Source organism: Pseudomonas sp. PI1, from assembly GCF_000812405.1.
GTDB classification, from domain to species: domain Bacteria; phylum Pseudomonadota; class Gammaproteobacteria; order Pseudomonadales; family Pseudomonadaceae; genus Pseudomonas; species Pseudomonas citronellolis.
The window spans coordinates 1-56,986 of record NZ_JWMC01000103.1; the positions used below are offsets into that span (position 1 = coordinate 1).

At 67.7% G+C, this 56,986-nt stretch carries 50 protein-coding genes and 1 pseudogene (1 of these 51 cut by a window edge); 9 read left to right on the forward strand and 42 right to left on the reverse strand.

Features of this window, described 5'->3' with window-relative positions; genetic code table 11:
• The 10 genes from RN02_RS31045 to edd all read right to left on the reverse strand — a co-directional run.
• Nucleotides 1–992 (reverse strand): carbohydrate porin (locus RN02_RS31045; protein WP_043319319.1); only part of this gene is annotated, 992 nt, incomplete at its 3' end.
• Nucleotides 993–1,028: 36 nt separating this feature from the next.
• The gene (locus tag RN02_RS31050) at nt 1,029–2,183 is read right to left on the reverse strand and encodes an ABC transporter ATP-binding protein (RefSeq protein ID WP_043319321.1); all 1,155 of its coding nucleotides are present in this window, start codon (nt 2,181–2,183) and stop codon (nt 1,029–1,031) included.
• Between the two features lie 6 nt (nt 2,184–2,189).
• Nucleotides 2,190–3,029: a carbohydrate ABC transporter permease gene (locus RN02_RS31055; RefSeq protein WP_043319323.1), complete on the reverse strand. Its 840-nt coding sequence runs from the start codon at nt 3,027–3,029 to the stop codon at nt 2,190–2,192.
• A complete protein-coding gene (locus tag RN02_RS31060; protein WP_051878441.1) occupies nt 3,022–3,948 on the reverse strand; it encodes a carbohydrate ABC transporter permease in 927 nt (308 codons plus the stop codon). The genes RN02_RS31055 and RN02_RS31060 overlap by 8 nt, the downstream gene beginning before the upstream one ends.
• A 100-nt stretch (nt 3,949–4,048) precedes the next feature.
• Nucleotides 4,049–5,308 carry an ABC transporter substrate-binding protein gene (locus RN02_RS31065; protein WP_043319325.1) on the reverse strand — a complete coding sequence of 420 codons (1,260 nt, stop codon included), beginning with the start codon at nt 5,306–5,308 and terminating at the stop codon, nt 4,049–4,051.
• A 362-nt stretch (nt 5,309–5,670) separates the two neighbouring features.
• Nucleotides 5,671–6,090, reverse strand: a complete 420-nt coding sequence (locus RN02_RS31070; protein WP_043319327.1) for an endonuclease domain-containing protein — start codon at nt 6,088–6,090, stop codon at nt 5,671–5,673.
• A gap of 157 nt (nt 6,091–6,247) precedes the next feature.
• Complete coding sequence (locus RN02_RS31075) at nt 6,248–7,696, reverse strand: ATP-binding protein (RefSeq protein ID WP_043319330.1); 1,449 nt, start codon at nt 7,694–7,696, stop codon at nt 6,248–6,250.
• Nucleotides 7,696–8,424 carry a response regulator gene (locus tag RN02_RS31080; RefSeq protein ID WP_043267606.1) on the reverse strand — a complete coding sequence of 243 codons (729 nt, stop codon included), beginning with the start codon at nt 8,422–8,424 and terminating at the stop codon, nt 7,696–7,698. The genes RN02_RS31075 and RN02_RS31080 overlap by 1 nt, the downstream gene beginning before the upstream one ends.
• 42 nt (nt 8,425–8,466) lie before the next feature.
• Entirely contained in the window at nt 8,467–9,465 is a 999-nt protein-coding gene (locus tag RN02_RS31085) for a glucokinase (protein WP_052267971.1), read from the reverse strand.
• 67 nt (nt 9,466–9,532) lie between these two features.
• Nucleotides 9,533–11,359 (reverse strand): phosphogluconate dehydratase, encoded by a 1,827-nt coding sequence (gene edd, locus RN02_RS31090; protein WP_043319332.1) that lies wholly within the window; start codon nt 11,357–11,359, stop codon nt 9,533–9,535.
• A 128-nt stretch (nt 11,360–11,487) separates the two neighbouring features.
• Here edd and gap point away from each other — a divergent pair, with 128 nt between their 5' ends.
• Entirely contained in the window at nt 11,488–12,492 is a 1,005-nt protein-coding gene (gap, locus tag RN02_RS31095; protein ID WP_043319334.1) for a type I glyceraldehyde-3-phosphate dehydrogenase, read from the forward strand.
• Between the two features lie 285 nt (nt 12,493–12,777).
• Here gap and RN02_RS31100 read toward each other — a convergent pair whose 3' ends face one another.
• The 7 genes from RN02_RS31100 to RN02_RS31130 form a co-directional block, all read right to left on the reverse strand.
• Nucleotides 12,778–12,960: a DUF1289 domain-containing protein gene (locus RN02_RS31100; RefSeq protein WP_009620910.1), complete on the reverse strand. Its 183-nt coding sequence runs from the start codon at nt 12,958–12,960 to the stop codon at nt 12,778–12,780.
• Between the two features lie 148 nt (nt 12,961–13,108).
• Entirely contained in the window at nt 13,109–15,397 is a 2,289-nt protein-coding gene (gene bglX / locus RN02_RS31105) for a beta-glucosidase BglX (protein ID WP_043319404.1), read from the reverse strand.
• A gap of 214 nt (nt 15,398–15,611) precedes the next feature.
• Nucleotides 15,612–16,601, reverse strand: a complete 990-nt coding sequence (gene scpB, locus RN02_RS31110) for an SMC-Scp complex subunit ScpB (protein WP_043319336.1) — start codon at nt 16,599–16,601, stop codon at nt 15,612–15,614.
• A gap of 83 nt (nt 16,602–16,684) precedes the next feature.
• A complete protein-coding gene (locus RN02_RS31115; RefSeq protein WP_232244792.1) occupies nt 16,685–17,533 on the reverse strand; it encodes a segregation and condensation protein A in 849 nt (282 codons plus the stop codon).
• A 457-nt stretch (nt 17,534–17,990) separates the two neighbouring features.
• Nucleotides 17,991–19,205: a tryptophan--tRNA ligase gene (locus RN02_RS31120; protein WP_043319338.1), complete on the reverse strand. Its 1,215-nt coding sequence runs from the start codon at nt 19,203–19,205 to the stop codon at nt 17,991–17,993.
• A gap of 40 nt (nt 19,206–19,245) precedes the next feature.
• Nucleotides 19,246–19,875, reverse strand: coding sequence for an L-threonylcarbamoyladenylate synthase (locus tag RN02_RS31125; RefSeq protein ID WP_043319341.1), 630 nt, complete (start codon nt 19,873–19,875; stop codon nt 19,246–19,248).
• Entirely contained in the window at nt 19,872–20,741 is an 870-nt protein-coding gene (locus tag RN02_RS31130) for a PHP domain-containing protein (RefSeq protein WP_043319406.1), read from the reverse strand. Before RN02_RS31130 ends, RN02_RS31125 begins: the two co-directional genes overlap by 4 nt.
• Nucleotides 20,742–20,888: 147 nt before the next feature.
• Between RN02_RS31130 and RN02_RS31135 the strand changes: the two genes are divergently transcribed.
• The 7 genes from RN02_RS31135 to RN02_RS31165 all read left to right on the forward strand — a co-directional run bounded on the left by RN02_RS31135 (nt 20,889) and on the right by RN02_RS31165 (nt 25,539).
• Nucleotides 20,889–21,485 (forward strand): septation protein A, encoded by a 597-nt coding sequence (locus RN02_RS31135; protein WP_009620899.1) that lies wholly within the window; start codon nt 20,889–20,891, stop codon nt 21,483–21,485.
• Nucleotide 21,486: 1 nt separating this feature from the next.
• Nucleotides 21,487–21,786, forward strand: coding sequence for a YciI family protein (locus RN02_RS31140; protein ID WP_043319343.1), 300 nt, complete (start codon nt 21,487–21,489; stop codon nt 21,784–21,786).
• 118 nt (nt 21,787–21,904) lie between these two features.
• Nucleotides 21,905–22,315, forward strand: coding sequence for a hypothetical protein (locus tag RN02_RS31145; protein WP_043319345.1), 411 nt, complete (start codon nt 21,905–21,907; stop codon nt 22,313–22,315).
• A 14-nt stretch (nt 22,316–22,329) separates the two neighbouring features.
• The gene (locus tag RN02_RS31150; RefSeq protein WP_043319348.1) at nt 22,330–23,007 is read left to right on the forward strand and encodes a response regulator transcription factor; all 678 of its coding nucleotides are present in this window, start codon (nt 22,330–22,332) and stop codon (nt 23,005–23,007) included.
• A 140-nt stretch (nt 23,008–23,147) separates the two neighbouring features.
• Nucleotides 23,148–23,609, forward strand: a complete 462-nt coding sequence (locus tag RN02_RS31155; RefSeq protein WP_009620895.1) for a Spy/CpxP family protein refolding chaperone — start codon at nt 23,148–23,150, stop codon at nt 23,607–23,609.
• Nucleotides 23,610–23,703: 94 nt separating this feature from the next.
• The gene (locus RN02_RS31160) at nt 23,704–25,044 is read left to right on the forward strand and encodes a sensor histidine kinase (RefSeq protein WP_009620894.1); all 1,341 of its coding nucleotides are present in this window, start codon (nt 23,704–23,706) and stop codon (nt 25,042–25,044) included.
• 15 nt (nt 25,045–25,059) lie between these two features.
• A complete protein-coding gene (locus RN02_RS31165; protein WP_082033937.1) occupies nt 25,060–25,539 on the forward strand; it encodes a hypothetical protein in 480 nt (159 codons plus the stop codon).
• Here the strand turns inward: RN02_RS31165 and RN02_RS31170 are convergent.
• Nucleotides 25,520–26,080 carry a nitroreductase family protein gene (locus RN02_RS31170; protein WP_043267628.1) on the reverse strand — a complete coding sequence of 187 codons (561 nt, stop codon included), beginning with the start codon at nt 26,078–26,080 and terminating at the stop codon, nt 25,520–25,522. The two genes, RN02_RS31165 and RN02_RS31170, sit on opposite strands and share 20 nt — an antisense overlap.
• A 405-nt stretch (nt 26,081–26,485) precedes the next feature.
• Nucleotides 26,486–26,863 (reverse strand): YkgJ family cysteine cluster protein, encoded by a 378-nt coding sequence (locus tag RN02_RS31175; RefSeq protein WP_043319350.1) that lies wholly within the window; start codon nt 26,861–26,863, stop codon nt 26,486–26,488.
• A gap of 152 nt (nt 26,864–27,015) precedes the next feature.
• Here RN02_RS31175 and RN02_RS31180 point away from each other — a divergent pair, with 152 nt between their 5' ends.
• Nucleotides 27,016–28,470: a TrkH family potassium uptake protein gene (locus RN02_RS31180; protein ID WP_009620890.1), complete on the forward strand. Its 1,455-nt coding sequence runs from the start codon at nt 27,016–27,018 to the stop codon at nt 28,468–28,470.
• Between the two features lie 6 nt (nt 28,471–28,476).
• On the opposite strand, the gene RN02_RS31185 is transcribed toward RN02_RS31180, so the two are convergent.
• From RN02_RS31185 to flgJ, 23 genes and pseudogenes are all read right to left on the reverse strand, one after another.
• A complete protein-coding gene (locus RN02_RS31185) occupies nt 28,477–29,127 on the reverse strand; it encodes a DUF1345 domain-containing protein (RefSeq protein ID WP_043319352.1) in 651 nt (216 codons plus the stop codon).
• 39 nt (nt 29,128–29,166) lie between these two features.
• Entirely contained in the window at nt 29,167–29,610 is a 444-nt protein-coding gene (gene fliJ / locus RN02_RS31190) for a flagellar export protein FliJ (protein WP_043267636.1), read from the reverse strand.
• Nucleotides 29,611–29,642: 32 nt separating this feature from the next.
• The gene (fliI, locus tag RN02_RS31195; protein WP_043319354.1) at nt 29,643–30,998 is read right to left on the reverse strand and encodes a flagellar protein export ATPase FliI; all 1,356 of its coding nucleotides are present in this window, start codon (nt 30,996–30,998) and stop codon (nt 29,643–29,645) included.
• Nucleotides 30,988–31,773 (reverse strand): flagellar assembly protein FliH, encoded by a 786-nt coding sequence (gene fliH / locus RN02_RS31200; protein ID WP_052267972.1) that lies wholly within the window; start codon nt 31,771–31,773, stop codon nt 30,988–30,990. The genes fliI and fliH overlap by 11 nt, the downstream gene beginning before the upstream one ends.
• Complete coding sequence (gene fliG / locus RN02_RS31205; RefSeq protein WP_009620873.1) at nt 31,774–32,790, reverse strand: flagellar motor switch protein FliG; 1,017 nt, start codon at nt 32,788–32,790, stop codon at nt 31,774–31,776.
• Between the two features lie 6 nt (nt 32,791–32,796).
• Nucleotides 32,797–34,587, reverse strand: coding sequence for a flagellar basal-body MS-ring/collar protein FliF (fliF, locus tag RN02_RS31210; RefSeq protein ID WP_043319356.1), 1,791 nt, complete (start codon nt 34,585–34,587; stop codon nt 32,797–32,799).
• A 23-nt stretch (nt 34,588–34,610) separates the two neighbouring features.
• Nucleotides 34,611–34,946 (reverse strand): flagellar hook-basal body complex protein FliE, encoded by a 336-nt coding sequence (gene fliE / locus RN02_RS31215; RefSeq protein WP_009620871.1) that lies wholly within the window; start codon nt 34,944–34,946, stop codon nt 34,611–34,613.
• A 427-nt stretch (nt 34,947–35,373) separates the two neighbouring features.
• Nucleotides 35,374–36,789 carry a sigma-54-dependent response regulator transcription factor FleR gene (gene fleR / locus RN02_RS31220; protein WP_009620869.1) on the reverse strand — a complete coding sequence of 472 codons (1,416 nt, stop codon included), beginning with the start codon at nt 36,787–36,789 and terminating at the stop codon, nt 35,374–35,376.
• 4 nt (nt 36,790–36,793) lie between these two features.
• Complete coding sequence (locus RN02_RS31225; RefSeq protein ID WP_152623853.1) at nt 36,794–37,999, reverse strand: sensor histidine kinase; 1,206 nt, start codon at nt 37,997–37,999, stop codon at nt 36,794–36,796.
• 122 nt (nt 38,000–38,121) lie between these two features.
• Entirely contained in the window at nt 38,122–39,597 is a 1,476-nt protein-coding gene (locus tag RN02_RS31230) for a sigma-54 dependent transcriptional regulator (protein ID WP_043319360.1), read from the reverse strand.
• Nucleotides 39,598–39,819: 222 nt separating this feature from the next.
• Nucleotides 39,820–40,116: a hypothetical protein gene (locus RN02_RS31235; RefSeq protein WP_043267646.1), complete on the reverse strand. Its 297-nt coding sequence runs from the start codon at nt 40,114–40,116 to the stop codon at nt 39,820–39,822.
• A 26-nt stretch (nt 40,117–40,142) separates the two neighbouring features.
• The gene (fliS, locus tag RN02_RS31240) at nt 40,143–40,523 is read right to left on the reverse strand and encodes a flagellar export chaperone FliS (protein ID WP_009620865.1); all 381 of its coding nucleotides are present in this window, start codon (nt 40,521–40,523) and stop codon (nt 40,143–40,145) included.
• 124 nt (nt 40,524–40,647) lie between these two features.
• Complete coding sequence (fliD, locus tag RN02_RS31245; protein ID WP_043319362.1) at nt 40,648–42,042, reverse strand: flagellar filament capping protein FliD; 1,395 nt, start codon at nt 42,040–42,042, stop codon at nt 40,648–40,650.
• 76 nt (nt 42,043–42,118) lie between these two features.
• Entirely contained in the window at nt 42,119–42,490 is a 372-nt protein-coding gene (locus tag RN02_RS31250) for a flagellar protein FlaG (protein ID WP_052267974.1), read from the reverse strand.
• Nucleotides 42,491–42,566: 76 nt separating this feature from the next.
• Entirely contained in the window at nt 42,567–43,691 is a 1,125-nt protein-coding gene (locus tag RN02_RS31255) for a flagellin (protein WP_043319364.1), read from the reverse strand.
• Between the two features lie 227 nt (nt 43,692–43,918).
• A pseudogene (locus tag RN02_RS31260) lies at nt 43,919–47,394 on the reverse strand (glycosyltransferase).
• Between the two features lie 41 nt (nt 47,395–47,435).
• On the reverse strand, nt 47,436–48,728 hold the full coding sequence (locus RN02_RS31265) for a CDP-glycerol glycerophosphotransferase family protein (RefSeq protein ID WP_043319366.1): 1,293 nt from the start codon (nt 48,726–48,728) through the stop codon (nt 47,436–47,438).
• Nucleotides 48,725–49,996 carry an ATP-grasp domain-containing protein gene (locus RN02_RS31270; RefSeq protein ID WP_043319369.1) on the reverse strand — a complete coding sequence of 424 codons (1,272 nt, stop codon included), beginning with the start codon at nt 49,994–49,996 and terminating at the stop codon, nt 48,725–48,727. The genes RN02_RS31265 and RN02_RS31270 overlap by 4 nt, the downstream gene beginning before the upstream one ends.
• Before the next feature lie 63 nt (nt 49,997–50,059).
• Nucleotides 50,060–50,758: a WbqC family protein gene (locus tag RN02_RS31275; RefSeq protein ID WP_152623850.1), complete on the reverse strand. Its 699-nt coding sequence runs from the start codon at nt 50,756–50,758 to the stop codon at nt 50,060–50,062.
• Nucleotides 50,755–51,873: a DegT/DnrJ/EryC1/StrS family aminotransferase gene (locus tag RN02_RS31280; RefSeq protein WP_043319373.1), complete on the reverse strand. Its 1,119-nt coding sequence runs from the start codon at nt 51,871–51,873 to the stop codon at nt 50,755–50,757. Before RN02_RS31280 ends, RN02_RS31275 begins: the two co-directional genes overlap by 4 nt.
• Before the next feature lie 470 nt (nt 51,874–52,343).
• Complete coding sequence (locus tag RN02_RS31285) at nt 52,344–53,933, reverse strand: flagellar hook-associated protein 3 (RefSeq protein WP_043319375.1); 1,590 nt, start codon at nt 53,931–53,933, stop codon at nt 52,344–52,346.
• Nucleotides 53,934–53,943: 10 nt separating this feature from the next.
• Nucleotides 53,944–55,950, reverse strand: a complete 2,007-nt coding sequence (gene flgK, locus RN02_RS31290) for a flagellar hook-associated protein FlgK (protein ID WP_043319377.1) — start codon at nt 55,948–55,950, stop codon at nt 53,944–53,946.
• A 26-nt stretch (nt 55,951–55,976) separates the two neighbouring features.
• Nucleotides 55,977–56,986 carry the 3' portion of a flagellar assembly peptidoglycan hydrolase FlgJ gene (flgJ, locus tag RN02_RS31295; RefSeq protein WP_043319379.1) on the reverse strand. Its footprint extends 214 nt past the window's final position, so 1,010 of the gene's 1,224 nt are visible here — the last part of the coding sequence; the start codon falls outside the window, past its right edge — the gene reads right to left on this strand; its stop codon occupies nt 55,977–55,979.

The following is a 56,986-nucleotide window of genomic DNA, read 5'->3' on the forward strand; positions in this document are numbered from 1 at the left end:
ACGGTGAAGTTGGCGAACAGGCTCAGGCCGCGCGAAGCGTCGCCGTCGTGCGCGGTGACCTGCTGCTGCGCCACCACCCACCAGCCGTGCTTGCTGCCATGGGACTTGAAGGCGTTGCCGGTCAGCGCCTGGGGCTGGCCGTTCACATCCTCGTAGACGTCGTCGGCCTTGGCGGTGCTGTAGTAGTAGCCCAGGCGGTATTCGCCCGGCAGCCCGCCGACCTTCGGCGACCACACCAGCTCCACCGGCAGGATCGCGCCCTTGGTGCCGCTGCCGCTGAGCTTGAAGCCGTTGCCGGTCTCCAGGTTCGAAGGGTTCTGCTCGTAGGCGCCGACCTGCACGAAGAACTCCGGGCTCAAGTTGTACTTCACCCGCAGCGCCCACTGCGCCACCGGCCAGTTGTACCAGATGCCGCCGACCCAGTTGCCCACCTGCGAGCCGCAGAAGGCCAGGTTCTGGAAGTCGCAGGGGAAGCTGTTGAAGTCCTCGCCCTCGCCGAACTGGCCGACCTTGATGTCCAGGGCGTCGTCGAGGAAGGTCTGCTTGTACCACATCTGCGTCAGCCGCCAGGTCTGGCCGCGGCCCCAGACTTCCTGCACCGAGCTGAGCTGGCCGGCGCGCGGGTCGCTGAGGCGGTCGTTGGACAGGTTGTTGCCACTGCGCTCGGTCACCGTCAGCTGGAACTCGGCGCCGTGCCAGCCGAGGATCTTCTGCAGGTCCAGGTGGGTGCCCAGCGCCCACTGGTCGGTGTAGCGCGCGGTCTTGTCGTCGTTGTAGCCGCCGTGCAGGTTGCCCGCGGCCTCGCCGACGTAGTCCAGCTTGAAGTCGTAGCCCTTCTCCAGCAGCTCGCTGCGGGTGCCGCCCCAGTCCCCCAGGCCCCATTTCGAATCGGCGGAGAAGGCCTCGTCGGCGCAGGCCAGGCCATTCAGGCCGACGGCGCCCAGGGCGAGCAGGCAGCCCAGGGCGGGCCGGATCTTGTTGTTCTTATGCATTGCTGACGTCCTCGTTGGTGAAATGCCTTGCGGCGTTCAGTGCTTGTGCCGGGCCAGCGGGGTGACCTTGGCCTCCCCCGCCCCGCCCGGGGCCTTGCGCAGGCGCTCGCCGCTGCCCGCGTCGAACAGCAGTACCCGCGCCGGGTCCAGGTGCAGTTGGAGGGTCGAGCCCAGGGCCGGCGCGGCGTCCGGGGCCAGGCGGCAGCAGACCTTGGCGCCGTTGAGGGTGACGAAGGCCAGGGTGTCCGGGCCGGTGGGCTCCAGCACCTCGACCTCGGCGCGCACGTCCACCAGGCCGTTGCCGTTCTCGGCCACGCCGATCTGTTCCGGACGCACGCCGAGGATCAGCTCGCGGCCCTCGGCCACTTCGGCGTCCAGCTCCAGCGGCAGCTCGCAGCGGTCCTGGCCGCTGTCCAGCAGGCCGACCAGACGGCTGCCCTGGCGCTGCACGCGCAGCGGGATGAAGTTCATCGGCGGCGAGCCGATGAAGCTGGCGACGAACAGGTTGGCCGGGTCGTTGTAGATCTGCTGCGGTGTGCCGAACTGCTGGACGATGCCGTCCTTCATCACTGCCACCTTGTCGCCGAGGGTCATGGCCTCGATCTGGTCGTGGGTGACGTAGACCGTGGTGGTCTTCAGGCGCTGGTGCATCAGCTTGATCTCGGTGCGCATCTCCACCCGCAGCTTGGCGTCGAGGTTCGACAGCGGCTCGTCGAACAGGTAGATCTTCGGCCGCCGCGCCAGCGCCCGGCCCATGGCCACGCGCTGCTGCTGGCCGCCGGAAAGCTGCGAGGGCTTGCGCTGCAGCAGGTGCTCGATCTGCAGCAGCTTGGCCACCCGCGCCACCTCTTCGTCGATGGCGGCCTGGGGCAGCTTGCGGATCTTCAGGCCGAAGGCGATGTTCTCGCGCACCGTCATGGTCGGGTACAGCGCGTAGGACTGGAACACCATGGCGATGTCGCGGTCCTTCGGGCTCATGCCGCTGATGTCGCGGCCATCCACCAGGATGGCGCCGCCGCTGATGTCCTCCAGGCCAGCGATGCAGTTCATCAGCGTGGACTTGCCGCAGCCGGATGGGCCGACCAGGATCAGGAACTCGCCGGACTCGATCGCCAGGTCGATGGACTTGAGGGTGTCCGCCAGGCCGCTGCCGTAGGACTTGTGCAGGTTGCGCAGTTCGAGTGTTGCCATGTCCGATTACCCCTTGACCGCGCCGGCGGTCAGGCCGCGCACGAAATACTTTCCAGCCAGTACGTAGACGATCAGCGTCGGCAGCGCGGCGATCATCGCCGCGGCCATGTCGACGTTGTATTCCTTGACCCCGGTGCTGATGTTCACCAGGTTGTTCAGCGCCACCGTGATCGGCTGGGCGTCGCCGCTGGCGAACACCACGCCGAAGAGGAAGTCGTTCCAGATCTGGGTGAACTGCCAGATCAGGCAGACCATGACGATGGGCGTGGACATCGGCAGGAGGATGCGCGTGAAGATGGTGAAGAAGCCGGCGCCGTCGAGCCGCGCGGCCTTCACCAGGGCATCCGGGATGGCCACGAAGTAGTTGCGGAAGAACAGCGTGGTAAAGGCCAGGCCGTAGATGCAATGGACCATCACCAGGCCCGTGGTGGTGTTGGCCAGGCCCAGCTTGCCGAGGGTGAAGGACATCGGCAGGAGGATCACCTGGAACGGCAGGAAGCAGCCGAACAGCAGCGCGCCGAAGAACAGCTGCGAGCCGCGGAAGCGCCACATGGACAGCACGTAGCCGTTCAGCGCGCCGATGAAGGTGGAGATGAGCACGCCGGGGACGGTGATCTTCACCGAGTTCCAGAAGAAGTCGCCCACCGCGCCCCAGGCCTTCACCCAGCCGATCAGGGTGAACACTTCCGGCAGCGCCAGCAGGTTGCTGTTGCGGATGTCCTCGGGGCTCTTGAAGCTGGTCAGCAGCATCACCAGCAGCGGGATCAGGTACAGCGCCACGGCGCCCCAGAGGGTGGCGTGGACCGCCAGGCGGCCGAGGCTGGGCTTGAAGGTCGCGTCACGCATGGCGCTTGCCTCGCAGTTCGGAATACAGGTAGGGCACGACGATGGCCAGCACCGCGCCGAGCATCAGCATCGCGCTCGCCGCGCCCAGGCCCATCTGGCCGCGGGTGAAGGTGTGGGCGTACATGAACATCGCCGGCAGGTCGGAGGAGTAGCCGGGGCCGCCGGCGGTCATGGCGGCGACCAGGTCGAAGCTCTTGATGGCGATGTGCGCGAGGATCATCAGCGCGCTGAAGAACACCGGGCGCAGGCTCGGCAGGACGATGCGCAGGTAGATGGTCGGCAGGCTCGCGCCGTCCACCTGGGCGGCGCGCACGATGGCCGGGTCGACGCCGCGCAGGCCGGCGAGGAACAGCGCCATGACGAAGCCCGAGGCCTGCCACACGGCGGCGATCACCAGGCAGTAGACGACGCGCTGCGGGTCCACCAGCCAGTCGAAGCGAAAGCCCGTCCAGCCCCAGTCGCGCAGCAGCTTGTCCAGGCCCAGGCCGGGGTTGAGCAGCCACTTCCAGGCGGTGCCGGTGACGATCATCGACAGCGCCATGGGGTACAGGTAGACCGTGCGGATGAAGCCCTCGCGGCGGATGCGCTGGTCCAGCAGCACGGCGAGGAACACCCCGAGCAGCAGGCAGATGACGATGAACAGGCCGCCGAACAGCAGCAGGTTGCGGCTGGCCACCCACCAGCGGTCGTTGTCCCACAGGCGCAGGTACTGGCCGAGCCCGGCCCAGCTGTAGCTGGGCATGAAGCGCGAGTTGGTGAAGGACAGCAGCAGCGTCCAGCCGATGTAGCCGTACACGCAGACCAGCACCACGAGCATGCTCGGGGCCAGCACCAGTTTCGGCAGCCAGCGCTGCAGGCCGTCGAGCAGCGAGGCGCGCGGGGCCGCCGCGGGGGTGAAGGTGGGGTTTTCTGTCGCCATGGGTCTTCCCGGGTGCGAGTGAAGCCGTCCGGGCCATGGCGATGGCCCGGAGTGGGTCGGCTGGGAGTGGGGCGGCGCCTGGCGGAAGGCGCCGCGCGGCTTACTGCGCCGCCGCCTCGATGGCCGCGTAGAGCTGCTGGGCAGCCTTCTGCGGGTCCGCGGCGGGGTCGTTGAAGAAGTTGGTCACCACGTCGAAGATGGCGCCCTGCACGTAGCTGGAGGCGGCCATGCTGTGGGCCATGCTCGGCACCAGGGTGCCGGCCGCGGAGGCCGCCTTGAAGTCCTTCATCGACTGCTGGGCGCAGGCGTCGAAGGGCGCCATGTCGGCGTCCAGGCGCACCGGGATGGAGCCCTTGGCCAGGTTGAAGTCCTTCTGGAACGCCGGGTCGAGCACCGCGCGCGCCAGGTCTTCCTGGGCCTTGCGGTTCTCGGCGTTGCTCAACTTGAACATCACCAGGGAGTCGATGTTGTAGTCGAAGTCCTTCTGCGTGCCGGGGAACGGCAGGCACTGGTAGTCCTTGCCGGCGACCTTGTTGGCCGCGGTGAATTCGCTCTTGGCCCAGTCGCCCATGATCTGCATGCCGGCCTTGCCGTTGATGACCATGCTGGTGGCGACGTTCCACTCGCGCCCGGCGGCGTCGGCGTCGATGTAGCCGCGCAGTTTCTTCAACGCGCTGAACACCTCGACCATCTGCGGCCCGGTGAGGGTGGCCTTGTCCTGCTCGACGAAGGCCTTGCGGTAGCCGTCCGGGCCCATCTTGCTGAGCACCAGGTTCTCGAACAGGGTGCCGTCCTGCCAGGGCTGGCTGCCGTGGGCCAGGGCCACGAAGCCGGCGGCCTTGAGCTTGTCGGCGGCGGCGAAGAACTCGTCGAGGGTGGTCGGCGGCGTGGCGCCGGCCTTCTTGAAGACCTCGGGGTTGATGTACAGCCAGTTCACCCGGTGCACGTTGACCGGCACGGCGACGTAGTCGCCCTGGTACTTCATGACCTGCGCCACCTGCGGCGGCAGGAGTTGGTCCCACTTGCCCTCGGCGGCGACCTGGTTGAGGTCGGCGAGCAGGCCGAGCTGGCCCCACTCCTGGATGTCCGGCCCCTTGATCTGCGCGGCGGCCGGCGGGTTGCCGGACACGGCGCGGGTCTTCAGTACGGTCATGGCGGCCTCGCCACCACCGCCGGCGACGGCGAAGTCCTTCCAGGTGTGGCCCTTGGCCTGGACGAGTTTCTTCAGGGTTTCGGCGGCGCGTGCCTCGCCGGGGGAAGTCCACCAGTGCAGGACTTCGACTTCGCCGGCGTGGGCCGGGGCGGCGAGATAGAGCGAGGAAAGACAGACAGCGGCGGAAAGGCGGCGGAGCGCATTCATGGGGGAGGACCTGTTCTTGTTATTCGGGGCAAGTCTGCGCTTGCGGTAGTCCGAGTCTATCCAAGGCATTTCCTGCTCCGGGTAACGAAGGGATGGAGGATTGTCACGGGGTGGTGACATTTGGGGTGGCTGGGTTGGGGTTGATTTGAAGAGCCAAGAGCCCCTCTCCCTAACCCTCTCCCTGAAGGGAGAGGGGACTGGTCCTGAGCGGCTATATGTCCTGAGTCATCCTGATAGTCGAATGTTGCCGGCGAGCGCCATCGCCTCGCTTCACTCCGAGCTGCCCCCTCTCCCGTCAAGGAGAGGGGCTGGTCCTGAGGGGCTATATGTTCGGCGTCATCCTGATAGCAAGGTGTTGCCGGCTAACTCCATGATTGCAGCCCGCGCCGAACGGCCCCCTCTCCCTTCAGGGCGGGGCGCGCAGCCGAGGGATGGGGAGAGGGTTGCGAACTTGAATCGAGCGCCAAGCGTATCGCCTCCAGCACCGAATCCATCCTCAACAACACGTCATGATTCCAGAACCGTAGCACCTGGAAACCTCGGGCGCAGAGCCAGGCGTCTCGCTCCAGATCGGAAGCAGAGCCCAGGTGCTGGCCGCCGTCCAATTCGATCACCAGCATTCTTTCCAGGCAGATGAAGTCGACTATGTAGTGGCCTATGACTTTCTGGCGCCTGAATTTCAGGCCCATGAAGCGGTAGGCGCGGAGTTGTTGCCACAGGGCTCGTTCAGCGTCGGTCTGGTCTTTGCGGAGTTGGCGGGAGAAGTCGCGGTATGACGGCATCCTTGATCTCCTTTTTTGTGAGATCAGGGAAGTTACTCGGCCTTGGTTGAAGAGCCCCTCTCCCCAACCCTCTCCCTGAAGGGAGAGGGGGCTGTCCTCTTCAAGGCGCAATCATGGAGCACGCCGGAACCTTCTGAGCTGAGTAAAGGAAGCGTCTTTACTCGACCACCAACCTCGGCAACCGCAAGGTCACCCGCAGCCCCCCTTCCCGCCTGTTCTGCAAACTCACCTCCCCGCCATGGGTATGCGCGATATTCCTCGCGATCCCCAACCCCAACCCATACCCCTGCCCCCGCTGCGACAGGCGCACCCGCGGTTCGAACACCTGCTCCAGCCGCTGTTCCGGCACCCCGGGCCCCTCGTCGTCGACGTGCACGAGCAGCGCTTCCAGGCCGTCCTCGACCTGCACCTGCGCGCGCTCGCCGTACTTCAGCGCGTTGTCCAGCAGGTTGCCGATGCAGCGGCGCAGGGCCAGGGGCTTGCCGGGATAGGGTTCGCCCGCCTCTCCCAGCAGCTTCACGCGGCCGTCGGCCAGGTAGGGGCCGGCGACGTGCTGCAGCAGCTGGTTGACGTCCACCGGCTCGATGTTCTCGTGGATGTCGGTGTCCTTCACGCATTGCAGGGCGCCCTTGACCAGCAGTTCCAGCTCGTCGAGGTCCTGGTTGAGCTTGTCGCGCTGCGGCTCGTCGTCGAGCAGTTCGACGCGCAGGCGCAGGCGGGTGATGGGCGTGCGCAGGTCGTGGGAGATGGCGCTGAACAGCTGGCCGCGCTCGCTGAGGTAGCGGTCGATGCTCTCGCGCATGGTGTTGAAGGCGCGGCTGACTTCCACCAGCTCGCGGGCGCCGCGCTCCTCCAGCGGCGCCGCCGGGCTGCCCAGGGCGACTTCGCGGGCGGCGCGGGCCAGGCGTTTCAAGGGGCGGCTCTGCTGGTGCACCAAGAGGCCGGCGAAGAGCAGCAGCAACAGGCTGGTCAGGCCGATGGAGAGCAGTTGCTGCGGCTGCAGCGCCTCCGGCTCCAGGCTGACGTAGGGCGCCGGCATCAGGCTGGCGATGTAGAGCCATTCGTTCTCGCCGATGCGGATCTGCGTCACCAGCACCGGCGGGTTCACCGGCTCCAGGGTCAGCGCGTAGTGGGCCCAGGAGCGCGGCAGTTCCTCCAGCTTCAGCTGGCTGTTGAACAGGCGCAGGTCGTCCGGGGCGACGAACTCCACTTCCAGCTCCACGTCCTTGCCCAGCTTCTGCTGCAGCACGTCGCGGACGATGTCCAGCACCGCCTGCTTGTTCGGCGTGTCCGGCAGGCTCTGCATCTGCAGCGGGCGCTCGTTGAGCGAGACGAAGAAGCGCGTGCCGCCCATGCTGCGCAGCTGGTCCAGCACCAGCGGGCGGTAGCCGATGGGCAGCGAGCGGAAGTAGCTGACGCTGGCGGCCATGGAATAGGCCAGGCTGCGCGAGCTGGTGAGCAGGCCCTCGCGCTGGCTGGAGCGCAGGTGCGAGAGCCAGAACAGGCTGGACAGGCCCTGGGCGACGAGGATCGCCAGCAGTGTCAGCAGCAGCATGCGCCCCAGCAGCGAGCGCGGGACCAGCGGCCAGCGCCGCCGCTCGCCCATCACAGCCCCAGGTGCGGGCGGACCTGCGCCGCCAGCAGGTAGCCGCTGCCGCGCACGGTCTGGATCAGCCGCGGCGCCTTGCCGGTGTCGCGCAGGCGCTGGCGCAGGCGGCTGACCGCCATGTCGACGATGCGCTCCAGGGGCATTACTTCTCGGCCGCGGGTGGCGTTGGCGATGGTGTCGCGGTCGAGGATCTGCTGCGGGTGGTCGAGGAACAGCTTGAGCAGGGCGAAGTCGGCGCCGCTGAGGAAGAACTCCTCGCCGTCCTCGTGGAACAGCCGGTGGCTGACCGTGTCCAGGCGCCAGTCGTCGAAGGCCAGCACCTCGCCGCCGCGCACCTGGGTGAACTGCGCGCGGCGCAGCAGGGCCTTGATCCGCGCCAGCAGCTCGCGCGGGCTGAAGGGCTTGCCCAGGTAGTCGTCGGCGCCCAGCTCCAGGCCGATCACCCGGTCGGTTTCGTCGGAGCTGGCGGTGAGCATGATCACCGGCATGCAGGCCAGGCGCTGGTGCGAGCGGATCCAGCGACACAGGCTGAAGCCGTCCTCGTCGGGCAGCATCACGTCGAGGATGGCCAGGGCGGCCTCCTCTGCCAGCAACGCCTGGCGGAAGGCCGCGCCGTCGGCGGCGCTGCGCACCTGGAAGCCGGCGCGGCTCAGGTAGGTTTCCAGCAGTTCGCGGATTTCCTGGTCGTCATCCACCAGCAGGATGGATTTGGCGGGTGCGTTCACGGGGCATCCCTTGTTGTTGTTCCAGTGGTTGCCGTTGGTCGTTCAGGCGTTTGCCTGCAGCGCCTGCTCCAGGGCCACGCCGGCGCCGAACAGGCCCGGGTGGCTGGCAGTCATCACCCATACCGGCACCTGGCTCAGGTAGGGGCCGCTGGTCTTGCCGCGGGTGCAGAAGGCCTCGGCGAAGCCGCTGCGCTGGAAGCGTTCGAGGAAGCGCGGGACTATGCCGCCGGTGATGTACACGCCGCCCAGGGCGCCGACCGTCATCACCGCGTTGCCGGCGACCCGCGCCAGCCACACGAAGAAGTGCTCCAGTACCGCGTCGCAGTAGGCGTCACCGGCCAGGGCGCGTTCGCCGATCTGCGCCGCGGAAAGCGCCAGCGGCTCGATGCCGTCGACCTTGCAGCTGGCCTGGTAGATGTTCTCCAGGCCGCTGCCGGAGAGCGCGCGCTCGGCCGAGACGTGGCCGTACTTCTCGCGCAGCTGCTGCCAGATGGCGAAGTCGCGCTCGCCGGTCACCGGCAGGTCGACGTGGCCGCCCTCGCAGGGCAGCACGTCCCAGCCGCCGCCGGGCAGCGGCACCAGGCTGCCGACGCCCAGGCCGGTGCCGGGGCCGATGATCAGCTTGGCGCGGCCCGGCAGGGCCTGGCCGTCGCGCACCTGCACCAGGTCCTCGCCGCCCAGGCGCGAGGCGGCCCAGGCCATGGTGCTGAAGTCGTTGACCAGCAGCAGGTGGCTCAGGCCCAGCTCGGCGCGGAAGGCCTCGCGTTTGATGACCCAGTGGTTGTTGGTGAAACGGAAGTCGGCATCGCCCACGGGCCCGGCGCAGGCCAGGCAGACGCTGTGGATGGCGCCGAGCGGCTGGCCGACGCGCTGCAGGTACTCCAGCACGGCGTCTTCCGGGCGCGGGTAGTCGGCGCAGGCCAGCACCTCGATGGCCTCCAGGCGCTGTTCGCGCCAGAGGGCGAAGCGGGCGTTGGTCCCGCCGATGTCGCCGACCAGCGCGATGCCGGTCGGTGCTTGGGATTTGTTGTTGGAATTCATCGCAAGCTCGGGCAACTGAAAGGTTTGAGCGGGTTCCGGGAGGCGAATGCTCCGCCAAGCATAGCCCCTACCGCAAGCGTTCCAGCTCGGCGGTGAAGGCGCAGGCGCCCTGCTCCGCGGAACTGAACGACTGGCGCATGAAGGCGAACAGCTCGCGGCCCATGCCGCTGCCGTCGTCCTCGGGCAACGGCGCCAGCGGGCGGGCCTGCCACTCGGCGGCGTCGACCAGCACGCGCAGCTCGCCGCTGGTGCCGTCGACGCGCACCACGTCGCCGTCGCGCAGGCGCGCCAGCGGGCCGCCGGCGCTGGCTTCCGGGGACACGTGGATCGCCGCCGGCACCTTGCCGGAGGCGCCGGACATGCGCCCGTCGGTGACCAGCGCCACCTTGAAGCCGCGATCCTGCAGCACGCCGAGGAAGGGCGTCAGCTTGTGCAGCTCGGGCATGCCGTTGAAGCGCGGGCCCTGGAAGCGCACCACGGCGACCAGGTCGCGCTCCAACTCGCCGGCCTTGAAGGCCGTGGCCAGGCTGGCCTGGTCGTGGAAGATGCGCACCGGCGCCTCGACCACCTGGTGTTCGGCGGCCACGGCGGAAACCTTCATCACGCCGCGGCCGAGGTTGCCTTCCATCAGGCGCAGGCCGCCCTCGGCGGAGAACGGGCGCGACAGCGGGCGCAGGATGTCCTCGTCCAGGCTGTCGGCCGGGCCCTCGCGCCAGACCAGCTTGCCGCCGTCGAGGAAAGGCTCCTGCAGGTAGCGGCGCAGGCCCTTGCCGACCACGGTCTGCACGTCTTCGTGGAGCAGCCCGCCGTCGAGCAGTTGGCGGATCAGGAAGGACATGCCGCCGGCGGCCTGGAAGTGGTTGATGTCGGCCTGGCCGTTGGGATAGATGCGCGCCAGCAGCGGCACTATCTCAGAGAGTTCGGCCATGTCCTGCCAGCTCAGCTGGATGCCGGCGGCCTGGGCGATGGCCAGCAGGTGCAGGGTGTGGTTGGTGGAGCCGCCGGTGGCCAGCAGGGCCACCACCGAATTGACGATGGCGCGCTCGTCGATGACCTCGGCCATGGGCACGTACTGGCCGTTCTCCGGGGTCAGGCGGCTGGCCTGGCGCGCGGCCTCGCGGGTCAGCTCGTCGCGCAGCGGGGTATTCGGGTTGACGAAGGAGGCGCCCGGCAGGTGCAGACCCATCACTTCCACCAGCAGCTGGTTGGTGTTGGCGGTGCCATAGAAGGTGCAGGTGCCCGGCGCGTGGTAGGAGGCCATCTCCGAGGCCAGCAACTGCTCGCGGCTGGCCTTGCCCTCGGCGTAGAGCTGGCGCACCGCGGCCTTCTCCTTGTTGGAAATGCCGGTGGGCATGGGCCCGGCGGGGACGAACACCACCGGCAGGTGGCCGAAGCGCAGCGCGCCGATCAGCAGGCCGGGGACGATCTTGTCGCACACGCCCAGGCACAGCGCGGCGTCGAACATGTTGTGGGACAGCGCGATGGCGGTGCCCATGGCGATCACGTCGCGGCTGGCCAGGGACAGCTCCATGCCCGGCTCGCCCTGGGTCACGCCGTCGCACATGGCCGGCACGCCGCCGGCGAACTGGCCCACCGAGCCGATCTCGCGCAGGGCGTCCTTGATCAGCGCCGGGAAGCGCTCCAGCGGCTGGTGCGCCGAGAGCATATCGTTATAGGCAGAGACGATACCGACGTTGGCCTGGTTCATCAGGCGCAGCGCCTGCTTGTCGTGCTCGCCGCAGGCGGCCACGCCGTGGGCCAGGTTGCCGCAGGGCAGCGTGCCACGGTGCGGGCCCTTGGTGGCGGCGGCCTTGACCATGGCGAGGTAGCGCTGGCGGGTAGCGGCGCTGCGTTCCTGGATGCGACGGGTGACTTCGAGCACGCGCGGGTGCATGGCAGCATTCTCCTGCAGACTAACGATTGTTGTTTTTACAACATAATCATCGGTTAAAGGATATTTACTTTTGTTTGACGAAAAAATTTAATGGTTTTTACCACAAAAACACAAAAGAGACGACCTCCATGACCATTCGCCTGGCGATCAACGGGTTCGGCCGCATCGGCCGCAACGTCCTCCGCGCCCTTTATACCGCCGACTACCGCCAACAGCTCGAAGTGGTGGCCATCAACGACCTCGGCGACGCCGCCATCAACGCCCACCTGCTGCAGTACGACAGCGTCCACGGGCGCTTCCCCGGGCAGGTCGAGCACGATGACGAGAGCCTGACGGTGAACGGCGACCGCATCGCCGTCACGGCCCTGCGCGACCCGGCGCAGCTGCCCTGGAAAGGTTTGGACGTCGATATCGTCCTGGAGTGCAGCGGACATTTCACCCAGCGCGACAAGGCCGCCGCGCACCTGGCCGCCGGCGCGCGCAAGGTGATCGTCTCGGCGCCGGGGGCCGGCGTCGACGCCACCATCGTCCATGGCGTCAACCACGAGCTGCTGCGCGCCTCGCACCAGATCATCTCCAATGCCTCCTGCACCACCAACTGCCTGGCCCCGGTGGCCCAGGTGCTGCACCGCGAGCTGGGCATCGAACAGGGCCTGATGACCACCATACACGCCTACACCAACGACCAGAGCCTGTCCGACGTGTACCACGGCGACGTCTACCGCGCGCGCTCGGCCACCCAGTCGATGATCCCTACGCGCACCGGCGCCGCCGAGGCGGTGGGCCTGGTGCTGCCGGAGCTGGCCGGCAAGCTCACCGGCCTGGCGGTGCGGGTGCCGGTGATCAACGTCTCGCTGGTGGACCTGACCGTGCAGGTCGGCCGCGACACCACGGTCGAGGAGGTCAACCAGTTGTTCAGGATAGCCAGCCAGGGTTCGCCCATCCTCGGCTACAACAGCCAGCCGCTGGTCTCGGTGGACTTCAACCACGACTCGCGCTCGGCCATCTTCGACGCCAACCACACCAAGGTCAGCGGCCGGCTGCTGAAGGTCATGGCCTGGTACGACAACGAATGGGGCTTCTCCAACCGCATGCTGGACAACGCCCTGGCGCTGTGGCGGGCGCCGGCCTGAGGCGCGGCGGTGAACGCGGTTATCCGCCGTTGGCCCGGAACACCGTTGCGACGGCCAACGACGGGGCCCCTGTAGGAGCGGGCCCTGCCCGAGATTCGCGCGCAGGGCGCGCTCCTACAAATGGGTCCGGAGGTGGGCATGACGTAGGAGCAACTGTCTTGCCGGCTACACCGCGAGGCTCTTCGTAAGCGGATCTTATCCGCGAACCGCGCCGATATACCCGGCTATCGCGGACAAGGTCCGCTCCTACGCCCGAGCATCCCCGTAGGGCAGATAACCGCTGGCCTAGCGGTATTTGCGCCGCCCCTGCGCCTGCAGCACCAGCAGGCGCATGTCGGCCTCGGCCAGCACCGCCAGGCGTTCGGGCTTGTCGAGTTTCTTCCAGGCCTTGACCTCGGCGCGGCTGCGGCCGCAGCCGCGGCAGATGCCGTCGTCGAATTCGCAGACCTTGATGCAGGGATCTTTCACGGGGCCTCCCGATGGGTCGCGCACACCTCCACCATGGGGATATGCCGGGCCTACTTGAAGGCACAGGCGACGAAAGGTCCAACGCAGAAAAGACATCGCCCCGATTGGCCGGGCCAATCGGGGCGATGCCGTGGTTCGGCAAGCCGGCTCAGAGCAGGGTGAACTGGCTTTCCTTCACGTCATCCGAGTCCAGGCCGATCATCACCTTGAACTCGCCCGGTTCCGAGGCGTAGCGCAGGTTGCTGTCGTAGAAGCGCAGGTCTTCCTCGCGGATCGGGAATTCCACCACCTTCGACTCGCCCGGCTGCAGCATGACCTTGCGGAAGCCCTTGAGCTCCTTCACCGGGCGGCTGATGGAAGCCACCTCGTCGCGCAGGTACAGCTGCACCACGGTCTCGCCGGCGCGCTTGCCGATGTTCTTCACCGTCACCCGCGCCTTGAGGGTGTCGCCCTTGTGCATCCGCGGGCTGGACAGCTGCACGTCGGAAACGCTGAAGCGGGTGTAGCTCAGGCCGTAGCCGAAGGGGTACAGCGGGCCGTTCTGCGAGTCGAAGTAGCGCGAGGTGTACTTGTTCGGGTGCTCGTGGTCGAACGGGCGGCCGGTGTTGAGGTGGTTGTAGTAGATCGGGATCTGCCCCACCGAGCGCGGGAAGGTCATCGGCAGCTTGCCCGAGGGGTTGTAGTCACCGAACAGCACGTCGGCGATGGCGTTGCCGCCCTCGGTGCCGCTGAACCAGGTTTCCAGCACGGCGTCGGCGTTCGCGGTTTCCCAGCGCAGGTCCAGCGGGCGGCCGTTCATCAGCACCAGCACCAGCGGCTTGCCAGTGGCCTTCAGCGCCTTGAGCAGGTCGTACTGGCTCTGGGCGATGTGCAGGTTGGTCTTGCTCGACGCCTCGTGGGCCATGCCCTGGGCCTCGCCGATCGCCGCCACGATGACGTCGGCCTGCCTGGCCTTGGCCACCGCCTCGTCGATCATTGCCTGCGGGCTGCGCGGGTCGATCTTCACGTCCTCGTTGTATTCGTTGAGGTACTTGATGATCTCTTCGTCGTTGGTGACGTTGGCGCCCTTGGCGTAGAGCAGCGCGGCCTTGCCGCGGGTGGCGTGGCCCATGCCTTCGAGCAGGGTCACCGCCTGGAAGGCCTTGCCGGCGGCGGACCAGCTGCCCATGACGTCGCGCTTGCTGTCGGCCAGCGGGCCGACCAGGGCGATGGTGCCGCCGCGCTTGAGCGGCAGCACGTCACCTTCGTTCTTCAGCAGCACCATGCCGCGGCGCGCCACGTCGCGGGCCTCGGCGCGGTGCAGGCGGCTCTCGGCGTCGGTGTCGAGCGGGTCGGCGCCCTGCAGGTAGCGGTACGGGTCCTTGAACAGGCCCATGTCCCACTTGGCCGCCAGCACATCGCGGCAGGCGCGGTCGATGTCGGCCTGGCTGATGGCGCCGGCCTTGAGCAGCTCGGGCAGCTCCTTGCCGTAGAGGTCGTCGTTCATGTTCATCTCGACGCCCGCGGTCATCGCCAGGCGCGCGGCCTCGCGCGGTTCGCCGGCGACGCCGTGCTTGATCAGCTCCATGACCGCGCCGTGGTCGCTGAGCAGCACGCCCTTGTAGCCCCACTGCTTGCGCAGCACGTCCTGCAGCAGCCACTTGTTGGCGGTGGCCGGCACGCCGTTGACGCTGTTCAGCGAGACCATCACCGCGCCGGCGCCGGCGTCGATGGCCGCGCGGTACGGCGGCAGGTAGTCCTGGAACATGCGCGGCAGGCTCATGTCCACGGTGTTGTAGTCGCGCCCGCCCTCGCCGGCGCCGTACAGGGCGAAGTGCTTGACCCCGGCCATGATGGTGCCCGGCTGGTCCAGGCCCTTGCCCTGGTAGGCCTTGACCACGGTTTCGGCGATGCGGCTGACCAGGTAGGTGTCCTCGCCGAAGCCTTCGGACACGCGCCCCCAGCGCGGGTCACGGGCGATGTCGACGGTGGGCGAGTAGGTCAGGTTGAGGCCGTCGGCGCTGGCCTCCAGGGCGGCGATGCGCGCGCTGGTGGCGACCGCGTCCATGTCCCAGCTGGCGGCCAGGCCCAGGCCGATGGGGAACACGGTGCGATGGCCGTGGACCACGTCGTAGGCGAAGAACAGCGGGATCTTCAGGCGGCTGCGCATGGCCGCGTCCTGCAGGTCGCGGATGCCCGGGCGGACCACGGTGTTGAAGATGGCGCCGGTGGTGCCGGCCTTGATCTCTTCCAGCAGCACCGGCTTGGGATGGTCGGGGCCGACGCTCACCAGGCGCAGCTGGCCGATCTTCTCGTCCTGCGTCATCTGCTGCATCAGCTGGCTGATGAAGGCGTCCTTGGACTGCCCCGGCAGCGGAACCGCCGGCCCCTCGGCAGCGAGCAGGGAAACGCTGTTCAACCCCAGCAGGAGGCCGAGGCAGAGGTGTGTTCTCTTCATTATGTATGCGCACTCAGTGGCCCGCGCCAGGGCGGCGGCCGACTGTTGAATGTTGGAAGGTTCGATGACGGCCATGCCCGGCGCTGCTCCGGCGGCTCCCCCAGGTGCTGCCGCCGGCGCCCGTGCGGCGCGGCACATAAGGTCGTCCCGCGCGCGGCGGAAGTCAACGGTTGAAAGCTTTCAGGGGCGGAGCCCCTACTTTCGGACGCGCGAATCAGTGGTCGCGCTCCCTGGCCATGGCCTCGAGTTCCTCGCGCATGGCCTCGGCCAGGGCGCGCTCCTCGTCGTATTCGTCGGCCTCGGGCACTGGCGCGGCGGGCTCTGCGACGGGTTCCGGGGCTGCCTCGACGGCATCGTCGGGCGCTGTCGGCAAGGCTTCTTCGGCCGCTGCGGGGTCGTCCGTAGCCTCGTCTTCGGCGACCGGCGGCGGTTCGATCAGGTCGTCGAAATCGGTCTTCAGGCCCTGCTCCATTTCGTCCAGCTCGGCCAGCAGGCTGCGGAAGCTGGTCTCCTCGGGCTTCTCCTCCGGCGGCGCGGCTTCCGGCTCCTCGCCGGCTTCGCGCAGCGCCTGGTCGGCCAGCGCCTGGATGGACGCCGGCACGTAGTCTTCGTCGAGGATCGGGCTGGGCAGGTGGACCGGCACCAGTTGCACGTCTTCCGGCTCGGCTTCCATCTCGCGCAGCTCGGCCAGCGGCGGCAGTTCTTCCAGGCTCTTGAGGTTGAAGTAGTCGAGGAAGGCGCGGGTGGTGGCGAGCATCGCCGGGCGCCCCGGCACCTCGCGGTAGCCGACGATGCGGATCCACTCGCGCTCCATCAGCGTCTTGATGATCTGGGTGTTCACCGCCACGCCGCGGATTTCCTCGATCTCGCCGCGGGTGATGGGCTGGCGGTAGGCGATCAGCGCCAGGGTCTCCAGCAGCGCGCGGGAGTAGCGCTGCGGGCGCTCCTCCCAGAGCCGGCCGACCCAGGGCGAGAGCGGCTCGCGGATCTGCAGGCGGTAGCCGCTGGCCACTTCCTTGAGTTCGAAGGCGCGGCCGGCGCAGGACAGCGACAGGATCGCCAGGGCATCGCGGAACTGCTGCGGCTCCGGGCGCTCGGCCTCCTCGAACAACTCGCCGAGGCGCTCCAGCGACAGCGGCCGGCCGGAAGCCAGCAGGATGCCTTCGAGCAGGGTCGCCAGTTCGTGGGGGTCGGAGAGGTTCATCGGGTCGCTCGGTTCGGGTTGCGGGAATCGCCGGTCTGGCGGGAAAACTACTCAATGCGCGGCGCCAGGGCAACGCCGGGGGCTCAGAGCGGCTCGTCGTCCAGCTCGGCCGGGTCCGCCGTCTCGTCGAAGCCGCCGTCCTCGAAGGTCGGCTCCGGCGCCGGTGCCTCGGTCTCCTCGAACACACCTTCGTCGCCCTCCTCCAGGGCCTCGACCGGTGCCGCGCCCTCCTCCACCTCGATGCGGGCGCGCACGTGGATGGGCGCGAAGGCCTGGTTCTGCACCAGCTCCACCAACTGTTCCTTGACCAGCTCCAGCACCGCCATGAAGGTCACCACCACGCCCAGGCGGCCTTCCTCGATGCGGAACAGCTCGATGAAGGGCACGAAGCCGGCGTCCTTCAGGCGTTCGAGGATTTCGCTCATGCGCTCGCGGGTGGAGAGCATCTCGCGGGTCACCTGGTGGCTCTCGAACAGGTCGGCGCGGCGCAGCACCTCGGCCATGCACAGCATCAGCTCCTGCATGTCCACCTGCGGCAGCAGCTTGCGCGCCTTGGCCTCCGGCGCCGCCACGGTCGGCACCACGTAGTCGCGGCCCTGGCGCGGCAGGCCGTCGAGGTCTTCGGCGGCCTGCTTGAAGCGCTCGTATTCCTGCAGGCGGCGGATCAGCTCGGCGCGCGGGTCTTCCTCGTCCTCCTCGGCCTCGGCCGAGCGCGGCAGCAGCATGCGCGACTTGATCTCGGCGAGCATGGCGGCCATCACCAGGTATTCGGCGGCCAGCTCCAGGCGCACCGACTTCATCAGCTCGACGTAGGTCATGTACTGGCGGGTGATTTCCGCCACCGGGATGTCGAGGACGTCGATGTTCTGCTTGCGGATCAGGTACAGCAGCAGGTCGAGCGGCCCCTCGAAGGCTTCGAGGAAGACTTCCAGGGCATCCGGCGGGATGTACAGATCCTGGGGCAGCTCGGTGACCGCTTCGCCATAGACGAGCGCCAGCTGCACCGGTTCGCGATATTCGGCGGGGCTGGGCGGGGTTTGCGGCTCGTTCAGGTCGCTCATCGGCCTCTCGTCGGGCGGGGCGGGCTCAGGACGGCATTATCCCTGCTTTTCAGCGGCGATGGTGAGGGAATTGGACGGAATGGCGCCCACCCACGCCATCCCCTGTAGGAGCGCGCCCTGCGCGCGATTTCGCGGGCAGGGCCCGCTCCTACAATTTTCCCTGAGATGCCGTTTCCCCGTAGGAGCGGACCTTGTCCGCGATAGCCGGACGTCCCGGCGCGAATCGCGGATGAGATCCGCTCCTACGCGGCCCCACCCAGGCCATTCCCCTGTAGGAGCGAGCCATGCTCGCCTGCAACGCAGGATTTTGTCCGCAATGCCGGGCGGCCTAGCGGTACACCAGCCCCATGGCCTGGCGCACTTCCACCAGGGTTTCCCGCGCCGCTTCGCGGGCGTGTTCGGCGCCCTCGGCGAGGATGCTGCGCACCAGTTCGGGGTTGTCCTCGTAGTCCAGGCCGCGCTCGCGGATCGGCGCCAGTTCCTGGTTGATCGACTCGATCAGCGGCCGTTTGCAGTCCAGGCAGCCGATGCCGGCGCTGCCGCAGCCCTCCTGCACCCACTGGCGACAGGCGTCGTCGGAGTAGATCAGGTGCCACTGCCACACCGGGCAGCGCTGCGGGTCGCCCGGATCGTTACGCCGCACCCGCGCAGGGTCGGTGGGCATGCGCGCGATCTTCTCCTCCACCTCCGCCGGGCTTTCGCGCAGGCCGATGGTGTTGTCGTGGGACTTGGACATCTTCTGCCCGTCCAGCCCGGGCATGCGCGAGGCGCTGCCGACCAGCGTCTGCGGTTCGGGCAGCAGCACGCGGCTGCTGCCTTCAAGGTAGCCGAACAGCCGCTCGCGGTCGCCGAGGGTCAGGTTCTGCTGCTCCTTGAGCAGTGCCCGCGCGGTTTCCAGGGCATCCTCGTCGCCCTGCTCCTGCCAGGCCTTGCGCAGGCTGCCGTAGAGCTTCGAGGTCTTCTTGCCCAGGCGCGCGACGGCGGCCTGGGCCTTGTCCTCGAAGTCCACCTCGCCGCCGTAGAGGTGGTTGAAGCGCCGCGCCACCTCGCGGGCGAACTCGACGTGGGCCAACTGGTCCGAGCCCACCGGCACCAGGCCGGCGCGGTAGACCAGGATGTCCGCCGCCTGCAGCAGCGGGTAGCCGAGGAAGCCGTAGGTCGACAGGTCCTTGTGGCCGAGCTTTTCCTGCAGCTCCTTGTAGGTTGGCACCCGCTCCAGCCAGGGCAGCGGGCAGATCATCGACAGCAGCAGGTGCAGCTCGGCGTGCTCGGGCACCTGGGACTGGATGAAGAGGGTCGAGGCGCTGGGGCTGACGCCCACCGCCAGCCAGTCCACGGCCATGTCGCGGACGTGCTGGCGGATCGGCCCGACGTCGTCGTATTCGGTGGTCAGGGCATGCCAGTCGACGATGGAGAAGAAGCATTCGTACTCGTGCTGCAGGCGCACCCAGTTCCGCAGCACGCCGTGCAGGTGGCCCAGGTGCAGGCGCCCGGTAGGGCGCATGCCGGACAGCACACGGCGCTGGGATTCGACATTGCTCAAGCGCGGGACCTCGGCAAGGGCGGCAGTATGGAAGAGCGCTTCAGGCGTAGGCCTCGAAGGGGGCCGGGTCGCCGCAGCCGACGCGGATCACCTCCGGCTCCTCGCCGGTGAGGTTGATCACCGTGGAAGCCTCGACGCCGCCGTGGCCGCCGTCCAGCACCAGGTCCACCTGGTGCTCCAGCGCGCCGCGCATCTCATAGGGGTCGCTCATCGGCTCGGTCTCGCCGGGCATGATCAGGCTCACGCTCATCAGCGGCTCGCCCAGCTCCTGCAGCAGCGCCTGGGCGATCGGGCAGGCCGGCACGCGCAGGCCGATGGTGCGGCGCTTGGGGTGCAGCAGCATGCGCGGCACCTCGCGGGTGGCGTCGAGGATGAAGGTGTAGGGCCCCGGCGTGTGGGCCTTGAGCAGGCGGAACAGGCGGGTGTCGACCTTGGCGTACAGGCCCAGCTCGGACAGGTCGCGGCACACCAGGGTGAAGTTGTGCTTGTCGTCGAGCTTGCGCAGCCGGCGGATGCGCTCCACCGCGCCCTTCTCGCCCAGGCGGCAGCCCAGGGCGTAGGAGGAATCGGTGGGATAGGCGATCACCCCGCCCTGGCGGACGATCTCCACCGCCTGCTTGATCAGGCGTGGCTGGGGGTTTTCAGGATGGACCTGGAAGAACTGGCTCATGAAGTCTCCTCAAGGGCCCGGGCCGCGCCAGCGAAGCGCGTCCACAAGGGCGGAAGGTCGTCCGGCACGGGCCGGTACAGCCCCAGCTCCGACCAGTCGCTGGGGCCGTGGAAATCGCTGCCGGCGCTGACCAGCAGGCCGAATTCGCGGGCCAGGATGCTCAGCACGCCGACCTGCTCGGCCGGCTGCAGGCCGTTGACCACTTCGATGGCGTGGCCGCCGGCGTCGATGAAGTCGGCGATCAGCTTGCGCCGCTTGGTGCGGGTGAAATCGTACTGGTAGGGATGCGCCAGGCTGACCCAGGCCCCCGCCGCGCGCAGGGTGCCGACCGCCTCGGCGAGGCTCGGCCAGTGCTGCTTGACGTCGCCCAGCTTGCCGGCGCCCAGCCACTTGCGGAAGGCTTCGGCGCGCTCGGCGACATGGCCGGCGCGCACCAGGAACTCGGCGAAGTGCGGCCGCGCCGGGGCATTTTCGCTGTCGCCCAGCTCGCGCTGGACGGCCCGCGCGCCCTCGAAGGCGCCGGGCATGCCCTTGGCTTCCAGGCGCCGGCCGATCTCCTCGGCGCGCGCCCAGCGCCCGCGGTGCAGCTCGTCCAGGGCGCGAACCAGCGGCTCGGCGGCACTGTCGAAGGCGTAACCCAGGACGTGGATGGTCGCCCCGCCCCAGGTGCAGGACAGCTCCACGCCGTTGACCAGGGTCACCCCCAGTTCCTCGGCGGCGGCGCGCGCCTCGGGCAGGCCCTCCAGGGTATCGTGGTCGCTCAGGGCGAGCAGGCGCACGCCGCGCTGGTGCGCGCGGGCCACCACGGCGGCGGGCGGCAGCTGGCCGTCGGAGGCGGTGCTATGGCAATGCAGGTCGACACGCATGGGCATACCGGGACGGGTTTTACTTCTGTATAGACGCTGCGCGGCGGCGATTCACGGCGTGCGAGCGCAACGGCACGAGACGGGTGACTATTTCAGTTCTTCCGCAGGTTGGTATTATGCCGCCACAACTGGGCTCTGGCTGCCGTAATGAAGCAATTCATCGATTTCATCCCCCTCATCCTGTTCTTCATCGTCTACAAGCTGGACCCGCGCACGGTCGAACTCGCCGGACACTCCTTCAGCCTGGGCGGCATCTACAGCGCCACCGCGGTGCTGATCGCCTCCTCGGTGGTGGTCTACGGCGCGCTGCTGATCAAGCAGCGCAAGCTGGACAAGGGCCAGTGGCTGACCCTGGCCGCCTGCCTGGTGTTCGGCGGCATGACCCTGGCCTTCCACAGCGAGACCTTCCTCAAGTGGAAGGCCCCGGTGGTCAACTGGCTGTTCGCCCTGGGCTTCCTCGGCAGCACCCTGGTGGGCGACCGCCGGCCGCTGATCCAGCGCATCATGGGCCATGCCGTGCATTTGCCGGAACCGATCTGGCAGCGCCTGAACCTGGCCTGGGTGCTGTTCTTCGTGTTCTGCGGCTGCGTCCAGCTGTTCGTCGCCTTCACCTTCGAGCGTTTCTGGGTGGACTTCAAGGTGTTCGGCAGCCTGGGCATGACCCTGCTCTTCCTGATCGGCCAGGGCGTGTTCCTGGCCCGCCACATGCACGACGCCCCAACCGGCGAAAAGCCCAAGGACTGACATGCTCTACGCAATCATCGCCCGCGACATCACCGCTTCCCAAGAACGCCGCCTGGCCGCGCGGCCGGCGCACCTGGCCCGCCTCGAGCAGCTCAAGGACGAAGGCCGCCTGGTCCTGGCCGGGCCGCACCCGGCCATCGACAGCCCCGACCCGGGCGCGGCCGGCTTCACCGGCAGCCTGATCGTCGCCGAGTTCGAGTCGCTGGCCGCCGCCCAGGCCTGGGCCGATGCCGACCCGTACCGCGCCGCCGGCGTCTATGCCGAAGTCGTGGTCAAGCCGTTCAAGAAAGTCCTGCCGTAAACCGGCGAGCGGCGGCGTACGGACAACGCCGCATGGCCGGACACACAGGCCCGGCCCCGCGACCGGACAGCGCCCGGAGCGCGGTGCCCGGCGGCTCATCAGCGTACAAGGAGTTCCGATGTCCCGACGTCATCTGCTGCCCCTGCTGTTCTGCCTGAGCCTGCCGCTCGCCGCCCACGGCGAGGAGCCCGCCACCGACCCCGGCGCCGGGCCAGCCCCCTCCGCCACGCCGGCCCCGGCCAGCGACGACCTCGCCCAACTGCAACAGCGCCTGGACGAGAGCGAGAAGCAGCGCGCCGACCTCGCCGCCCAGCTGCAAGGGGCGGAAAGCGCCGTGGTGGGCCGCCTGCGCCAGGAAAACCAGCGCCTGAAGCTGCAACTGCGCGAGCTGCAGGCCCAACAACCGCCGCGCCTGCTCAGCGACGAGCAGACCTGGTTCGCGACCGGCGGCGCCGTCGCCCTGGTCGCCTTCGTTCTCGGCGCCCTGAGCCGCGGCCGACGCCGCCGGCGCCGTGAATGGATCAACTGAAAGAAGCCCGAGCAATGAGTGAGCTGCTGCTGATCGACGACGACCGTGAACTGTGCGAACTGCTGTGCACCTGGCTGACCCAGGAAGGCTTCAGCGTGCGCGCCAGCCACGATGGCGGCGCGGCCCGTAGCGCCCTGGCCAGCCGCACGCCGGACGCCGTGGTGCTGGACGTGATGCTGCCCGACGGCAGCGGCCTGGAGCTGCTCAAGCAGCTGCGCAGCGAGCACCCCGACCTGCCGGTGCTGATGCTCTCCGCCCGCGGCGAGCCGCTGGACCGCATCCTCGGCCTGGAACTGGGCGCCGACGACTACCTGGCCAAGCCCTGCGATCCGCGCGAGCTGACCGCGCGCCTGCGCGCCGTGCTGCGCCGCAGCCACCCGGCGCAGCCCAGCGCCCAGGTCGACCTCGGCGACCTGAGCCTGAACCTGACCCGCGGCGTGGCCAGCGTCGCCGGCCAGGAGGTCAGCCTGACGCTGTCCGAGAGCCGCATCCTCGAGGCGCTGCTGCGCCAGCCCGGCGAGCCGCTGGACAAGCAGGCCCTGGCGCAGATAGCCCTGGGCCGCAAGCTGACGCTCTACGACCGCAGCCTGGACATGCACGTCAGCAACCTGCGCAAGAAGCTCGGCGCGCACCCGGACGGGCGTCCGCGCATCCTCGCCCTGCGCGGGCGCGGCTACTTCTACGCGCCCTGAGCGGACGGCCGGGAACCCCGTCCCAGAGCGGTAGACGCAATCTTTACCGAAGCTTTACCCGGCCCTGACCGCCCTTGACCTTGCCATCCCTAGACTGGGCACATCCGGTTCAGAAACCGGTCCACGAAAGGAGAAGATTCATGCGCAAGACCCTCACCGCCCTGATGTTCGCCGCCGCCCTGCCGACCCTGGCCATGGCTGCCACGCCGGTCCCGACCGATACCCCGCCGCCGCCCGCCCACATGATGGGCGGCCACATGAAGGACGGTCACGGCCCGCGCGGTGGCTGGAACGGCCCCTTCAAGGCCCTGAACCTGAGCCCCGAGCAGCGCCAGCAGGTCGGCAAGCTGATGGGCGACTCGATGAAGAGCCGCCACGACATCACCGACAAATACCTGAGCAAGCTCTCGGCCGCCGACCAGAAGGCCATGCAGGACGAACTCAAGGCCAGCCACGACAAGACGCAGAAGGACATCCGCGCGCTCCTGACGCCCGAACAGCAGAAGAAGTTCGACGAGCTGAAGAAAGAGCGCGAGCAGCGCAAGGCCGAATGGGCCGAGTTCCAGCAATGGAAAGCGCAGAAGGATGGCAAGACCAACTGATAGCGCCAGCCACCCGGGCGCCGGGCTCACCCCCGGCGCCTCGGCGTGCCCGCGCCCCTGAACCGAAACGGACATGCGACTGAACCGAAAGACCATGCGCTCGCTCTTCTGGCGAATCCTCGCCGCCTTCTGGCTCGCCCTGCTGCTGGTTGCCGGCCTGTCCATCCTGCTCGGTCGCGCGCTGAACCAGGACACCTGGATCATCGCCCGCTACCCCGGCATGCACGACCTCGCCCAGCAATGGACGCGGCTCTACGAGAACCAGGGCCCCGCCGCCGCCCAGCAGTTGCTGGAGCAACGCCGCCGCGACTACGACCTGTCGGTGCAGGTGCTCGACGAAAGCGGCCAGCGCCTGGTCGACGGCACCTACCTGCCGCGCCCGCCACGGCGCAACAACGACGAAGGTTTCGACCGCCGGAACCTGCCGCGCTTCCCCTGGCGCCAGCTCAGCCAGGAATACACCAGCGCGGAAAGCGACCACACCTACCTGTTCATCTACCGGATTCCCCACGGCGCGCTGGAAGCCTGGCACCGCGGCAGCCTGCTGTGGCCGCTCAGCGCGCTGGGCATCGCCCTGGTGGTGCTGACCATCTTCAGCCTGCTGGTGACACTTTCCATCACCCGCCCGCTCAACCGCCTGCGCCGCGCCGTGCACGACCTCGGGCAGACCGCCTACCAGCAGGACAGCCTGGCGCGCCTGGCCCGCCGCGGCGACGAGCTGGGCGTGCTGGCCCGCGACTTCAACCGCATGGGCGCGCGCCTGCAACGGCTGATCAGCAGCCAGCGCCAGCTGCTGCGCGACGTTTCCCACGAACTGCGCTCGCCGCTGGCGCGCCTGCGCATCGCCCTGGCCCTGGCCGAGCGCGCCAGCCCCGAACAGCGCGCCAGCATGTGGCCGCGCCTGGAGCAGGAGTGCGACCGCCTGGAAGCGCTGATCGCCGAAATCCTCGCCCTCGCCCGCCTGGACGCCGAGCCCGGGCCGACCAGCCGCGTCGAACTGCTGCCGCTGCTCGAACGCCTGCGCGAGGACGCCCAGCTGCTTTCCCCGGAACAGCACATCCAGCTGCGGGTTCCCGCCGACCTGGCCCTGGATGGCTGGCCCGACATGCTCGAACGGGCGCTGGACAACCTGCTGCGCAACGCCCTGCGCTTCAACCCGACGGACAAGCCGCTGGAAGTCGAAGCCGACAGCGACGGCGCCGTGCTGCGCGTGCGCGTTCGCGACCATGGCCCGGGAGCCGATGCCGAACACCTGGCGCAGCTGGGCGAGCCCTTCTTCCGCGCGCCCAACCAGGACAGCCCCGGCCACGGCCTGGGCCTGGCCATCGCCCGCCGCGCGGTGGAGCGCCACGCCGGCCGCCTGCGCCTGGCCAATCACCCCGACGGCGGTTTCGTCGCCACCCTGGAAATACCGCTGGCGCGCCACGCCGCCTGACCTCGGAGCCCGTTCATGAACCTAGCCGCCGAATACCTGCCGCCCCCCACTCCGGCCCTGCCGTTGGCGGCCACCGGCCTGCCGCGGGAGCGCCCGCGGGACGAGCCGCAGAGCCTGGTGCTGGCGGTGGAACTGGGGCTGCTGGCGCAGCGCTGGCGGCGCCGCTGGCCGGAACTGCGCCTGAGCCTGCCGCGCGGCGGCACCTGGCCGCTGCACAGCTGGCCGCAGGCGCTGCACGAAGCCCTGGATGAATTGCTGGATACCGCGGTGGAATGGCAGCAGGACGCCGCCATCGTGCTGGAACCGCGCCTGGAGCGCGGCCTGCTGCGCCTGGACCTCGGCGGCACCGACGAACAGGCCCGGCGCTGGCTGCCCCGGGCGCTGCGCGCCGCCCAGCGCCTGGCCGCCTGGCAGGGCGGCCGGCTGCTCTGGCGGGCCGGCGGGGCGCGCTGGAAAGTCCGCCTGAGCCTGCCGCTCAGCCCCGCCAGGCGCTGACGAAGGCCGCCGGGTCCAGCGGCGCCGGCTGGCGCAGCTCACCCATGGGCGTGCCCAGGTAGATGAAGCCGACGATGCGCTCGTTGGCCGCCAGGCCCAGGCCCTGGTGCACGACTGGATCGAAAGCCATGGCGCCGGTGCGCCACATGGCCCCCAGCCCCTCGACGAAAGCCGCCTGGACGATGCCGTAGGCGGCACAGCCAGCGGCCAGCATCTGCTCGATCTCCGGCACCTTGGGGTGCTCCTGCAGGCGCGCGATGGCCACCACCAGGGTCGGCGCGCGCAACGGCATGGCGCGGGCCTTGGCCAGCGCCTCGGGGCTGGCGTCGGGTTGTTCGGCATTCAGCGCACGGGCGAACAACTCACCCAGTTGCTGCCGCGCCTCGCCTTCCACCGTGAGGAAGCGCCACGGGCGCAACTGCCCATGGTCCGGCGCGCGCAGTGCGACGCGGAACAGCCGCTCGAGCTGCCCGGCAGTGGGCGCCGGCTCGCCCAGGCGGGCATGGGATACACGGTTGACCAGCGCTTCGTAGGCCTCCATGGGCTACCTCCTGTACACACAAGGACGGCCATTGTAATCGCAAAGGCTTCTCATCTGCCTGCTCACCTGCAGCCAGGGTGCTTCGTATCCGTGTAGGAGCGAGCTTGCTCGCGAAGGGGGCTTGCCGGCGACTCCCGTGTTTCGGATTGACGCCCTTCCCTCTCCCCAACCCTCTCCCTGAAGGGAGAGGGGGCTTGTCCGTGCCGAGAGAAGGAATGGTTTCAGCCGGAGGCCTTCGGAATTGCCGGCTGACTCAGGACTGTCAAAACGCACCGAACGGTCCCCTCTCCCTTCAGGGAGAGGGTTAGGGAGAGGGCGCTCTCAGGATGAACACCAGCGTTCGCCGGTAGAGCTGTTCGCGAGCAAGCTCGCTCCTACAGGGGGCCCAAAGTCATGCGCCCACAGTCAAGCCACCCGCTCCGGCGACGGCGTGATGATCGGCTGCAACGGCGGCGTCAGCGGCGGCAGGCCGTAGGCGGCGCGGGCCGCGTCGCAGTTGGGGTTGTGCTGGCCGTCGACCCAGGAGGCCTCGAATTCCCGGCAGGTGCTGGAGCGCTGCTCGTAGACCGTGCAGCGCACGCCACAGCCGACCTCGCCCAGCAACCCCACGCAGCGCACCGGCTTGGCCTCGGTGCCGCGCATGGCGGCATGGTACGGGCCGACCTGCACCACCAGGTCGTCGGGTACGTTGCCGCCGGCGGAACGGCACTCGCCCCAGTAGAAGGACACACGGAAATGCGCGCAGCAGGCGCCACAGTTCAAACACGGATTGTCGATGGACATGATGTGCGAATGCACCAGAAGAAACCGGCGAGCGCCGGCGGGCAGCGCAGAATTCTAGCGATTGCGCAGCCGTTGTGAAGAGCCCTCCGGCGCGCTGCGCATCGCGCCGAGGGCAGGTACAATGGAGGGTTCATGTCCATCGAGTCCGCTTCATGGCGCTGCCGACACTACGCACCCTCGGATACATCATCGGCCTGTTCCTGATCACCCTGGCGGTGGCCATGCTGGTGCCCATGGCCACCCTGCTCTACTACCACCGCCCGCAGGAACTCTCGCCCTACATCTGGTCGAGCCTGATCACCTTCAGCGCCGGCCTCGGCCTGGTCCTGCCGGGCCGCCCCGAGCAGGCCCACCTGCGCCCGCGGGACATGTACATGCTCACGGTGTCGAGCTGGGTGATCGTCTGCTTCTTCTCCGCCCTGCCCTTCATCATCGCCCGCCACATGAGCGTCACCGACGCCTTCTTCGAGAGCATGTCGGGCATCACCGCCACCGGCTCCACGGTGCTTTCCGGGCTGGACAACATGTCGCCGGGCATCCTCATCTGGCGCTCGATGCTGCACTGGCTGGGCGGCATCGGCTTCATCGGCATGGCGGTGGCGATCCTGCCGATGCTGCGCATCGGCGGCATGCGCCTGTTCCAGACCGAATCCTCGGACCGCAGCGACAAGGTCATGCCGCGCTCGCACATGGTCGCCAAGTACATAGTCGCGGTGTACGTCAGCATCACCATCCTCGGCACCCTGGGCCTGTGGTGGGCCGGCATGGGCCTGTTCGATTCGCTCAACCATGCCATGTCGGCGATCTCCACCGGTGGTTTCTCCACCTCCGACCAGTCCCTGGCCAAGTGGCACCAGCCGGCGGTGCATTGGGTGGCGGTGGTGATCATGATCCTCGGCAGCCTGCCCTTCGCCCTCTACGTCGCCACCCTGCGCGGCCATCGCAAGGCGCTGCTCAAGGACAGCCAGGTGCACGGCTTCATCGGCCTGCTGGTGTTCACCTGGCTGGTGATGGGCACCTGGTACGCCTTCAATTCCGACCTGTCCTGGCAGGACGCCTTGCGCATCGTCGCGGTGAACGTCACCTCGGTGGTCACCACCACCGGCTTCGCCCTGGGCGACTACAGCCTGTGGGGCCACTTCTCGATCATGGTGTTCTTCTACCTGGGCTTCATCGGCGGCTGCTCCGGCTCCACCGCCGGCGGTTTGAAGATCTTCCGCTTCCAGGTCGCCTACATCCTGCTCAAGGCCAGCCTGTACCAGCTCATCCACCCGCGCGCGGTGCTGCGCCAGAGCTACAACGGCCACCGCCTGGACGAGGAGATCGTGCGTTCGATCCTGACCTTCTCGTTCTTCTTCGGCGCCACCGTCGGCGGCCTGGGCCTGGCCCTGACCTTCCTCGGCCTGGACTGGATGACCGCGCTGACCGGCGCCGCCAGCACCGTCTCCGGCGTCGGCCCAGGCATGGGCCCGGTGATCGGCCCCTCGGGCAACTTCTCGTCCCTGCCGGATGCCGCCAAGTGGCTGCTGTGCGCCGGCATGCTCGCCGGGCGCTTGGAGATCCTCACCGTGCTGGTGCTGTTCACCCCGGCCTTCTGGCGCCACTGAGGCGCGTCAGCCGAGGATGCCGGCGGCGATGTTGATGCTCAGGCCGAGGATCGCCGTGTTGTACAGGAAGCAGATGATCGACTGCGCCAGGGCCACCCGGCGCAGCGCCGGCGAGGCGATGGCCACGTCCGAGGTCTGCACGGCGACGCTGAGGGTGAAGGAGAAGTAGGCGAAGTCCCAGTAGTCCGGCTGCCGCCCGCGGTCGGGGAACTGCAGCGGCGCCTCGCCGTCCGCCGCCGTGTAGAACATGCGCGCGTAGTGCATGGCGAAGATGGTCCCGATGAGGAACCAGGAACCCAAAACCGTGCTGCCGGTGAAGGCGTAGCGCAGCAGCCGCTCGCTCCCCGGCAGCTGGCGCGCGCCGGCCAGCTCGTAGACGATCGCCACCAGGCTGGCGATGGCCGCGGCGCTGACCAGCACCAGCACCGCCTGGGCGTTCTCGTCCTCGATGGCGGCCAGGCGCTGCACCTGATCCGCCCCGGCGCGCAGGGCGAGCACGGTGATCAGCAGCACATAACCCCAGGCGGCGACGTTCCAGCCAACCAGCGTGCGCATCAGCGGCGGCAGGTGGTAGCAGGCCAGCCCCAGCGTCAGGCCGGCGGCGCAGGCGAGGAGCAGGCGCGGATGGGTGTGCAGCAGGGTACGGCTGAGCAGCATGCGTGGCGTTCCAGGCGGCGGACCTGGGCTGAGCCTAGCTCAGTAGACCGGCGGCCGCAGGCGCTGGGCGAATTCGTCGAGCTGCTTCTGTTCCTGCTTGTCGGCCAGCAGCCGCGCTTCTTCGCGGTAGCGTTCCACCAGCTTGCGCAGGCCCTCCAGGCGGGCGTACTTCTCCGACCAGGTGACACGCGCCTTCTCCACCACGTCCTGGTGCCAGGCCAGGCTGCGGTTCTGCTGTTCCACGGCGGTTTCCAGCTGCGCCAGGAAGCGTTGGTAGTCCAGCAGCCACTGGCCGCTGACGCCCTGGCGGCCGCGGTCGATCCACTGTTGCTGGTAGTCGGCGCGGAAGCGCTCCAGCTCGGCCAGCTTGCGCTGCGCCTGGAGCAGTTGGTTCTGCGCCTGGCCGAGCTGGCGCGCGGCCTCGCGTTCGGCCTTCAGGGCCATCTCCACGACAGGAGCCAAACGGTCGGCGCGGCGGTTCATGGCAGGCGGGCCTCAGGCATGGTGCGGCAACCTCAGCCGGCCTTGCCGGACAGCACGGCGTCCAGCAGCTGGGCGCTGTCTTCCAGGCTCTGGCTTTCGTTCAGGCCCTGGCGGAGGAACTGGCGCATCACCGGGAAGCGCTGGATGGCCAGGTCAGTCTCCGCATCGCCGCCGGCGACATAGGCGCCGACGCTGATCAGGTCGCGGCTCTGCTGGTAGCGCGACCACAGCTGCTTGAAGCGCTGGGCGTGCTGCAGTTGCTCGGGGCTGACCACCTGGGGCATCACCCGGCTGATCGAGGCCTCGATGTCGATGGCCGGGTAATGGCCCTCCTCGGCCAGCCGGCGCGACAGCACGAAGTGGCCGTCGAGCACGCCGCGGGCGGAGTCGGCGATCGGGTCCTGCTGGTCGTCGCCCTCGCTGAGCACGGTGTAGAAGGCGGTGATCGAACCGCCGCCCTTCTCGCCGTTGCCGGCGCGCTCCACCAGGCGTGGCAGGCGGGCGAACACCGATGGCGGGTAGCCCTTGGTCGCCGGCGGCTCGCCGATGGCCAGGGCGATCTCGCGCTGGGCCTGGGCGAAGCGCGTCAGCGAGTCCATCAGCAGCAGGACGTTCTTGCCCTTGTCGCGGAAGTATTCGGCGATGCGCGTGCAGTACATGGCTGCGCGCAGGCGCATCAGCGGCGCGTCGTCGGCGGGGGATGCGACCACCACCGAACGCTTGAGGCCTTCCTCGCCGAGGATGTGCTCGATGAATTCCTTCACCTCGCGGCCCCGTTCGCCGATCAGCCCGACCACGATGATGTCGGCCTTGGTGTACTTGGTCATCATGCCCAGCAGCACCGACTTGCCCACGCCGGTGCCGGCGAACAGGCCCAGGCGCTGGCCGCGGCCGACGGTGAGCAGCGAGTTGATCGAGCGGATGCCGACGTCCATGGGCTCGTGGATCGGCTCGCGCTTGAGCGGGTTGATGGTCGGGCCGTCCATCGGCACCCAGTCCTCGGCGCGCATCCCGCCCTTGCCGTCCAGGGCGCGGCCGACGCCGTCGAGCACCCGGCCGAGCATGGACATGCCCATGGGCAGGCGGCCGCTGTCGGGCAGCGGCACCACGCGGGCGCCAGGGGCGATGCCGGCAAGGCTGCCGACCGGCATGAGGAAGATCTTGCTGCCGGAGAAGCCCATGACCTCGGCTTCCACCTGCACCGAGTGGTAGCCGCTGTCGTTGATCACCATGCAGCGGCTGCCCACCGCAGCCTGCAGGCCCTCGGCCTCCAGGGTCAGGCCGACCATGCGCAGCAGGCGGCCTTCCACCACCGGCTGCGCCGGCAGTTTGGCGGCGTCCAGGTAGCCTTCCAGGCGCTTGGCGAAACTTACCCGGTCAAGGCGCATCGGGCTGGTCCAGGTCGATGTGCAGGTCCGGCTCCAGGGCGTGGGTGGCCTGCTCGCGTTGCTGTTCGAAGAGCTGCTTGGTGATCTGCGCCAGGCGCGTCTCGATGCTGGCGTCGATGCGCGAATGCTCGGTCTCGATGCGGCAGCCGCCGGGCAGTAGCTGCTCGTCCTCGAGGATGCGCCAGCTTTCCTCGTGGCGGTCGCGCAGCGCCTTGACCAGTTCGAAGTCCTGCGGATTGACGTGGATGCGCACGTTGTCGCTGCCCATCGGCAGTTGCTTGAGCGCCTCGCGCAATACCTGGCGCAGTTGGCTGGAGTCGCCCTCCAGCTCGCGCTGGATGACCTGGCGCGCCACCTGGCCGACCAGGTTGACCAGCATCTGCTCGATCAGCAGGTCCTGCTCGGCGATGGGCTCGAACAGCTGGCCCATCAACGTCTCCAGGCCGGCCAGGCGCTCCTGCAGCGCCACCTCGGCCTCCTGCCGGGCCTTGAGCTGGCCGGCGTGGAAGCCGTCCTTCTCGCCGGTGGCGAAGCCTTCGTTGTAGGCGTCCTGGCGGATCGCTTCGAGTTCTTCGAGCGTCAGCGGTTTGACTTCCTCGACGGGGACTTCCTCCACCGCCGGGGTTTCCGGCGCCTGCGGCTCGGGCGCAGGCTCCGGCGGCCGTTCCACCACCGGGTCGAAGCTGGGCAGCGCCCAGCGGTCGAAGCCGGCGACGTCGCGCGCGCGGATCAGGCCATCGTGTTCCTCGCCCTTGGGTTTCGCGGGACCACTCACTTAGATCATCTCCTCGCCACCCTTGCCGCCGAGGACGATCTCGCCGGAGTCGGCCATGCGCCGGGCGATGGTGAGGATTTCCTTCTGCGCGCCCTCCACTTCGCTGACGCGCACCGGGCCGCGGGCCTCCAGGTCGTCGCGCAGCAGTTCGGCGGCGCGCTTGGACATGTTGCGGAAGATCTTCTCGCGGATGCCCTCGTCCGACCCCTTGAGGGCCAGCACCAGCACGTCCGAGGACACTTCGCGCAGCAGCGCCTGGATGCCGCGGTCGTCGACGTCGGCGAGGTTGTCGAAGACGAACATGAGGTCCTCGATCTGCCCGGAGAGGTCTTCGTCGACGTCGCGGATGGCGTCCATCAGGGCGCCTTCCACCGAGCTGTCGAGGTAGTTCATGATGTCCGCCGCGCGCTTCACCCCGCCCATGGTGGTGCGGGTGGCGTTGGCGTTGCCGGCGAACTGCTTCTCGAGGATCAGGTTGAGTTCCTTCAGCGCCGAGGGCTGCACGGTGTTCAGCGAGGACACGCGCAGGACGATGTCCAGGCGCACCTTGTGGTCGAAGTGGCTGAGCACCTCGGCGGCCTGGTCCGGGTCCAGGTAGGCGACGACGATGGCCTGGATCTGCGGGTGCTCGTAGCGGATGACGTCGGCCACGGCGCGCGGCTCCATCCACTTCAGGCTGTCCAGGCCGCTGGTGTTGCCGCCCAGCAGAATGCGGTCGATGAGGTTGTTGGCCTTGTCCTCGCCCAGGGCCTGGGTGAGCATCTTGCGGATGTAGCCGTCGGCGCCGACGCCCAGGCTGGTCTGATCGCCGACCACCTCGACGAACTCGCTCATCACCTGCTCGACCTGCTCGCGATGCACGTTGCGCATCTGCGCCATGGCCACGCCGACCCGCTGCACTTCCTTCGGGCCCATGTGCCGCAGCACCTGGGCCGCGTCGGTCTCGCCGAGGGACAGCAGGAGAATCGCAGCCTTGTCGACCTTGGTCAGTTTGGCGTTCAACCGGGTCTCGCTCATACCGCATCACTCATCGGAGTTGATCCAATCCTTCACTACCTGGGCCACGCGGCCCGGGTCCTGAGCCACCAGGCTCTTGATCGCGTTCAGCTGCGCATCGTACCCCTCGCTGGGGCTGGGCAACAGGATGCTCGGCGGGCCGCCCAGGCTGACGCGGTCCTCGGCCAGCTCGCCTTCCAGGCCGCCCATCTCGCCCAGGGCCATGTCGCCGCCAGCGCCGGCCACCAGGGCCTTGTTCTTGTTGCCGGCGAGGTTGTTCAGCACCGGGCGCAGCACGCCGAACACCAACACCAGGATGAAGACGATGCCCAGCACCTGCTTGACGATGTCCCAGAACCAGGGCTGCGAGTAGAACGGCGGCGAGGCGATCTCCAGGTTCTGCTCCGGGGCGAAGGGCGCGTTGATCACGCTGACGCTGTCGCCACGGCTGGCGTCGTAGCCCACCGCGTCCTGCACCAGGCGGGTGAAGCGCGCCAGTTCGTCGGCGCTCCAGGGCTTGTGGCTGACTTCGCCGGTCTTGGCGTCGGCGACCATGTGGTCGTCCAGCACCACCGCGACGGAAAGCCGGCGCAGGCGGCCCTGCTGCTGCTTGGTGTAGCTGATGGAACGGTCCAGCTCGTAGTTGCGGGTGTTCTGCTCGCGCTTGTCGGTGGGGTACGGCGCCAGCACCGGACGGCCGGTCTTCGGGTCGATGATGGTCTGGCCGTTGGCGTCCTTCAGCGGCTGGCCCGGGGCGACGAAATCGCCGCCGGCGCTCTTGCCGGTCTGCTGCGGCGCGCTGGCCGGGCCCGGCGGCTGGTTCGACAGCGCACCCGGCACGCCCTGCGGGCCGTTGCTGTTCTGGCGTTCCTCGTTGTTCACCTGCTCGCTGCGCAGGGCCGGCTGGTCCGGGTTGTAGGACTCGGCGGTGGATTCCACGGCGCTGAAGTCGACGTCGGCGGAGACCTCGGCCTTGTAGCGGCCGTCGCCCAGCACCGGCTGCAGGATGCTGTGCACACGCTGGGTGAACATGCTTTCCATGCGCCGGGAATAGTCGAACTGCTTGCCGGCCATGGTCAGTTCGGAAAGCTCCTGCTGGTCGGAGAGCAGGTTGCCCTTCTGGTCGACCACGGTGACCTGGGACTTGTCCAGTTCCGGCACGCTGGTGGCCACCAGGTTGACGATCGCCAGCACCTGGCTGGGCTCCAGGCTGCGCCCCGGGTACAGCTCGACCAGCACCGAGGCGGTGGGCTTGCGCTCGTCGCGGACGAACACCGAACTCTTCGGGATGGCCAGGTGCACGCGGGCGCCCTTGACGTTGTTCAGGCTGGAGATGGTGCGCGCCAGTTCGCCTTCCAGGCCGCGACGGTAATTGGTCGCCTCCATGAACTGGCTGGTGCCCAGGGCCTGTTCCTTGTCGAGGATCTCGAAGCCGACGTTGCTGTCGGTGGGCGTCAGGCCGGCGCCGGCCACCTTGATGCGGGCGCGGCCGAGGTCGTCGGCCTTGACCAGCAGGGCGCCGGAGTTGGGGTCGACCTTGTAGCCGATGTCGGCGGCGTTCAGCGTCTCGATCACCTTGTTGGCGTCGACGCCGTTGAGGCTGCCGTACAGCGGCTTGTAGTCCGGCTGCTGGGACCACAGCACCATGCCGAAGCCGATGGCGATGCTCGCCGCCAGCCCGACCAGCAGGCCGACCTGACGCAGCACCGGCATCTCGGCGAGGTTCTCGAGGAACTGCAGGCCCATCAGCGGCTTCTTCAGCATTTCGGCTGCGCCGGCTTTGGCGGGGACCTGGTTGTCTACAGTGGCTTCGGCCATGAACTATCTACCTACCCCGTGGCTCAGATGGGCATCTGCATGATGTCCTGGTAGGCCTGGACCAGTTTGTTGCGCACCTGGGTCATGGCCTGGAAGGACACGCTGGCCTTCTGCGAAGCGATCATCACGTCGGTCAGGTCGACGTTGCTCTGGCCCACCTCGAAGGCATTGGCCAGCGCGCTGGCGGCCTGCTGGGTGGAGTTCACCTTGTTCACCGCCTGGCCGAGCATGTCCGAGAAGCTCGGCGCGCCCTCCACGGCAGCCGGCGCCGAAGCGGCCGGCTTGGCCTTGGCCATGGCGTCCATCTGCATGGAGCGCATTTCCAGCAGCAGGCGGTTGAACTCGATACCCTGACTCATTGGCTTTCCCTCTGACTACGGGCCGCGGCTTTTTTGACGCCGCGGCGCTTTGGCATAGGGGATTGCAACAAGGGTGCCAGGTTTGGGGCAGCGACAAGCTACAAGCTGTAAGCGGCAGGCAAAAAGCAAAAAGCCCAGCGTGGAACCTAATGCTGTTCACTTAAGAAAAATGCCGTTTCTCTCCATGAGAGAAACGGCATTTTCATATGGAACGCAGCTCCGCAGGGCGCATAACGCCTACGGCGTTATCCGCCATCGTTCACGGGCATCGGCGTCTCCGGCAACGGCGGATAACCGCGAACGGTTATCCGCCCTACGTTCCCGCCTTCGCCGAACCAGGTCGTCGCTTGAATGAACAGCATTACGGCATGGAACCAGGCTTTCGCTCTTGCTTGCAGCTTATGGCTTGCCGCTTACAGCCCCAGCGTCAGCTGGCGTACAAGTAAGCCTCCACATCCATCCCCGCATCACGCATCTGCGCCAGCTTGTAGCGCAGGGTGCGCGGGCTGATGCCCAGGCGTTCGGCGGCTTCCTTGCGGCGGCCGCGTTCGCTGCGCAGGGTGTCGATGATCATCTGGAACTCGCGGCGGCGCAGGTCTTCGCCGAGGCCGCCGGCGTTGTCCGCGGGCGCCGACGGAATTCCGGCGCTGGCGGCGGCCGCCACCGGGACGGGCTGCACCAAGGGGATCACGGGCGCTGCGGACGCCATGCCGATGGGGGCGTTCAGGCACAGGTCCAGGGCGCGGACCTGGCCGCCCTGCTGCAGGATCAGCGCGCGCTGGATGGCGTTGTCCAGCTCGCGCACGTTGCCCGGCCAGGGGTGCGTCAGCAGGGCGTCGCGGGCGTCGGCGGCCAGGCTCACCGCGCCCAGGTTCATCTTCTTCACGTACTTGGCCAGCAGGCGCTCGGCCAGCGGCAGGATGTCCGCCGGGCGCTCGCGCAGGGCTCGCCAGGCCAGAGGGAAGACCGACAGGCGATAGTACAGGTCCTCGCGGAAGCGCCCCGCCGCCACCTCGCCGAGCAGGTCGCGGTTGGTGGTGGCCAGCACGCGGATGTCCAGCTCGATCGGCTTGCGCGCGCCCACGCGCTCCACCTCGCGCTCCTGCAGCACGCGCAGCAGCTTGGCCTGCAGCGCCAGGGGCATCTCGGAAATCTCGTCGAGGAGAATGGTGCCGCCGTCGGCCAGCTCGAACTTGCCCGGCTGCGCGGCGATGGCGCCGGTGAAGGCGCCCTTCTCGTGGCCGAACAGGGTGGCCTCGAGCATGTTGTCGGGGATAGCCGCGCAGTTGATGGCGATGAAGGGCTTGTTGGCGCGCGGCGACTGCTGGTGGATGTAGCGCGCCAGCACTTCCTTGCCGGTGCCGGACTCGCCGGAGATCAGCACGGTGGAATCGCTGCGCGCCACCCGCGCGGCCAGTTCCAGCAACTGGCGGCTGGCCGGCTCCATAGCCACCGGGCCCTCGCCTTCGGCGGCGACCGCCTGGCCCTGGGCATGGCGGGCCACCAGTTCCAGCAGCACCTTGGGTTCGAAGGGTTTCACCAGGTAGTCGGCGGCGCCCTGGCGCATGGCGTCGACGGCGCGCTCGACGGCGCCGAAGGCGGTCATCAGCAGCACCGGCAGCTGCGGGTAGCGGGCGCGGATCAGGCCGAGCAACTGGTGGCCGTCCATGCCGGGCATGTTGACGTCGCTGACCACCAGGCCGAAGGCCTCGCGCTGCAGGGCGACCAGGGCCGCCTCGGCGCTGTCCACGGCGGTGAACTCGCAGCCGCCGATCAGCAGGGTATCGGAGAGGGCTTCGCGCAGGGCGCGGTCGTCTTCGACGAGCAGGATTCTGGCGGGCATGGGGTTATTCCTTGTGTTCACGGACGGGGGCCGCGATCAGCGGCAGGACCAGGCTGGCGCAGGTGCCGCGGCCTGGTCGCGATTGCAGGCGCAGTTCGCCGTGGTGCGCCTTGGCCACCGCCTTGACCACCGCAAGGCCGAGGCCGGTGCCGGTGGTCTTGGTGGTGAAGAAGGGCTCGCCCAGGCGCGCCAGGGTGGCGGCGTCCATGCCCGGGCCGCTGTCGCTGATGGCCAGGCGCAGGCTGTCGCCACGAGCGTAGAGGTGGACTTTCAGGCGCACGTCCTGGCCGCCGGCCTGGATGGCGTTGTGCAGCAGGTTGAGGACGCTGCCGACCAGGGTGTCGCGGTTGCACAGCAGCTCGCCGCCGCGCACGTCGCATTGCCAGCGCAGCTGCAGGCCGGCGACATGGGCCTCGGCGGCGGCGCGCAGGCTGGCGAACAGCTCCGCCGGGCTCAGGCGGTCCGGCAGCGGCAGGTCGCCGCGGGCGAACACCAGCATGTCGCGCACCTGGTTCTCCAGTTCCTGCAGGCGCTCCTTGAGGCGCCCGGCGAAGCGCTGCTGCTGCTCCAGCGGCAGCGCCTGCTCGCTCAGGTGGCCGGCATAGAGCATGGCCGCGGACAGCGGCGTGCGGATCTGGTGGGCCAGGGACGCGACCATCCGGCCCAGGGCCGACAGGCGCTCGTGGCGGGCCAGTTGGTCCTGCAGGCGGCGGGTCTCGGTGAGGTCGTTGAGCAGCACCAGTTGCCCCGGCTCGCCGTTCAGCGAGCGGGTGGCGATGGACAGGCGGCGCCCGTCGCGCAGGGAAATCTCGTGGCCGTCATCCTTGCGCGGCGCGAAGCAGCGGGCGATGACCTGGCGCCACAGCATGCCTACCAGGGGCTGGCCGAGCAGGCCGCGCGCCGCCGGGTTGGCCTCGCGCACCACGCCCTGGCCGTCGATGACGATGACGCCGCCGGGCAGCAGGTCCAGCAGGCTCTGCAGGCGGTTGGCCAGGCGTTCCTTCTCCGCCAGCTCCTGCATGCGCTGGGCGCTGACCAGGGCCAGTTGTCCCTTCAGTTCGCTGACCCGCGCCTCCAGCATGCTGTACGACTGGTTCAGCTGGGTGGACATCTGGTTGAACAGGGCGAAGGCCTGGTCCAGGCCAGCGCGGCCGTTCTCCTCCGGCGCATCGCTGGAGGTCGGCTGGGTCTGCTGGGGTACGGCTGGCATCATGCTGTCTCTCTTCCATCCGACGTCGTGAAAGCGTCGGCTGGCAGAGTCTTAGCAATCTGCGTGCCTAAAAATTAGTCCTTTATTTTCAGGCACTTATTGAAACGCAAAGGCAAGCGGCGTCAATCCTCCGCCACTTCCTCCTCGCGGCGGCTCATGCCGTACTTGCGCATCTTCTCCACCAGGGTGGTGCGGCGGATGCGCAGGCGCTCGGCGGCACGGGCGACCACGCCGTTGGCGTCGTCCAGGGCCTGCTGGATCAGCCCCTGCTCGAGGTTGGCCAGGTAGTCCTTGAGGTCGATGCCCTCGGCCGGCAGCATCGCCGGCGAGTCCAGGCCCGGCAGCCCGGCGGTGATGGCGGCGCGCTCTTCCAACTCCTCGCGCAGGCTGCTGGCGAGTTGCTCGTCCTCGTCGTCGACGTGGCGGAATTTCTTCGGCAGCTCGCCCACGCCGATCACCCCGTAGGGGTGCATGATCGCCAGGCGTTCCACCAGGTTGGCCAGCTCGCGCACGTTGCCCGGCCAGTCGTGGCGGCACAGCGACATGATGGCGGCGGAGTTGAAGCGGATGGAGCCGCGCTTCTCGTGCTCCATGCGCGAGATGAGTTCGTTCATCAGCAGCGGGATGTCTTCCACCCGCTCGCGCAGCGGCGCCATCTCGATGGGGAAGACGTTGAGGCGGTAGTACAGGTCCTCGCGGAAGCTGCCGCCCTCGATCATCTTCTCCAGGTTCTTGTGGGTCGCGGCGATGATGCGCACGTCGACGTTCTGCGTCTTGTTGCTGCCGACGCGCTCGAAGGTGCGCTCCTGCAGCACGCGCAGCAGCTTGACCTGCATCGGCAGCGGCATGTCGCCGATCTCGTCGAGGAACAGGGTGCCGCCGTTGGCCAGCTCGAAGCGCCCGGCGCGGCTGGTGATGGCGCCGGTGAAGGCGCCCTTCTCGTGGCCGAACAGTTCGCTTTCCAGCAGCTCGGCGGGAATGGCCCCGCAGTTAACCGGCACGAAGGGCGCTTCGCGGCGCTTGGAGTGGTAGTGCAGGTTGCGCGCCACCACTTCCTTGCCGGTGCCGGACTCGCCGAGGATGAGCACGCTGGCGTCGGTGTCGGCCACCTGCTGCATCATCTGCCGTACCTGCTGGATGGCCCGGCTGGTGCCGACCAGGCTGCGGAACAGGTTGGGCTCGCGCTGGCGGCCGCGCTCGCGGGCCTGGTCGTACATCTCGCGGTAGACCTGGGCGCGGTGCAGGGAATCGAGCAGCTTGTTGTAGCTGGGCGGCATCTCCAGGCTGGCCAGCACGCGGCGGCGCAGCTCTTCCGGCCAGTCGGTCGGCGCCGAGTCGCCGATCAGCAGCACCGGCAGGAATTCGTCCCAGGCCGAAAGCTGCTTGAGCAACTCCAGGGCGCCGCCCTTGTGCTCGACGCTACCGAGCAGCACGCAGAGCACGCCGCGGCTGCCGTTGGACAGGTCGTCGACCGCCAGGCGCCATTCGCGGCTGCGGCAGGACAACTGGTCCTCGCCGAGGAAGTTGAGGATGGTGGAGAGTTCGCGGCAACGCTCCAGGTCGTCGTCAATCAGCAGAATCTTGGTTTCACGCCACATCTTGCTCTTGTCTTCCGAAGGCATGTGGGCCGGCGAACGGCAACGGGAAAGAGGCGGAAACAATCCGCCATCATTTAGCCACCAAGTAAAGTCAAAAATGTGGCAGGAGTCAAATTTATGGCGTGATTTATTCGTTGTTTCCGACGGAAGAACTTACCTGCTGGCACGAACGGCGGCAACGGCGAAAACGGGGGGCCGCGCCGAACGGGCGACCCGCGGGGCTCAGCCGAAAAGCTGATAGACCTTGGCGCCCTTGTGCGACCGATTGACGCGGATGATCTCCTCGGCCACGCCCTGGCGCTGGCGGGTGACTTCCTGGACCAGTTCGCGGTACAGCACGAGCAGGCCTTCGAGGCTGCGCTTGAGGTCGCTGTCGTCGTCCAGCGGCTCGTGCATGGCGGCATCCACGTGCTGGCGGCACTCCAGGTCCAGCCGGGCGATGGCTTCCCAGTCCTGCTCCGCCAGGGCGGTGCCCAGGGCGCTGCGGGTTTGTTCGATACGCTCGACGGCAAGGGTCATGCTTCGTGTCTCCTGGAGGGACGGTATTACTGCGGGATACCGTCCCAACCTTCCTTGATGCTGCGAAGCAGGTTGGCCACTTCGTCGAGCATATGTTCGTCGTTCTGCCGGTTGGCCTCAAGCAGGCGGCGCCCCATGTAGATGTACAGGGCGTTCAGGCGCTCGGCATAATCGCCGCCGGCTTCCAGGTTCAGGCCGTCGCGCAGGCCACCGATGATGGCCACGGCCTTGCCGATCAGCTGGCCCTTCTCCGCCATCTGACCGCGCTGCATGGCGCCGCGGGCCTGGGCGATGCGGCTCAGGCCACCTTCCATCAGCATCTGGATCAGGCGGTGCGGACTCGCCTCGTGGAGCTGTGCCTGGACACCCACGTTCTGATATTGGCGAAGCGCTGCCATCGCATTCATTTCGAGATCCCCTGGTGTGGAAGGTTTCATATCCGATGTCCAGGGTATCGGCGCGGCGGCGCCAGACTTTAATCGCGAATTGCGTCTGCGCCGGGCGCTGCCGGTCGGCTAGACGCTGCCGGCGTCAGTCGTCGGAGCTCTTGTTCAGCGCGTTCAGCGTGGTCATCACGCTGTTGCTGGTGGCATTGAGCTGGGCGACCAGGCTGTCCATGGCGTTGTACTTGGCGTACAGGATGTCGGTCAGCTTGGCGGTGCGGTCGTCGAGGTCGATCTGCTGCTTCTTCAGGCTGGCAATGGTGGAGTTGATCGAATCGGTCTGCTGGTCGAGCAGCCCGTCGGTCTTGGCGTATGTGTCGACGGCGTTGTACATGCGCTTGAGGAAGCCGTCGCTGCCGGTGAAGAAGCTCTGGATGCTGCCCGAGTAAGTCGCCAGGCCTTTTTTCAGCTGGGTGCTGTCGACGCTCAGGGTGCCATCTTTCTGGCTGGTGATGCCCAACTGCGACAGTACCTTCAGCGAACCGCTGCTGCTGGAGAGGTTGACGAACTCGTTACGCAGGCTGTTGAGCAGGCTGCGGGTCATGGCATCGCTGGCCAACGGTCCGACGCTGTTGCTGGTGGTGCCGTCCTCGTTGGTGGTAGTGGTGATGTCGGTCAGGCTGGACACAGCCTTGATGAGGGTGTTGTACGCATCGACGAACTGCTGGATGTTGGCGGTCAGGTCGTCGGTGTTGGTCGCTACCGTCACTGTGGAGCTGCCAGTGCTCACCAGGTCGAAGGTCACACCGCTGACGGCCTTGTCCAGGGTATTGCTGGAACTGGTCATCGACAGACCGTCGAGCTTGAATTCGGCATCGCCGGCCTGCACCAGGTAGCCACCGGTGGAACTGCTGTAGGCGGCGCTGCCATCGATGGCCAGCTTGCCCAGGGTGCTGTCGCCCGAAGTCTTGACACTGATGTCGGTGCCGGCGCCGGTGGTGGTGGAGCTGAGCACCAGGCGCGAACCGCTGGAGTCGGTGACGACGTTGGCCGAGATGCCGCTGGTTTCGCTGAGCTTGTTGATGTTGTCGCGGATGGTCGACAGCGAGTCGCCGGCGGACACCGTCACGAAGTAGTTCTTGCCGCCCTGGCTGAGGGTCAGGCGGCCGGCGCCGTACTTGTCGGAAGTGCCGACATACTGGCTGGCCACCTTGGAGGAAGTCGCCAGTTTTTCGACGTCCAGGGTATAGGTGCCCGGGGTCGCCGAAGAGGTGGTGCTGGCGGTTACCGCGTCCTCGTTGGAGGAAGTGGCCTTGAGCCCGGAGAAGGAGTCGGCGGTGTTCAGCGTCGCCAGCGCCAGTTGGAAGGTCGACAGGGCGCTCTTGAGCTGGCTGGTCGCCGACAGCTGGGTGGTGCTCTTGGTGGTGAGGTTGGTGATCTGCGTCTGCTTGGCGCTGGTCTGTGCCTTCACCAGGGCGCTGACGATATCGTCAATTTTCAGGCCCGATCCGAGACCTGTCGAAGCGATACTGCCCGTTGCCATTGCCAACCTCCTTCAATCGATTTCTTGACGCATAGGCGTCTGTGCCCGTGCTTTCAGCAAGAAGCAGGCCAGGCTGTCAGGCCTGCTCGCGGAACAGCAGGTTGCCGGCTTCCTTGATGCTCTCCGCCAGCTTCACCGCAACCTCGGAGGGAATCTGCCGGATCACGTCGCCACTGGTGCTGTCCACCACCTTGACCACGGTGATGCCCGACTCCTGGTCGACCGAGAACTCCAGGTTGCGATGGATGACCTGGGCATTGCTGCGCAGGCTGTCCAGCGCACGATCCAGGGTAGCCTTGTCCGGCGCAACCTGGGTACTGCCGGTGGACGGCGAACCCTTGCCGTCGACGGCAACGGCCTTGCCGCCGGCCACGATGGGCGTGGTCGCCTGGGCCTGGTCCGCCCTGACGGGGGCTCCCAGTCCGATCGTAGAGAAAGTCACGCTCATCATCGACTCCTCATTGTTCTGGACAAATGCAGGAAGGGCGCAGTGCGCCCTTCCTTCGTATCAACCGCCGATGACCTTACTGCAGCAGCTTGAGTACGGCAGAGGGCAGCTGGTTGGCCTGGGCCAGTACAGCGGTGGCTGCCGACTGCAGGGTCTGCTGCTTGGTCATCTCCGCCGTTTCCGCGGCGAAGTCGGCATCCTGGATCGTACTGCGTGCCGAGGTGGCGTTCTCTGCGATGTTCTGCAGGTTGGAGATGGTGCTGTCCAGACGGTTCTGCACCGCACCCAGGGCCGAACGCTGGGTATCGATCTGCTTGAGCGCACCGTCGATGACCTGGATGGCCTTCTGCGCGCTGTCGGCGTTCTTGATGTCCAGATCCTGGACGCTCAGGGAGCCGGAGGCGACGGTACCGCCAGTCACATCGCCACCCAGGGCCTTGCTGGAGGTCAGGGTGATGCTGCCCGAGCCATCGGCCACGGCGGTGATGCCGCTGATGTTGCTGTTGAGTGCGCTGACGATGTCGTTGACAGTGGCGCCCTTGTCGTAATCGACCGCGTAGGATTTGCCGTCGACGGTCACGTTGAGGGAGCCCGAAGCAGTGGCTTCCTTGGTGGTCGCATCGAGGTTGGCGGAGACATCCAGGGTGCCGGATGCGGACGAGTAGGTGCCCTTCAGCGCCTGGGCGCTCATGTCGTTCAGGGTGAAGCTGACGGTTTCGTTGGCGTTGGCGCCGACCTGGAAGGTCATGGTGCCATTGGTGCCGGCATCGCCGTTGAGCAGGGTCACCGCGGTGCTGCCGCCACCGAAGGTGGTGGTGTCGGAGATACGGGTCAGTTCGGCGGTCAGCGATTCGAACTCCTGGTTCAGCGAGGAGCGGTCGTCTTCGCTGTTGGAGCCGTTGGCGGACTGCACGGCCAGGACACGCATACGTTGCAGGATGTTGGTGGATTCCTGCAGGGCGCCTTCGGCGGTCTGTGCGATGGAGATGGCGTCGTTGGCGTTGTCCACGGCCTTGTTCAGGCCGTTGATCTGGCTGCTCAGGCGGTTGGAGATCTGCAGACCGGCGGCATCGTCCTTGGCGCTGTTGATGCGCAGGCCGGTGGAGAGCCGGGTCATGGCAGTGCTGAGGTTTTTCTGAGCGTTGTTCAGGTTCTTCTGAACGGTCAGCGAAGAGATGTTGGTATTTACGGTAAGGGCCATGACGAGATCCTCGTGGATAGGCGACTGCTTTCAGTTGGTCCCTGGCCGCTGGCTAGTGCCGCCCGATATGGCCTGGAGAACCTTCGTTAGGGTTATCGTCCGTGGCGGATTTTGCTTTAGGGCGATTTTCGATTTTTTTTCAAGCCCTTCTTGCACAGCCTCCCGGAAAAAAGTCGAAAGCCCCGGGAAACGGGGCTTTCGAGGTTCCGCACGGACAGGCGAAAGCCTCAGTCCGGCTGCCAGGCGCGGTGCCAGGCCTGCAGGTTGTCGCCCTGCAGCATCCATTCGGCGCGCACCCTGTCACGCAGCCCGTCGCCCATCCGCGCCGTAGCGTCGAGGTCGGCCAGGTGCATGCGGATCGCCTCAACCCAGTCGCGGAAGCGGTTCTTCACCCGGGTCACCGGCAGGTCGCCGGCATAGGCGCGGTTGTCGCTGCACACCACCGGGAAACCGCAGGCGCCGTATTCCAGCAGGCGCAGGTTGCTCTTGCACTGGTTGAACAGGTTGTCTTCCAGCGGCGCCAGGGCCAGGTCAAGGTCCAGGCTGGCAAGCTTGGCCGGATAGCGATCGATGGGCAGGCCCGCATGGAACTCGTGGATGTAGGGGCGCAGCTTGTCCGGGCACATGCCGAAGAAGACCCACTCGACTTCGCTGGCCAGCTCCTTGACCACGTCGGCGATCAGTTCGAGGTCACCGGTGTGGCTGACCCCGCCCGCCCAGCCCACCCGCGGCCTGGCCCCGCGCCGGCGCTGGCTCGCCGGCAGGCCGCCCCACCAGCCCGGGGCCAGGCAGTTATGGGCGACGCGGATGTCCGGATGCAGGTCGGCGAACGCTTCCGCCAACGGCTCGGTGGAGACCACGAAGCGGTCGACGAAGCCCAGCCCGCGGCGCAGGGACCTGAGGATGTCCTTGGGCATGTGGCTGCGATGCGCGCTCTTCAGCGGCAGGTTGGGCAGGTAGTCGTCGAGCTCGTAGACCTTGAAGGCTTTCGAGAAGGCCTTCATGCGCCGCATGGCGTCGAGGCGCTCGTCGCCGATCTGCCGCTGCAGCAGTATCACAAGCGCTCCAGGTCGACCACCGGCAACAGCGAGTGGGTCACCACGCCATCGATCAAGCCATGCTCGCGCTGCGCGAGGTACGGCTGGATGACGCGATAGTGGCCACAGCCGAAGGTATCGGCGAAGTGCGCCAGGACCGTCGGCACCGGCTGCCAGGTCAGCGGGCGCCAGGTCAGTTGGGTATCCGTGAGGATGAAGCCGGCGCGGCTGCGGACCCGCGAGAAGTTCGGGTTGTACGCCGGGTCGCGGGCCAGGCGAGGCAACCAGCGGGCGTAGAAGGCGTCCTGCAGTTCCACCGGCTCGGCTTCCGTAGCCGGGCTGTGCAACAGGGTCGCATGGGGCGTCCACACCACCAGGTAACCTGCCTCGCCGGCCCGCAGGCAGAGGTCGACATCGGCGCCACGCTCGGCGAAGTCGCCCTCGTCCAGGCCACCCAGCTCGTCGAACAGCGCCTTGCGGATCATCAGGCAGCCATCGGAGACCGCGCTGTAGTTCTGCGCCACCTGCAGGCGGTTCATGTAGCCGGTGGCGTTCATGTCCTCGCCGATGAAGGCGTGCCCGGCGACGCCGCGCAGGCCCAGCACCAGCCCGGCATGGGTGATGCGTCCGTCACCGTCGATGGTCCGCGCGCCGACGATGCCGACTTCCGGACGCTGCGCCTGGTTGACCAGCTCGCCCAGCCACTCGCCCTGGAAGACGGCGGCCTCCGGACGCAGCAGCAACAGGTAGTCGCCACGCGCGTGGGTGGCGGCCAGGTTCTTCAAGCGCGCGTCGGCCAGCGGCTCGCCCGAGCGCAGCACGCGGACGCGCTCGGCGGCCATCTGCTCGACGCCCTCCAACCACTGGCGGGTGGCCGGGTTCTCGCTGGCGTTGTCCACCAGCAGTATTTCGTAGTTGGGGTAGGCCGTGTGTTCGAGCAGGCTCATCACGCAGCGCTGCACGGCCGCGAGCTGATCGCGCAGGACGATGAGGATGGATACCGGCGGCTGTTCTGCATGGCCATAGTCGATCTGGTAGCGGCCCGGCAGCGGGCTCAGGACTCGCGCCCGCTCGTAGCCACGCGCCAGCAGGTGGCGCTGCAGGGTGCGCTCCTCGTCGGGGTTGGCCTGCAGGCGCGCGGCCGGGGTGCTGAGCAACGGCTCGGAAAGATGCGCCAGGCCGCCCAGCCCGCCCCGCTCCACCAGGCGCAGCAGCAGGTCGAGTTCCAGGGCCCGCGGATAGTCCGCGTCGAAGCCGCCCATTTCGAGGATCGCCTCGCGGTTGTACAGGCAGTGACGCGCCTGGGACGCCGGGAAGCTGATCAGCAGGTCGAGGTTGAAGTCCGGGCGCAGCGCCGGCCCCTGCGAGCCATCCTCGCCGCGCATCACCAGGTCGGTGGAGACCGCGCGGCAACCGGCGGCCGTCATCAGCTCGAGGCCGGCGATCATCAGGCCGGAAGTGGTGAAGATATCGCCGGCGTCGGCCAGCAGGACCCAGTCCGCCGTGCTGCCGTGCAGCGCCGCGTTGAGCGCCACGCCAAGGCCATCGGCATCCACCGGCTGGTGCCGCAGGCTAAGCCCGCTGTTCACTTGCGGAGGTTGCTCGGACAGCAGCGTCACGCTGACGTTCGGATAGAGCCCGGCGGCGACCGCCAGGCTGTCGAGTGTCGCCTGCAAGGCCACGGCGTCCTCGCCCACCGGCAGCAGCACCTCGATGTGCACGCCCATGCCGTTGGCCTGCAGGTGCTCGTCGATCAGGCGCTTCTGTACCGGGCTGGGCTTGCGCGCCTCCAGCCACTCGTCGAAGCGCTCGATCATCTCGCCCAAGGCATGGGCCCGGTGCAGGGCGGCCAACAGGTCGACGCGCTCCGGGGCGGCAGTGCCGCGCAGCGGCGCCACGGCAACCCGCCGATCGCTGTCGGCAGCGTGCCAGCCCAGGTCGCGCAAGGCCTGGCGGAAGTCGTTATGCCCCGCCTCGCCGACACCCGGCTGATCACGACCGACCTGGCTGAACTGGTCCCGGGAAACCCGGAAGTCCACCAGGGGTTGCGCCAGCATCGCCAGACGGGCGCCATGCATCAGCTTCACGTAGAACGCCAGGTCGCCCACCCAGCGGATGGGCACACCATTGAGCGACATGATCTGCTCGCCGAACACCGCCACCGGCTCACGCCGGCAGAGCACGGTGCTGGGCTCGCCGATGAAATTGATGGTGTGCTCGGCCAGGAAGGAGGTGAGTTCGCTGCCGTCGACCAACACGTCACCGCTGAAGGGGAAGGCCGTGGCCAGGATGTCCGGCAGGTGCCGGCCCTCCCCATCGATGCGCCGGCGCCGCGAGCTGACCAGCGCGACATCAGGGTACTCGCACATGACTTCGACCATGCGCTCGATGCACTCGGGCTGCAGTACGTCGTCGTCGTAGAGGAACTTCAGGTATTCGCCGCTGGCAAGGCTCACGCACCTGGCGAGGTTGCCCGACTCGTACCGGCGCAGTTCGTTGCGCTCGTAGTGCACGGGGAAATCGAGCCGCTCGCAGAAGGCGTCGACGACCTGCTGCACCGCATCCGTCTGGCAGTCGTCGCAGATCACCAGCTCCAGCGGACGGTAAGTCTGATCCTGCAGGCTCTGCAGCGCCTGCTCCAGGTAGACCGCCTTGTAGGCCGGCATCACGATGCTGACCAAGGGACGTTGAGTATTCTGCACCACTGTCATTCCTGCCCTGATCCGTTCAGCGCCTTCATGCGCTCGACCACGCGGGCGCAATTGCTGTCGTCTGTATGGTTGAAGAACATTTTCCTGCAGGCCTGGTAGCGTTCGCCGGCGGCCTGCCTTCCCTCCCCGCCCAGCTCACGGTCGAGCGCGGCGAGCAGGGCCTCGAATTCACCCACCACCGGTCCCGGGAAGGCCACCTGCATGTCGTACAGCAGGCCGTTCTGCCGGCTCCGGTAGTGCTCCAGGTCGTAGGCGAAGCTCAGTACCGGCTTCTCCAGGTAGAGCGCGTCGATGTACACCGACGAATAATCGGTGATCAGGACGTCGAGTTCGCGAATCACCGGGGCGATCTCGCTGATCACGGCGTGGCCCAGGTCGATGATGGTCTCGCCGTCGATGAAGCGCTCCATGTTGAACACATGATCGCCCTTGCGGAAGTAATGCATGCGGAACCCCAGGACCGCATCGTGACGGCGCATCAGGACCTTAAGGCGGTCGATCTCTGCCTCGCTGAACTGGTAGCACTGCGCCCCCTCCAGGCCCGCCTCGCGGAAAGTCGGGGCATAGACCACCAGCCGCCGCGCCCCCTTGAGCTGGCGGATGTGTTCCACCTCCTCACGCAAGAAGCCGGGCAGAGCCGCATCCGCCATCATCAGGAAATCGCTGCGCGGCAGGCCGGTCACCCACAGCGAGGAATGGCGGATCGGATAGAACATGGCCGCCATCGCGTAGCTGTCGATGTCCGACGAGGCGATCAGCCCGTGGTAGTGGGCCCGCTCGCGACGCCGGTAGGCCACCCGGTCGGCATGCCGGGCCTGCTCGGGGTTGGCCAGTGCGAACAGGCGCTTGAGCGGAATGCCGTGCCAGAGGTTGACCAGCAGGCGCCGCCGCAGGCTGGCCCGGACCACCGAGAAGTCGCCGCCCGGCCAGCGCCAGGACATGTCCAGGGCAATAGCGTTGGTCAGCAGATAGGTTCCGCAACGCGCCAGCAGCAACAGCCCCAGGAAGCTCTGCAGGTCGACGATGCGGGTGTTGCAGGCGCCTTCGATGCGGAAGTCCGCGTCCATGCCGCGGGTGAAGATCAGCTTGCGGATCGCGGGGTCGGCCTTTACATGCTCGAACAGCGCGCGGGAGTTCTCGATGAACTGGTCGGGCTGCAATGGGTGGACGAAGAACGCCCAGGACCGGCGATCCTTGGGGCTGATCCGGTCGTAGAGCCACCACAGCGGCAGCACCAGCCACTCGGCCAGCCAGCGCTGGCGAAAATGCCGGGTGATCCAGGACTTCATGGGAAGAACAGCTCCATGGCATCGACGTCCAGGACGGGTATGCCCTTGCTTCGGGACACCTCCAGACGTTCGGGGAAATGGTTGTCGACGAAGATCGCCCGCCCGGTGATGCAGGAAGACTTGGGCTCGCCCTGGCTCAGGTGCACGATGTCATCGAACAGTTCGGCCGCCACCCGTGCCCGGGCCAGGGTCAGGAGCGGGTCCGTCGCGTGCCGGGTGACCAGTACCAGGCACTTGCCCATCTGCAGCAGGCGGTAGACGAAACGCATCGCTTGGGGGTTGGCCTGGCCGTCCAGCAGCAGGGTATCGTCGAGGTCGACGTAGGCCGTGTCGAACTCGTAGTCCAGCACCGCCACGCTGGCCAGGCGCCGTTCCAGCAAGGTGACGCGGCTGTCCTGCAGGGTCACCTGCTCGCGCTGCAGGTGGTCCTGGATGGTCATCAGGGCCAGGTTGACCCCCGCGGCCCGAAGGGCAACGCTGCTGCTGGACAACCGGCTACTCACCTCCAGCAGCTTCCAGTTGCCCTGCGGGTCTTCACGCAGCTGGAAGAACCAGGGTCCACGCAGCTTCAGGCGCCGGTTGATGGCTTGGGCGATCCGGAGGATTTCGTCGCTGCAGGGCAGCGGCTCGCTGCGCATCGCGATGCCGGCGCGCACCCTGCAGCGCAGGCGAGGCGCGACATGCAGCAACTGGTGGCGCCAGTCGCTGAAACAGTCCACGGTGGCTTCGCGCCCCGGCAGGTATTCGCAGAGGATCGGCTCGGAGCACGCCGCCAGAAGCCGTTCAGCCTCCTCCGCAGTCCGTGCGACGCCGACGCCCTGCCCGCCCTGGCCACGGTCCGGCTTGATCAATACCGGCCACTGGGCGACCTCGGCAGGCGTGCGATAGCGCCGCGGTATCCAGGGCTCGCCAGCGAACAGGTCGTAGGTCAGCGACTTGCGGCGGGTTATGCAGGCAGTTTCGGGGTCGCCGTTGACCAGGTGCACGCCCCACGCCTGCATGCGCGGCGCCAGGTATTCGAGCACCGAGTCGTGAGTGGCGAACAGCAGGTCGATGTCGCGTTCGAACAGCGCCGCGCGGAAGCGTTCGTCGAATCTCGGGTCAGCGATGTTCGGCACGCTGACGTAGCGCTCGTAGGCCAGCCGCCCATGGTCCTCCTGGCTGGACGCCCCCCAAAGCGTGACGTGCAGGGACGAGCCCAGAGCCTGGCGCAGCTCCAGCCCGATCTCCGAACCGCAGGGGAAAACCATCACGTTCAGCCGGGCCATCAGCGCGGCTCCGGCTGGACGGGAAGAAGGCCGGGATGAATCACATTGGCCACACGGGATACCTCAAGCCGATGCCGGCGACAGGTCGTAGTCCGCCAGCATGCTGCGAACGACCTCGACCGGGTTGTGCATGAGCACGTCGATGATCGACAGGCCCGGGACGAAGCCGGTACCTGGCTGGGTGTACGGGCGCAGGTGGGGCTGCAGGAAGCGCAGCTCAACGCCCTGCTCGGCGAAGACTGTCGCGTCGTAGAGTTCGCGTCCGCCGCTGGCGTTGTGGTAGCGCTCGGCGCCGAAATGCCGGCACAGGGCGAGAATCCGCTGCTGGCCGCCCAGGCCGGCCGGCGGCTGTTCGCTGGCGAACGAACAGCTGAGCGGCAGATCCAGATAGTCGAACACCGCACGGACGGAATCCGCGGCCTTGAGCGCGACGTTACGCTCCGGGCGGGAACAGACCTGCGCGACCAGGTCCTGCACTCCACGGAAATGCGGAGCATGCGCATAGGCATGGTGCAGCTTCGCCAGGAAGGTCCTGTAGTCGCCGACGAAGCAGTGTTCGTTGATGGCGCGGTTCTGGCTCAGGTCGCTCACCGGCAACGTGAACCGGTGGGGCGCGCCGTCGAGCAGGATGCTGTTGCGGTGGATGAACCCCCGGCGGATGAATGCCACATCGTCCAGGAAGACGAAGTGATCCACGCTCCCCGCCAACTGGTAGTAGCCCAGGTAGGGGAAGAAATAGGGTTGCATTACCGCGAGAATCACGCCCGGACTCCCGCGCTGACGACCAGGTCGCAGATGCGCTCGACATCCTCGTCGGCCAGGTCCGGGTAGATCGGCAGGCACAGGACGCGGCTCGCTACCTGGCGGGCGACCGGCAGGTTGCTCGGCTCGGCCGACGGCAGCCCGCGGTACATCGGGAAGTCGCTGATCAGCGGATAGAAGTAGCGGCGCACCACGATGCCCTGCTCGCGCAGCAGTTCGTACAGCCGGTCGCGCTCCAGGGCGAAATCCTCGTCGATCAGCACCGGGAAATAGGCGTGGTTAGACACGCAGCCGGGGCGGAACTCGATGAAGCTCAGCCCCGGCAAGCCGGCCAGGCGCTCGCGGTAGAGGCCGTCGATTTCCTTGCGCCGCGCCAGCGCGCGGTCGATGTGCTGCAGCTGCAACAGGCCGAAGGCGGCGTTGATCTCGCTCATCTTGCCGTTGATGCCGGGGGCCACCACCGTGGTTTCGTTGACGAAGCCGAAGTTCTTCAGGTGGCCGATGCGCCGGTAGGTCTTCTCGTCGGGGCAGATGATCGCCCCGCCCTCGAAGGTGTTGAACACCTTGGTGGCGTGGAAGCTGAGCACGCTCAGGTCGCCATGGCGCAGGATGCTGCCGCCGGCGTCGCGCACCGAGAAGGCATGGGCCGCGTCGTAGATCACCCGCAGGTTGTAGTTGTCGGCGATGGCCTGGATGGCCTCGACGTCGCTGGGGTTGCCGTAGCAGTGCACCGGCATGATCGCGGTGGTCTGCGGGGTGATCGCCGCCTCGATCTTCGCCGGGTCCAGGCCGAACGTCTGCGGGTCGATGTCGACGAACACCGGACGGATGCCGTTCCACAGCAGCGAATGGCCGGTGGCGACGAAGGAGTAAGGCGTGGTGATCACTTCCCCGGTGACGCGCAATGCCTGCAGGGCGGTGACCAGCGCCAGGGTGCCGTTGGCGAACAGGGCGATGTGCTCGACGCCCAGGTACTCGCACAGCGCTTTCTCCAGCGCACGGTGCATGTCACCGCCATTGGTGAGGATGCCGCTGGCCCAGACCCGTTCCAGGTAGGGCAGGAATTCTTCGAGGGGCGGCAGCAGCGGCCGGGTGACCGGGATGATCTTGGTCATGACTACTCCCTGCCGACCGACATCGGGCAGACGCAGCGACGGGAATACGACAGGGGGAAGTCGAGCTTCCCCTCGTATCCATCGTTCATGCGGAGGCGGTTCGAAGGCTCCTGGCCAATACCGGACCTGGCCGGGGCTCCAGAGGGAATGATCGTGTTCGACATGCTGCATCTCTCCCCGCCTGCCGCTACGGCAAGGTCTGGCGAAGGTTCCAAAAGCACTGGCGGTTGGACTCCCGCAGGAGTCCAGCCAGTGGACGGGGCGTCAATTCGCTGACTGAAAGAATCGCCCCGAGAGGACCTCAGCAAATTGAATGCCATCTTCCGCGAAGGTGCGCGGGACGCGGCGTATGAGGGATTGGGGAAGGCTTGAAGCGCTGGCAGGAGAAAGCGGGAGGCAGCGGCAAGGGATTGCCGCCGCAGGAAACGCCGCGCGCCCTCCCACGGGAGGCGCACGGCGATCGAGTAGGCTCAGAGCTTGTTGAACAGACTCAACTGGCTGACTCGGGCAAACGCCGCCTGGGCCGCTTCGAGCATGGTCTGCTGCAGCACCAGCTTGGAGGTGGCCTCGGCCATGTCGGTGTCGCGGATCGACGACTGGGTGGTGCTGTTGGTCAGGCTCAGGCTCTGGTTTTCCTGGCTGAGCACGTCGATGGTGTTCAGCCGCGAGCCCACCGACGACTGTACGTTCATCACCTGGTTCATGCCGTTGTCGATGTTGGTCAGCGCCGAGGCCACCATGTTGCGGATGCTCAGCTGGGCCTGGGGATCGTTGGCGGTGGAAGCGCTCAGCGCGGTGCGCAGGTCGCCGATGGTGTTGAGGATGTTCTGCCGCTCCGGCGAGCTGGCGGTGACGCTGAACTGGTCGCCGGCGGCCGGCGAGGCGCTGATCGAGAGGTCGACGCCGGCCACGCTGATGGTCTGCGGGAAGGCGCCGCCGAGGGTTCCGCCGGCGATCGGCGTGGCGCCCTGGCTGGCCGGCAGCGCGTAGACCTCGTAGTCGGTGGCGCTGGTGAACTTCAGCTGTATGCCGTTGGCCGGGAACTGGGTGTTGTAGGCGGTCTGGTCGCTGACCGTGCCGCCGGTGATCTGCGCGCCCGAGGTGTTGGCGGCGCTGCGCTTGATCGAGAGGTCGTCGGGCGCCATGCCGAAGCTGAAGCTGTAGCCGCTCACCAGGCTGTCCATGTCGCTGGCGTCGTCGCTGCTGGGCAGCGAGACGTCGAGCTGGAACTGCGCGCCACGGAAGCTGATGGCGTTGCTGTCGGCTGAGGTGCCGTCGTAGGTGCCGTTGGTATTGGCCTCGCTGGTGACGTCGTTGCCGTCCTTATCGAGGATCTGGTACTGGCTGCCGCTGAGCACGTTCAGGGTGTAGGGCGCGCCATCGCGGAAGCTGGCGTTGTAGGTGCTGTCGCTGGTCACCGTGCCTTGGGAGAGGAACGCCCGCTGCACGCCGTCGCTGTTCGGGCTGCTGCTCAGCGAACTGGTGGTGCGGCTGGCGTTGGCCGCCATCTCGAAGATGCTCCAGCCATTGTCGCTGGTCGGCAGCAGCAGGTTGTCGGCGATCTGCAGGTTCAGCGAGCTCTGGTCGCCCTGGTAGCTGTAGGTGCCGTCGGCGTTCTGGATGAACGGCTGCACCGTGCTCTTGCTGCCGGAGAACAGGTAGTTGCCGCTGGCGTCCTTGCTGTTCATCAACGTCAGCAGCTGCTGCTGGATCTGCCCGAGCTGGTCGGCCAGGGCCTTGCGGTCGTCGTCGGTGAGGGAGCCGTCGCCGGCGCGTACCGCGACCTCGCGGGCCTGCTGCAGCACGTTGGTGATCGAGGACAGCACGCTCTCTTCCTGGTTCAGAGCGTTCTGCGCGGTGGTCATGTTGCTGCTGTATTGCGTCAGCAGCGCCTGCTGCTGTTGCAGTTGCAGCAGGCGCGCGGCGCCGACGGGGTCGTCGGCGGGGGTCTGGATGCGCACACCGCTGGAGATCTGCTCCTGGGTCTTGGCCAGGCTGGCGTAGCCGCGGTTGTAGTTGTCGATGTTGGAACTGAAGATCTGCGGGGTGGAAATACGCATCACGGCCGCCTCAGATGTTGTTGATCAGGGTGTCGAAGAGCGTCTGCGCGGTCTTGATGATCTGCGCGGAGGCCGTGTAGTACTGCTGGAACTTCACCAGGTTGGCCGCTTCCTCGTCGAGGTTGACCGCCGACAGCGAGTCGCGGGTGTTCTGCGCCTGGGTCAGCACCGCGTCGGTGGCGGTGGCGTCCAGCTTGGCCTGGTTGGCCTGGGCGCCGACGGTCTCGGTCAGGCTGCTGTAGGCGCCGGTCAGGCTCATGCCGCTGCCACTGCCGGTGCCGCTGCCCACGGTCTTGGCGCTCTGCAGGTCGATGAGCTTCTGCGCGTTGCCGTTGTCGGCGTCGCCATCGGAATTGAAGGCGACGGTGAAGCTGTCGCCGCTGCCGGGGTAGCCGCCGATGCTGGTCTGGAAGCTGAACGACGGCGTGCCGGGCACGGTGACGCTGATGTCGTTGCTCTGCCCCGGCACTATGCTGCCGGTGCCCAGCGAGTTGCCGGCGGAATCGTAGATCGTGTAGCCCTGGGTGCCGTCGCCGGCGGCGGCGTCGAACACCAGCTTGACCGGCATGCCAGCCTTGATCGCCGCCGCCAGGTCGGCGCTGTTGCTGGCGTCGAGCTCGGTGGTCAGGCTGGTGCCGCTGATGGTGCCGCTGCCGATGTTGCCGGTGGTGGTGGTGGAGACCAGCGGCGAGGCCAGCGCCAGGCGGTTGGCGTCGGTCATCGCTACCGAGATGTCCGCCGCGGCGGTGCGCGTGGGGATCACCGTGAAGCGGTCGCCGGCCTGGATGGTGCCGACGCTCTGCTGGCTGAGGCTGAAGCCGTCGAATTCCTTGGGCGGATCGTCGGTGAGGTCGCCGCTGCCCATCACCTCGCCATCGGACAGGCGCCTGACGGTGTAGCCGGTGGCCGAGGTGAAGGTCACCTCGTAGTCGCTGGTGGTCAGCGCGCTGCTGTCGTCGATGCTGACGTTAAGGTTGCCGGTGCCGCTGTTGAGGCCGTTGGCCAGGCTGCGGTTGCCGATCACGCTGGCATCGTTGATGTCCTTGAACAGCGCGGCGCCGAAGTTGCCGTTGAGGTCCAGGCCCTGGGCCAGCTGGCTGTTGAAGGTGTCGGCGAGGACGATGGCCATGCGCCCCAGTTCGTTCTGGGTGGTGTTCAGCACCTCGCTGCGGTAGCGCAGCAGGCCGCCCATCTGGCCGCCGGTGACCACCGAGGTGACGTCCACGGTCACGCCGCTGGAGCTGGAGTTCAGCGACAGGCTGTACTGCGACGGGTTGCTGGCGCTGGGCGCGGCGCTCAGGGTCGAGGCGTTGCTGCCCACCACCAGCGGCTGGCCGGAGCCCAGGTAGAGGTTGTAGCTGCTGCCCTGCTTGACCACGCTGACGCCGATCATGTCCGACAGCTGCACCACCGCCTGGTCGCGCTTGTCCTGCAGGTCGTTGGCGCTGGCGCCGGCGGATTCGGCGGCGGTGATCGCCTGGTTGTACTGGGCGATGGTCTTGGCCAGGTCGCTGACCTGCCCGGCCAGGCTGCTCATCTGGGTGTTGACGTAGCTGTTCTGGGTGCCCAACTGGGTGGAGATGGAATTGAAGCGTTGCGCCAGGTTCTTCGCCTGGGTCAGCACCAGTTGCCGCGAGGCGGAGTCGGTCGGGGTGCCGGCCGCGGTCTGCAGCGAGGCGAAGAAGTTCTGCATCACCGAGGACAGGCCGGTGGTGCTGTCCGACAGCAGCGAGTCGACCTGGTTGACCTGGCTCAGGTAGGTCTGCGCATCGCTGTTCACCGCCGTCGCGCCACGCAGCTGGTTGGCCAGGAACTCGCTATACATCCGGCGCACGTCCTGCACCGTGGTGCCGGTGCCGACGTAGTAGCGCCCGGAGAACTGCGCGGCCGAGCTGACCTGCATCGACTGCTGGCGGGTATAGCCGGCGGTGTCGACGTTGGTGATGTTGTTGCCGGTGGTGCTCAGCGCCGTTTGCGAGGCGTTGAGGCCGGACAGTCCTATGGATAACAGGCTCATGGGCTTTCCTTAGAGCGTTCCATTCTTCAAAGCGTACGGGTCGGGGCGTCGGCCATGGCCACGGTCTGGTAGACCTGCACCTGCCTGGCGATCTGCGAGACCTTGCGCGCGTATTGCGGGTCGGTGGCATAGCCGGCGCGCTGCAGTTCCTTCATGAACTGCTCGGGGCGCGCGGCGGAGTCCAGGGCGCCCTGGTAGCGGTCGTTGTTCTGCAGGAAGCTGACGTAGTCCTGGAAGCTCTGCTCGAAGGAGTTGTAGGCGCGGAACGAGGCCACTTCCTTCACCTGCTTGCCGTTCTCGTACTCGCTGGTGAGCGCGCGCGCCGAGTCGCCCCTCCAGCTCGAACCGGTCTTGATACCGAACAGGTTGTGGCTGCTGCTGCCGTCGCGCTGGGCGATCATCTTCTTGCCCCAACCGGTTTCCAGCGCGGCCTGGGCCACCAGGTAGCGCGGGTCGACGCCGATGCGCTTGGCCGCGCGTTCGGCCATGGGCAGCATGGTGGCGACGAAGTCGTCGGCCGAGGCGAACATGGACTTGCCCGGCTTGGTCGAGATGGCCGAGGTATCGGCGACGGCGGCGCTGCCGGCGGTATCGTCCTGGCGGGCGTAGCCCCTGCCGTTGCGCCAGTCGCTGCTGGCCAGCTGCGTCGGCTGGCTGGCGCTGGCGGCATTGGCGTCCGGCACTATGCCGGCGGCGATGCGCTTGGCCAGCGTGCCCGGCAGGGCCAGGCGCCGCGCGTTCAGCGCCTGGCGGTCGTCGCGGCCGGGCTCGGGCTGCGTCAGCGGCTTGCCGCTGGCGGACCACAGGCTCTTCGCCCGCTGCCGGTCCTGCCCCGCCACCGCCTCGGTGGCCTGGGTATCGGATTGCGCCTGGACCTGGGCGAAGGGGTTGTTGCCGGTGTGGCGCACGCCCTGCATCTTCTCCATCTGCTTGACCAGCACGTCGGCCAGGCCGATGCCGTGCCCCTCGCGCGCCAGGGACACCGACAGCTGGTGGTCGTACATGTCCTGGTACTGCTTGGCGGTCTCGCTGTTGA

Coding starts and splice junctions, on each gene's coding strand:
- RN02_RS31050 (WP_043319321.1), bottom strand. CDS start 2,183: ATGGCAACACTCGAACTGCGCAACCTGCACAAGTCCTACGGCAGCGGC.
- RN02_RS31055 (WP_043319323.1), bottom strand. CDS start 3,029: ATGCGTGACGCGACCTTCAAGCCCAGCCTCGGCCGCCTGGCGGTCCAC.
- RN02_RS31060 (WP_051878441.1), bottom strand. CDS start 3,948: ATGGCGACAGAAAACCCCACCTTCACCCCCGCGGCGGCCCCGCGCGCC.
- RN02_RS31065 (WP_043319325.1), bottom strand. CDS start 5,308: ATGAATGCGCTCCGCCGCCTTTCCGCCGCTGTCTGTCTTTCCTCGCTC.
- RN02_RS31070 (WP_043319327.1), bottom strand. CDS start 6,090: ATGCCGTCATACCGCGACTTCTCCCGCCAACTCCGCAAAGACCAGACC.
- RN02_RS31075 (WP_043319330.1), bottom strand. CDS start 7,696: ATGGGCGAGCGGCGGCGCTGGCCGCTGGTCCCGCGCTCGCTGCTGGGG.
- RN02_RS31085 (WP_052267971.1), bottom strand. CDS start 9,465: ATGAATTCCAACAACAAATCCCAAGCACCGACCGGCATCGCGCTGGTC.
- edd (WP_043319332.1), bottom strand. CDS start 11,359: ATGCACCCGCGCGTGCTCGAAGTCACCCGTCGCATCCAGGAACGCAGC.
- gap (WP_043319334.1), top strand. CDS start 11,488: ATGACCATTCGCCTGGCGATCAACGGGTTCGGCCGCATCGGCCGCAAC.
- bglX (WP_043319404.1), bottom strand. CDS start 15,397: ATGAAGAGAACACACCTCTGCCTCGGCCTCCTGCTGGGGTTGAACAGC.
- scpB (WP_043319336.1), bottom strand. CDS start 16,601: ATGAACCTCTCCGACCCCCACGAACTGGCGACCCTGCTCGAAGGCATC.
- RN02_RS31125 (WP_043319341.1), bottom strand. CDS start 19,875: ATGAGCCAGTTCTTCCAGGTCCATCCTGAAAACCCCCAGCCACGCCTG.
- RN02_RS31130 (WP_043319406.1), bottom strand. CDS start 20,741: ATGCGTGTCGACCTGCATTGCCATAGCACCGCCTCCGACGGCCAGCTG.
- RN02_RS31135 (WP_009620899.1), top strand. CDS start 20,889: ATGAAGCAATTCATCGATTTCATCCCCCTCATCCTGTTCTTCATCGTC.
- RN02_RS31140 (WP_043319343.1), top strand. CDS start 21,487: ATGCTCTACGCAATCATCGCCCGCGACATCACCGCTTCCCAAGAACGC.
- RN02_RS31145 (WP_043319345.1), top strand. CDS start 21,905: ATGTCCCGACGTCATCTGCTGCCCCTGCTGTTCTGCCTGAGCCTGCCG.
- RN02_RS31150 (WP_043319348.1), top strand. CDS start 22,330: ATGAGTGAGCTGCTGCTGATCGACGACGACCGTGAACTGTGCGAACTG.
- RN02_RS31155 (WP_009620895.1), top strand. CDS start 23,148: ATGCGCAAGACCCTCACCGCCCTGATGTTCGCCGCCGCCCTGCCGACC.
- RN02_RS31160 (WP_009620894.1), top strand. CDS start 23,704: ATGCGCTCGCTCTTCTGGCGAATCCTCGCCGCCTTCTGGCTCGCCCTG.
- RN02_RS31165 (WP_082033937.1), top strand. CDS start 25,060: ATGAACCTAGCCGCCGAATACCTGCCGCCCCCCACTCCGGCCCTGCCG.
- RN02_RS31170 (WP_043267628.1), bottom strand. CDS start 26,080: ATGGAGGCCTACGAAGCGCTGGTCAACCGTGTATCCCATGCCCGCCTG.
- RN02_RS31175 (WP_043319350.1), bottom strand. CDS start 26,863: ATGTCCATCGACAATCCGTGTTTGAACTGTGGCGCCTGCTGCGCGCAT.
- RN02_RS31180 (WP_009620890.1), top strand. CDS start 27,016: ATGGCGCTGCCGACACTACGCACCCTCGGATACATCATCGGCCTGTTC.
- RN02_RS31185 (WP_043319352.1), bottom strand. CDS start 29,127: ATGCTGCTCAGCCGTACCCTGCTGCACACCCATCCGCGCCTGCTCCTC.
- fliJ (WP_043267636.1), bottom strand. CDS start 29,610: ATGAACCGCCGCGCCGACCGTTTGGCTCCTGTCGTGGAGATGGCCCTG.
- fliI (WP_043319354.1), bottom strand. CDS start 30,998: ATGCGCCTTGACCGGGTAAGTTTCGCCAAGCGCCTGGAAGGCTACCTG.
- fliG (WP_009620873.1), bottom strand. CDS start 32,790: ATGAGCGAGACCCGGTTGAACGCCAAACTGACCAAGGTCGACAAGGCT.
- fliF (WP_043319356.1), bottom strand. CDS start 34,587: ATGGCCGAAGCCACTGTAGACAACCAGGTCCCCGCCAAAGCCGGCGCA.
- fliE (WP_009620871.1), bottom strand. CDS start 34,946: ATGAGTCAGGGTATCGAGTTCAACCGCCTGCTGCTGGAAATGCGCTCC.
- fleR (WP_009620869.1), bottom strand. CDS start 36,789: ATGCCCGCCAGAATCCTGCTCGTCGAAGACGACCGCGCCCTGCGCGAA.
- RN02_RS31225 (WP_152623853.1), bottom strand. CDS start 37,999: ATGCCAGCCGTACCCCAGCAGACCCAGCCGACCTCCAGCGATGCGCCG.
- RN02_RS31230 (WP_043319360.1), bottom strand. CDS start 39,597: ATGTGGCGTGAAACCAAGATTCTGCTGATTGACGACGACCTGGAGCGT.
- RN02_RS31235 (WP_043267646.1), bottom strand. CDS start 40,116: ATGACCCTTGCCGTCGAGCGTATCGAACAAACCCGCAGCGCCCTGGGC.
- fliS (WP_009620865.1), bottom strand. CDS start 40,523: ATGAATGCGATGGCAGCGCTTCGCCAATATCAGAACGTGGGTGTCCAG.
- fliD (WP_043319362.1), bottom strand. CDS start 42,042: ATGGCAACGGGCAGTATCGCTTCGACAGGTCTCGGATCGGGCCTGAAA.
- RN02_RS31250 (WP_052267974.1), bottom strand. CDS start 42,490: ATGAGCGTGACTTTCTCTACGATCGGACTGGGAGCCCCCGTCAGGGCG.
- RN02_RS31255 (WP_043319364.1), bottom strand. CDS start 43,691: ATGGCCCTTACCGTAAATACCAACATCTCTTCGCTGACCGTTCAGAAG.
- RN02_RS31265 (WP_043319366.1), bottom strand. CDS start 48,728: ATGAAGTCCTGGATCACCCGGCATTTTCGCCAGCGCTGGCTGGCCGAG.
- RN02_RS31270 (WP_043319369.1), bottom strand. CDS start 49,996: ATGGCCCGGCTGAACGTGATGGTTTTCCCCTGCGGTTCGGAGATCGGG.
- RN02_RS31280 (WP_043319373.1), bottom strand. CDS start 51,873: ATGACCAAGATCATCCCGGTCACCCGGCCGCTGCTGCCGCCCCTCGAA.
- RN02_RS31285 (WP_043319375.1), bottom strand. CDS start 53,933: ATGCGTATTTCCACCCCGCAGATCTTCAGTTCCAACATCGACAACTAC.
- flgK (WP_043319377.1), bottom strand. CDS start 55,950: ATGAGCCTGTTATCCATAGGACTGTCCGGCCTCAACGCCTCGCAAACG.